The 55980-nt window shown below is 61.2% G+C and carries 52 protein-coding genes, 1 tRNA gene and 1 pseudogene (2 of these 54 running past the window's edge); 21 read left to right on the top strand and 33 right to left on the bottom strand.

Translation table 11 applies throughout. The features are described from left to right. On the top strand, positions 1 to 1080 hold the 3' portion of the coding sequence (locus tag ACNJX8_RS06410; RefSeq protein ID WP_439359947.1) for a UvrD-helicase domain-containing protein. It extends 972 nt beyond the left edge of the window; only the last 1080 of its 2052 coding nucleotides appear in the window; its start codon lies off the left edge, out of view; its stop codon occupies positions 1078 to 1080. An 8-nt stretch (positions 1081 to 1088) separates the two neighbouring features. Here ACNJX8_RS06410 and ACNJX8_RS06405 read toward each other — a convergent pair whose 3' ends face one another. The 5 genes from ACNJX8_RS06405 to ACNJX8_RS06385 form a co-directional block, all read right to left on the bottom strand. Continuing rightward, entirely contained in the window at positions 1089 to 4082 is a 2994-nt protein-coding gene (locus ACNJX8_RS06405; RefSeq protein ID WP_439359946.1) for a DEAD/DEAH box helicase, read from the bottom strand. A gap of 1 nt (position 4083) precedes the next feature. Then, the gene (locus ACNJX8_RS06400) at positions 4084 to 5475 is read right to left on the bottom strand and encodes an EH signature domain-containing protein (protein ID WP_439359945.1); all 1392 of its coding nucleotides are present in this window, start codon (positions 5473 to 5475) and stop codon (positions 4084 to 4086) included. After that, positions 5472 to 6371 carry an OmpA/MotB family protein gene (locus tag ACNJX8_RS06395; RefSeq protein ID WP_439359944.1) on the bottom strand — a complete coding sequence of 300 codons (900 nt, stop codon included), beginning with the start codon at positions 6369 to 6371 and terminating at the stop codon, positions 5472 to 5474. Before ACNJX8_RS06395 ends, ACNJX8_RS06400 begins: the two co-directional genes overlap by 4 nt. A 6-nt stretch (positions 6372 to 6377) precedes the next feature. Continuing rightward, complete coding sequence (gene zorA, locus ACNJX8_RS06390) at positions 6378 to 8414, bottom strand: anti-phage ZorAB system protein ZorA (protein ID WP_439410312.1); 2037 nt, start codon at positions 8412 to 8414, stop codon at positions 6378 to 6380. 240 nt (positions 8415 to 8654) lie between these two features. Beyond that, complete coding sequence (locus tag ACNJX8_RS06385) at positions 8655 to 9575, bottom strand: WYL domain-containing protein (protein WP_439361820.1); 921 nt, start codon at positions 9573 to 9575, stop codon at positions 8655 to 8657. Between the two features lie 137 nt (positions 9576 to 9712). Here ACNJX8_RS06385 and ACNJX8_RS06380 point away from each other — a divergent pair, with 137 nt between their 5' ends. The 3 genes from ACNJX8_RS06380 to ACNJX8_RS06370 all read left to right on the top strand — a co-directional run bounded on the left by ACNJX8_RS06380 (position 9713) and on the right by ACNJX8_RS06370 (position 14818). Then, the gene (locus ACNJX8_RS06380) at positions 9713 to 9856 is read left to right on the top strand and encodes a hypothetical protein (protein ID WP_439359941.1); all 144 of its coding nucleotides are present in this window, start codon (positions 9713 to 9715) and stop codon (positions 9854 to 9856) included. A 137-nt stretch (positions 9857 to 9993) separates the two neighbouring features. Then, positions 9994 to 11259 carry a metallophosphoesterase family protein gene (locus ACNJX8_RS06375; protein ID WP_439359940.1) on the top strand — a complete coding sequence of 422 codons (1266 nt, stop codon included), beginning with the start codon at positions 9994 to 9996 and terminating at the stop codon, positions 11257 to 11259. Positions 11260 to 11263: 4 nt separating this feature from the next. Continuing rightward, a complete protein-coding gene (locus ACNJX8_RS06370; protein ID WP_439359939.1) occupies positions 11264 to 14818 on the top strand; it encodes an AAA family ATPase in 3555 nt (1184 codons plus the stop codon). A 208-nt stretch (positions 14819 to 15026) separates the two neighbouring features. On the opposite strand, the gene ACNJX8_RS06365 is transcribed toward ACNJX8_RS06370, so the two are convergent. From ACNJX8_RS06365 to ACNJX8_RS06355, 3 genes are all read right to left on the bottom strand, one after another. Continuing rightward, complete coding sequence (locus tag ACNJX8_RS06365) at positions 15027 to 15434, bottom strand: hypothetical protein (protein ID WP_439359938.1); 408 nt, start codon at positions 15432 to 15434, stop codon at positions 15027 to 15029. A 299-nt stretch (positions 15435 to 15733) separates the two neighbouring features. Next, positions 15734 to 16471: a DUF5131 family protein gene (locus ACNJX8_RS06360; RefSeq protein ID WP_439359937.1), complete on the bottom strand. Its 738-nt coding sequence runs from the start codon at positions 16469 to 16471 to the stop codon at positions 15734 to 15736. 402 nt (positions 16472 to 16873) lie between these two features. Beyond that, the gene (locus tag ACNJX8_RS06355; RefSeq protein WP_439410311.1) at positions 16874 to 18850 is read right to left on the bottom strand and encodes an ATP-dependent helicase; all 1977 of its coding nucleotides are present in this window, start codon (positions 18848 to 18850) and stop codon (positions 16874 to 16876) included. A 355-nt stretch (positions 18851 to 19205) separates the two neighbouring features. Here ACNJX8_RS06355 and ACNJX8_RS06350 point away from each other — a divergent pair, with 355 nt between their 5' ends. The 4 genes from ACNJX8_RS06350 (at position 19206) to ACNJX8_RS06335 (ending at position 22125) form a co-directional block, all read left to right on the top strand. Continuing rightward, complete coding sequence (locus ACNJX8_RS06350; RefSeq protein WP_439361819.1) at positions 19206 to 19781, top strand: tyrosine-type recombinase/integrase; 576 nt, start codon at positions 19206 to 19208, stop codon at positions 19779 to 19781. 53 nt (positions 19782 to 19834) lie between these two features. After that, positions 19835 to 20881 (top strand): hypothetical protein, encoded by a 1047-nt coding sequence (locus ACNJX8_RS06345; RefSeq protein WP_439359934.1) that lies wholly within the window; start codon positions 19835 to 19837, stop codon positions 20879 to 20881. Between the two features lie 209 nt (positions 20882 to 21090). Continuing rightward, entirely contained in the window at positions 21091 to 21666 is a 576-nt protein-coding gene (locus ACNJX8_RS06340) for a hypothetical protein (RefSeq protein ID WP_439359933.1), read from the top strand. Positions 21667 to 21789: 123 nt separating this feature from the next. Continuing rightward, positions 21790 to 22125 (top strand): DUF3768 domain-containing protein, encoded by a 336-nt coding sequence (locus ACNJX8_RS06335; RefSeq protein WP_439359932.1) that lies wholly within the window; start codon positions 21790 to 21792, stop codon positions 22123 to 22125. On the opposite strand, the gene ACNJX8_RS06330 is transcribed toward ACNJX8_RS06335, so the two are convergent. Continuing rightward, positions 22122 to 22376 (bottom strand): helix-turn-helix domain-containing protein, encoded by a 255-nt coding sequence (locus tag ACNJX8_RS06330; protein ID WP_439361818.1) that lies wholly within the window; start codon positions 22374 to 22376, stop codon positions 22122 to 22124. The genes ACNJX8_RS06335 and ACNJX8_RS06330 overlap by 4 nt on opposite strands. Positions 22377 to 22455: 79 nt before the next feature. Here ACNJX8_RS06330 and ACNJX8_RS06325 point away from each other — a divergent pair, with 79 nt between their 5' ends. Together ACNJX8_RS06325 and ACNJX8_RS06320 are read left to right on the top strand one after the other, a co-directional pair. Then, on the top strand, positions 22456 to 23088 hold the full coding sequence (locus ACNJX8_RS06325; protein ID WP_439359931.1) for a DUF4339 domain-containing protein: 633 nt from the start codon (positions 22456 to 22458) through the stop codon (positions 23086 to 23088). Between the two features lie 59 nt (positions 23089 to 23147). Next, the gene (locus ACNJX8_RS06320) at positions 23148 to 23957 is read left to right on the top strand and encodes a hypothetical protein (protein WP_439359930.1); all 810 of its coding nucleotides are present in this window, start codon (positions 23148 to 23150) and stop codon (positions 23955 to 23957) included. Positions 23958 to 25272: 1315 nt separating this feature from the next. Here ACNJX8_RS06320 and ACNJX8_RS06315 read toward each other — a convergent pair. From ACNJX8_RS06315 to ACNJX8_RS06290, 6 genes are all read right to left on the bottom strand, one after another. Continuing rightward, positions 25273 to 26223 carry a hypothetical protein gene (locus ACNJX8_RS06315; RefSeq protein WP_439359929.1) on the bottom strand — a complete coding sequence of 317 codons (951 nt, stop codon included), beginning with the start codon at positions 26221 to 26223 and terminating at the stop codon, positions 25273 to 25275. Between the two features lie 353 nt (positions 26224 to 26576). Continuing rightward, positions 26577 to 27287 (bottom strand): hypothetical protein, encoded by a 711-nt coding sequence (locus tag ACNJX8_RS06310; RefSeq protein ID WP_439359928.1) that lies wholly within the window; start codon positions 27285 to 27287, stop codon positions 26577 to 26579. Positions 27288 to 27429: 142 nt separating this feature from the next. Next, on the bottom strand, positions 27430 to 27642 hold the full coding sequence (locus ACNJX8_RS06305) for a helix-turn-helix domain-containing protein (RefSeq protein WP_439359927.1): 213 nt from the start codon (positions 27640 to 27642) through the stop codon (positions 27430 to 27432). Positions 27643 to 27790: 148 nt separating this feature from the next. Beyond that, positions 27791 to 28594 (bottom strand): hypothetical protein, encoded by an 804-nt coding sequence (locus ACNJX8_RS06300; RefSeq protein ID WP_439359926.1) that lies wholly within the window; start codon positions 28592 to 28594, stop codon positions 27791 to 27793. Between the two features lie 200 nt (positions 28595 to 28794). Further along, a tRNA-Glu gene (locus ACNJX8_RS06295) sits at positions 28795 to 28869 on the bottom strand. Between the two features lie 225 nt (positions 28870 to 29094). Then, the gene (locus ACNJX8_RS06290; protein WP_439361817.1) at positions 29095 to 29439 is read right to left on the bottom strand and encodes a hypothetical protein; all 345 of its coding nucleotides are present in this window, start codon (positions 29437 to 29439) and stop codon (positions 29095 to 29097) included. Here ACNJX8_RS06290 and ACNJX8_RS06285 point away from each other — a divergent pair. The 3 genes from ACNJX8_RS06285 (at position 29438) to ACNJX8_RS06275 (ending at position 32292) form a co-directional block, all read left to right on the top strand. Next, positions 29438 to 30445, top strand: coding sequence for an RluA family pseudouridine synthase (locus tag ACNJX8_RS06285; RefSeq protein WP_439359925.1), 1008 nt, complete (start codon positions 29438 to 29440; stop codon positions 30443 to 30445). The two genes, ACNJX8_RS06290 and ACNJX8_RS06285, sit on opposite strands and share 2 nt — an antisense overlap. A gap of 218 nt (positions 30446 to 30663) precedes the next feature. Next, complete coding sequence (gene rpoH / locus ACNJX8_RS06280) at positions 30664 to 31563, top strand: RNA polymerase sigma factor RpoH (RefSeq protein ID WP_091896948.1); 900 nt, start codon at positions 30664 to 30666, stop codon at positions 31561 to 31563. A gap of 387 nt (positions 31564 to 31950) precedes the next feature. After that, entirely contained in the window at positions 31951 to 32292 is a 342-nt protein-coding gene (locus ACNJX8_RS06275; protein ID WP_249757654.1) for a hypothetical protein, read from the top strand. A 120-nt stretch (positions 32293 to 32412) separates the two neighbouring features. On the opposite strand, the gene ACNJX8_RS06270 is transcribed toward ACNJX8_RS06275, so the two are convergent. From ACNJX8_RS06270 to ACNJX8_RS06245, 6 genes and pseudogenes are all read right to left on the bottom strand, one after another. After that, the gene (locus ACNJX8_RS06270; protein WP_439361816.1) at positions 32413 to 33039 is read right to left on the bottom strand and encodes a peptidoglycan recognition protein family protein; all 627 of its coding nucleotides are present in this window, start codon (positions 33037 to 33039) and stop codon (positions 32413 to 32415) included. Between the two features lie 34 nt (positions 33040 to 33073). After that, entirely contained in the window at positions 33074 to 34282 is a 1209-nt protein-coding gene (locus ACNJX8_RS06265; RefSeq protein ID WP_439361815.1) for a GGDEF domain-containing protein, read from the bottom strand. 617 nt (positions 34283 to 34899) lie between these two features. After that, positions 34900 to 36027, bottom strand: a pseudogene (locus ACNJX8_RS06260) (IS3 family transposase). Positions 36028 to 36260: 233 nt separating this feature from the next. Further along, complete coding sequence (locus ACNJX8_RS06255; RefSeq protein WP_439359924.1) at positions 36261 to 36872, bottom strand: LysE family translocator; 612 nt, start codon at positions 36870 to 36872, stop codon at positions 36261 to 36263. A gap of 51 nt (positions 36873 to 36923) precedes the next feature. After that, positions 36924 to 37298, bottom strand: a complete 375-nt coding sequence (locus ACNJX8_RS06250) for a response regulator (RefSeq protein WP_439359923.1) — start codon at positions 37296 to 37298, stop codon at positions 36924 to 36926. A 545-nt stretch (positions 37299 to 37843) separates the two neighbouring features. Next, the gene (locus tag ACNJX8_RS06245; RefSeq protein WP_439359922.1) at positions 37844 to 38647 is read right to left on the bottom strand and encodes a lytic murein transglycosylase; all 804 of its coding nucleotides are present in this window, start codon (positions 38645 to 38647) and stop codon (positions 37844 to 37846) included. A 156-nt stretch (positions 38648 to 38803) separates the two neighbouring features. Between ACNJX8_RS06245 and ACNJX8_RS06240 the strand changes: the two genes are divergently transcribed. The 3 genes from ACNJX8_RS06240 (at position 38804) to ACNJX8_RS06230 (ending at position 40541) form a co-directional block, all read left to right on the top strand. Then, the gene (locus tag ACNJX8_RS06240) at positions 38804 to 39331 is read left to right on the top strand and encodes a hypothetical protein (protein WP_128947282.1); all 528 of its coding nucleotides are present in this window, start codon (positions 38804 to 38806) and stop codon (positions 39329 to 39331) included. A gap of 131 nt (positions 39332 to 39462) precedes the next feature. Next, on the top strand, positions 39463 to 39813 hold the full coding sequence (locus ACNJX8_RS06235) for a hypothetical protein (RefSeq protein WP_128947283.1): 351 nt from the start codon (positions 39463 to 39465) through the stop codon (positions 39811 to 39813). A gap of 491 nt (positions 39814 to 40304) precedes the next feature. Beyond that, the gene (locus ACNJX8_RS06230; RefSeq protein ID WP_128931503.1) at positions 40305 to 40541 is read left to right on the top strand and encodes a hypothetical protein; all 237 of its coding nucleotides are present in this window, start codon (positions 40305 to 40307) and stop codon (positions 40539 to 40541) included. Between the two features lie 154 nt (positions 40542 to 40695). On the opposite strand, the gene rpoD is transcribed toward ACNJX8_RS06230, so the two are convergent. Together rpoD and dnaG are read right to left on the bottom strand one after the other, a co-directional pair. Further along, positions 40696 to 42837, bottom strand: coding sequence for an RNA polymerase sigma factor RpoD (rpoD, locus tag ACNJX8_RS06225; RefSeq protein WP_439359921.1), 2142 nt, complete (start codon positions 42835 to 42837; stop codon positions 40696 to 40698). Positions 42838 to 43212: 375 nt separating this feature from the next. Next, entirely contained in the window at positions 43213 to 45222 is a 2010-nt protein-coding gene (gene dnaG, locus ACNJX8_RS06220) for a DNA primase (protein WP_439359919.1), read from the bottom strand. Between the two features lie 204 nt (positions 45223 to 45426). On the opposite strand from dnaG, the gene ACNJX8_RS06215 reads away from it, so the two are divergent. After that, positions 45427 to 45990: a chlorite dismutase family protein gene (locus ACNJX8_RS06215; RefSeq protein ID WP_128931500.1), complete on the top strand. Its 564-nt coding sequence runs from the start codon at positions 45427 to 45429 to the stop codon at positions 45988 to 45990. On the opposite strand, the gene ACNJX8_RS06210 is transcribed toward ACNJX8_RS06215, so the two are convergent. Then, entirely contained in the window at positions 45987 to 46385 is a 399-nt protein-coding gene (locus tag ACNJX8_RS06210) for a gamma-glutamylcyclotransferase family protein (protein WP_128941614.1), read from the bottom strand. The genes ACNJX8_RS06215 and ACNJX8_RS06210 overlap by 4 nt on opposite strands. Before the next feature lie 290 nt (positions 46386 to 46675). On the opposite strand from ACNJX8_RS06210, the gene ACNJX8_RS06205 reads away from it, so the two are divergent. After that, entirely contained in the window at positions 46676 to 47479 is an 804-nt protein-coding gene (locus tag ACNJX8_RS06205; RefSeq protein ID WP_439359918.1) for an N-formylglutamate amidohydrolase, read from the top strand. Positions 47480 to 47482: 3 nt separating this feature from the next. Here ACNJX8_RS06205 and ACNJX8_RS06200 read toward each other — a convergent pair whose 3' ends face one another. From ACNJX8_RS06200 to ACNJX8_RS06190, 3 genes are all read right to left on the bottom strand, one after another. Continuing rightward, the gene (locus ACNJX8_RS06200; protein WP_176946147.1) at positions 47483 to 48103 is read right to left on the bottom strand and encodes a LysE family translocator; all 621 of its coding nucleotides are present in this window, start codon (positions 48101 to 48103) and stop codon (positions 47483 to 47485) included. A gap of 203 nt (positions 48104 to 48306) precedes the next feature. Then, complete coding sequence (locus ACNJX8_RS06195; protein WP_439359917.1) at positions 48307 to 48849, bottom strand: hypothetical protein; 543 nt, start codon at positions 48847 to 48849, stop codon at positions 48307 to 48309. A gap of 2 nt (positions 48850 to 48851) precedes the next feature. Beyond that, positions 48852 to 50300 (bottom strand): LVIVD repeat-containing protein, encoded by a 1449-nt coding sequence (locus ACNJX8_RS06190; RefSeq protein WP_439359916.1) that lies wholly within the window; start codon positions 50298 to 50300, stop codon positions 48852 to 48854. A gap of 153 nt (positions 50301 to 50453) precedes the next feature. Here ACNJX8_RS06190 and ACNJX8_RS06185 point away from each other — a divergent pair, with 153 nt between their 5' ends. The 3 genes from ACNJX8_RS06185 to ACNJX8_RS06175 are packed head-to-tail and all read left to right on the top strand — an operon-like array spanning position 50454 to position 51740. After that, positions 50454 to 50768: an ArsR/SmtB family transcription factor gene (locus tag ACNJX8_RS06185; protein ID WP_091898771.1), complete on the top strand. Its 315-nt coding sequence runs from the start codon at positions 50454 to 50456 to the stop codon at positions 50766 to 50768. Further along, positions 50761 to 51228 carry an SRPBCC family protein gene (locus ACNJX8_RS06180; protein ID WP_439359915.1) on the top strand — a complete coding sequence of 156 codons (468 nt, stop codon included), beginning with the start codon at positions 50761 to 50763 and terminating at the stop codon, positions 51226 to 51228. Before ACNJX8_RS06185 ends, ACNJX8_RS06180 begins: the two co-directional genes overlap by 8 nt. Further along, a complete protein-coding gene (locus ACNJX8_RS06175; RefSeq protein WP_439361814.1) occupies positions 51228 to 51740 on the top strand; it encodes an SRPBCC family protein in 513 nt (170 codons plus the stop codon). The genes ACNJX8_RS06180 and ACNJX8_RS06175 overlap by 1 nt, the downstream gene beginning before the upstream one ends. 157 nt (positions 51741 to 51897) lie before the next feature. On the opposite strand, the gene ACNJX8_RS06170 is transcribed toward ACNJX8_RS06175, so the two are convergent. From ACNJX8_RS06170 to ACNJX8_RS06145, 6 genes are all read right to left on the bottom strand, one after another. Further along, entirely contained in the window at positions 51898 to 52671 is a 774-nt protein-coding gene (locus ACNJX8_RS06170; protein WP_439359914.1) for a DUF2189 domain-containing protein, read from the bottom strand. Positions 52672 to 52801: 130 nt separating this feature from the next. Beyond that, complete coding sequence (locus ACNJX8_RS06165) at positions 52802 to 53245, bottom strand: hypothetical protein (RefSeq protein WP_439359913.1); 444 nt, start codon at positions 53243 to 53245, stop codon at positions 52802 to 52804. A 2-nt stretch (positions 53246 to 53247) separates the two neighbouring features. After that, positions 53248 to 53616: a YybH family protein gene (locus tag ACNJX8_RS06160; protein ID WP_128931492.1), complete on the bottom strand. Its 369-nt coding sequence runs from the start codon at positions 53614 to 53616 to the stop codon at positions 53248 to 53250. An 82-nt stretch (positions 53617 to 53698) separates the two neighbouring features. After that, entirely contained in the window at positions 53699 to 54166 is a 468-nt protein-coding gene (locus tag ACNJX8_RS06155; protein ID WP_439359912.1) for a MarR family winged helix-turn-helix transcriptional regulator, read from the bottom strand. A gap of 9 nt (positions 54167 to 54175) precedes the next feature. After that, the gene (locus tag ACNJX8_RS06150; RefSeq protein ID WP_439361813.1) at positions 54176 to 55786 is read right to left on the bottom strand and encodes an acyl-CoA synthetase; all 1611 of its coding nucleotides are present in this window, start codon (positions 55784 to 55786) and stop codon (positions 54176 to 54178) included. A gap of 180 nt (positions 55787 to 55966) precedes the next feature. After that, on the bottom strand, positions 55967 to 55980 hold the end of the coding sequence (locus tag ACNJX8_RS06145; protein WP_128931490.1) for a GatB/YqeY domain-containing protein. The gene runs 442 nt beyond the window's last position; 14 of the gene's 456 nt are visible here — the last part of the coding sequence; the start codon falls outside the window, past its right edge; the stop codon is at positions 55967 to 55969.

Below are 55980 nucleotides of genomic sequence, written 5' to 3'. Positions count from 1 at the left end.
GCGATTGCCGACGATCGGACTATTGACGATTTCATCGAACATGCCCGGAGTGACTTGGATCCAGCCATCACGAATAGCTTCCTGAGGACCGAATGGGATGCCGTCATCGACTATTGGGGCATTAAAACGTTCGACGAATACAAGGTGATCGCTCGTAGCGGCCGCGGTATGGCTTTGAACGCTGCCCTTCGTCGCAAGTTGTGGGACGTTTTCGAACGTGTGCAGCGGCAACTGGCGGCAAGCGAATTGCATACGTTCGGCGAGATCTGCGATCGGTTGCGACAAAGGATCGAGAAGGACGAAACTCGACCGTTCGCGCATGTCGTAGTGGACGAAGCTCAAGACCTCGGTCCGCGCGAGCTGAGATTGATCGCGGCCCTTGCACCGGCCGGCTCTCGCCCGCTGACCTTTGCCGGCGATGTCGGTCAACGAATTTTCCGTTGGCCCTTCTCCTGGCTCGGCGCCGGGATCGATGTTCGTGGACGGTCTCACCGGCTTAAGGTCAACTATCGAACGACTGCAGAAATACGCCTATTCTCGGACCACCTCCTGCCGGCTCGTCTGACCGAGCCGGATGGAGAGCCGGAAGAGCGCGCCGCGGTCTCCTTGTTGCACGGCCCCAAGCCGGATTTGAAAGGAGCGAACGACCTCGCCGGAGAAGTGAATATCCTGGCCGAATGGTTGATCGGTCTTCGGGAACGCGGGTTCGCCCCCGGTGAGATCGCCATCTTTGCGCGCACGCGGCGGGCGCTTCAAGAGAGAGCCAGCGCCGCCTTGGAACGAGCCGGCATCGGCGGTACTTGGCTCGCTCCCGACAAGATCAATGAAGAAGGCAAGATCATCCTTGGCACGCTTCATTCGGCCAAGGGCCTCGAGTTTCGAGCTGTTGCAATCGTCGCTTGCGACGGTTCACACGCTCCTCTTCAGGCTGCCCTGGATCTGGCGAGCGAGCCAGACGAGAAGCGCTTGACCCGAGAACGAGAGCTGAGCCTTTTATACGTAGGCTGCACCAGAGCCCGGGATCAACTGCTGATAACCTGGTCCGGTACCCGATCGAAATTTCTCGATCCCATAAAATAAGAACGCGATCAATTCCTGACGGTCTCGCCGAACAAGCTCTCAACATCGCTGTCGCTTGTCGGCGGCGTCAGCATGTCGCGCGACAATCTGCGCTTGGCCTCAAGCAATTTGTCCAGAACCTCGTCGAACGACTCGTTGGGCAAATCCGGGTGGGTAGCCATCGGGATGTGGATGTTGACCGGTTTCGTTTGCCCGATCCGATAAGCGCGATCGTTGCACTGATCTTCGACAGCCGGATTCCACCACCTGCTGAGGTGTATGACGTGGTTTGCCGCAACGATGTTCAAACCCACGCCAGCCGCTTTTGGAGAAAGAATCAGTACTCCGAACCCGTTTCCCGACTTCTCAAAGCTTTCGACTATTGCCAAGCGACGCTCACCGGGCGTGGAGCCATTGATGATCGGGGGCCTTCTGTTCAGACCGAAGGAAATGGCCAGTCCCCGCGCAAGGACTTCCTGCATAGCCAGGTTTTCTATGAAAAGAAGGGCCTTCTCTTTTCGGCTGGCGATCTGCTCCAGCAGCCTGACCGTCGTCGACAGGCGAGCGGATCCGCGCACGAACATGTCGAACCGGGCCTTGTTCGTCACATCGATCGAAGCGGGATCGTCCGGGTGCAGCGAAATGCCTCGCATTCCGTGCAACACCTTGAGCATGAAACCCGGGGATCGATCTCGGCTGCCGCGGGCTTCCTGGATCAACTCTCGATATGCCTGAGCTTGTGCCGCAGGCATCGTGGTCGGATACTTTTTTTCCTGCTTCGCTGGAAGCCCTTCCAAGATATCGGCTTTCATCCGACGCTTCATGACCGGGGGCGCCGTTTGCTGGGGGGAATCAAGCGACCGCTTCAACTCGCTCAGCCTCTCCCGATTCTCCTTCTGAAATGCTTTTGAGAAGCTTTTCAAGTCACCCAGGAATCCCGGGATTAGTCGGTCGAACAAGCACCAGAGATCTTCCATTCGATTTTCGATCGGGGTACCGGTCAGGCCGATGACGAAATCGGCATTCAGCGCTTTTGCCGCCTTCGTGTTGAGGGTATCCGGCGACTTGATCTTCTGCATCTCGTCGAAAAGCACGACCGGATAGGCGATCCGCGCGAACGATCTTTCGTGATCGGTCAGGGTCTCATAGGTAGTCAGTATCCAGTCGGCTTCGCGCAACCGAACGACGTCGAGCGTGTCCTGATCCCTCCCCTCTGCGGAGCGCGGCAGCTTGAGCTGCTTGAGCGCGCTGCCATAGGCGTCGATCCGACGTCCCAGGCCGAGGTCGGAAAGTCGGTCGAGGCTCTCCTTCTCCCAATTTCTGAGCAGAGCCGTCGGCGCAACGATGAGGCAGGGCCCATGCGTCGGGACCTGAGTACGCAAAGCCGCCGCGTTGGCCTTGAGCCAGGCGAGAAACGCGAGCGCCTGGTATGTCTTGCCCAACCCCATATCATCGGCAAGGAGAACCCCCGGCCAGCCAGCTTTCCAAGCCTGGACCAGCCACTGAAAACCCTCGGACTGATGAGGTTTGAGAGGTGTCGACCCCATCCGCACCGCCGGCGGCGCATCGATGTCGATCAACGCCGTCCGTTGCCTCCGTTCGAGTTCATACTCGACGCCGTCGAAGTTGGTCTTCTTGATCAGGAGGACCAGTCGCTGTTTGGGGTCCCCGCCGCAGTCTTCCGCGGGAGTCCTCGTCGACGTCGAGTCGTCCTCCTGCGGCGCCGCCGCCGATCGGCGACGCTCGTCTGCGAGAACTTCTGGGGCAAAGTCGATTGGAATGGGACAACCGCGAATGACGACGTGCGCATCGCCGCGAATTTCGGCCGATTGAATATCCCTCTCGACCTGCTCCAATTCCTCCACGCTCAGCGGCGCGAGTTCCTCGACCGGCCCGTCTACGATCCATCCTGCTTCGGGCAGCCATGCATTAGGGCGCCGCGTCAACCAGGGAAGTTGAGGGCGCTCCCAAAGCCCGAGCCCTTCCACGCGGTCCGAATAGTGCTTGGTCTCGACGAACAATTGTCCAGGCACGACCTTTTCGTCGACGCTTTCCAACGCGTGAGCGATGGCGGCGCGGGGGTTGCGAACAAATTCGCGGCGCTCCTGTTCAGATCCCTTTCGCTTTTTCTTCAGGACGTTCAGCGCAAGCTTCAGCGCCGGATCGACGAGGACGAAGCGATTTCGGCCAACCTGATAGGCATCCTTCGCCGAATCCATTCCATCGATGGCTTGCTCGACGAACGAGCGCTGATCTTCTGCGGATAGCAAAGCCTCATTCCACCCCCCTGACTCGTGGGATTGATCCGAGGCGGGACCAATGTCGGCGGCGTCATTCGGCTCGTCGTCTTGTAGAGCGAAAGCCCGATTCCGGCTCATCAGCACAGGAGCGAAATCCACTCCATTTGAGGTCTCGCGGACATCGAGAGCGAAGGCACCCGCCTGATAAAGCGTAAATGTCTCAAGGAAGCCGTCGCGCTGTACTTCCTCTCCCGTGATCCTCCTTAGCGCGTCTTGCACCGGCAGCCAGGTAGACACCCTCTGCTCGAGATCGCGTCCGACGGTCTCATTGTAGCCGTCCACCGCTCCGATCAGGGAAAACAAGGTCGAAGTGAGACGGCCAACCTGCTCCCCCCACTGCAACAGCAAGCCCGCCCTCTTCGGCCGGACCTCGCTCCCCCACTTGTCGGTCCAACGCAGTTTCAGCAAGCCGCGGGCGTCTTCGATTCTTCCATCCAAAGCTATCGATAGTCCGAGCGCGGCGGGCGGCGGAAATCCGAGTGCGACAGAAATCCGGTCCGTGAACGACGCCGCGTCCGCAGGAGATATCCAGACTTCCCGGTCCGTCGATTTGGCCGCACCGTTGTCGACCAGAGCCTCCAATTCCAGAAGGGCTTCCCGGTCCAAGCCGGCCGCGGGCCAACTCGAGCGTGGAATATCGTTCACCCGACCGAAGCTACGCTTTTCGAACGCCCGAACCCGGACGCGGTCCGTCTCGAATATCGTTTTGAAGATCGCCGTCATCTCAACGCACCGTATATTCGGTTTCTTGGATGCGGACGCCCGTCAGCTCTTGCAATCTGCGAGCCACACGATTTTGCCAGACATAGTTCTCCGAACCACCATGGCCGAAGATGTCGTGTTGTCTCAGATTCTGCTCGGTGCGATCAGCCGGCAAAGGGCGCCTGACGTCGTCAGAGCTATATGACGAAAGATTCAAGCTCGGCGTCTTGGTGGCGCTGCTGTTGGGCCAGATATTGCAATATCCATTGTAGCTCCAATCCGCGACGATGCATTGTCCGAAGTCCAGCAGGAGCACGGCATGTCCCTGTTGGATGCTCTTCCGACCGCTCCTATCGAACACCCCGAAAAGTGCTTCGCGTCCGAATGCCCTTCGCGCTTCCAACGCGCCGTCATCGCCGAAGACCACCCACGCGTTCCTGATGAGGCCGTGGTTGTGAAATGCCAGCCAGAATTTGCGCCTGTACTTCCAGGCACCGTCGGGCGCGATCCTGTCGACGACGTCGAAGAACTGTCGCAACGACTGCTCGGTCAACCACCGCTTCAAAATATCCGAGACATCATCCAAGCCGATCCAGGCAGCCCTATTGATGCGAGGATCGCCGAAGCGCGCGGTGAGGAAACCGGAAATCAGGTCACGGTCGGCCTGAGCCGGAATCATGCTGCCGAATGGTAGTGTCAGTGCGCGTGCCATTTCCTTTCCCCAGACCGGGAAGAGGAGTTTCTCATCCGGTCCGAGGCACCACCGCCGGATGGTATCGAGCCGCTCCGATGCCGCCGTAATGGGAGTACCGCGCAATACGGTTAGCCCGGCACCGTGCATGAATCCCGCGACGCCGCTCCCGGCAAACGAATTCGAGAGCCCCACCGCTTGCAGAAACGTCTGCACGCTCATCTGCCTACCGAGCGCGACGCGCGCCATCTGGACGATCGGCGCGGGTCCGTTGAATACGTCATATCGGGCATTGAGACCCGTCCAGGGTTCTCCCGCGACAGGCGCGAAGCTGCTGAGAACGTACGATATACGGTCTAGCCGCGGCCGATCTGGCGCGAACTCGGACAGGTAGACGGAGGCGAGTTGGCGATACGGCCGCTTGCGTCGCATCTCCGCGACTCGAGCAAGGACGCTGTCCAGCGCCTCGCTGTGCTCGGCTATAGCCGGCTCCGTGCTCCAAATACACCACATGATCTTGTTCCAGTCTCCGACCGTCGGCTCTCTGCCTCGGGAGAGTTGGTGCATGAACCTCTCCGCCACGGTGTTCAGATCGGCGGCCGGCTTCGCAGATTCACCTGTCGGCATCGACGACAGCTCCGCAAGAAGCCGCGACACTGCAGTCGGCTCGGTCAGCAGTGGGAGAGACCTTTTCCTCGTCGTCAAAGCGGCACGAAGGGTCATTCGGACCGCCCTTTCAGCTCCTGAATGGCGATCCTCATCTTCTGAAGAAGAGCTCGCACCTCTTCCAACCCGGAGCTCGGATCGGTATCCATGACGAACCGCAGGTCTATTCTACGATTCTTCCCCCAGGCGGCCGCTGTACCGGAAGGATCAATCGGTCGGGTCGACGAATAACCCGAAATCGATAGAATCTCTTCGTCACGCCGATTGATTAACTTTCGAAGTTCTGGGGCGATCGCGGTGAGCTCGCGATAGGTGCTAGCGGCACGCTGAGCCGACAATGACCAATTTTGATCGTCATTCCCCGTCTCATCCGTGTGCCCCTCGATGAAGACAGTTTCGACGGAGGCTTGATCCGAGGACCGGCACGCTGACCTCGCGCGCGAGCGCAGGCAAATCGAATAACCTGGCAGAACTCGAGCCAATACCCTGGCGATCTTTCCGACGTTTTTCTTGGCGTCTCCTAGAAGGGCGAAATTATTGACTGGGAATTGGACCGCAGCCTCCGTCAGTCGGAGGACATCGCCTGACGGCGATATCTCGACAGTAAGGCCTTCTCTGCTTAATTGATCCCGGACTTCGGTAAGAAGACGCAAGCGCAGCGCACTCGCCTCGCGGATTTCATCAAGCCGCTTCCGGATCCGTGACTCCGTTTCGTCGAGCTCTCGTCCTACCGATTCCGCTACCTCGATCTTCGTCGACTGCACCTTGGTCTTCGCCACTTGGACATCAGTCTGCTGCCGAAACAGGAGGGCGAAACTCATGAGCATGATGATGAAGATGAATAACATCCCGACCATCATATCCGTCATCGAGATGAAGTAGTTTTCGTCATCCCCGTGAGCGTCGGATGGCCTTTCGGACACGAATTCGCCTGTTGCCTCGTGGTAGGTCATATCGCCTTACTCGGCAGCTTCACGGGGCGTCATTGCCTGCACAAAACCGTCGAGCGTCTCGTTGAGAGTCTCGACGCTTTCGGACAAATTCCCCACCGCAGCGTTGATCTTGCCCAAAATTGCCCCGGTGTGATCGTCGATCTGCTTGACGAAGCCGCGCATTGCTTCCTGGTGTCTCGATACTTCCTCGTGGAAGCGGTCCGCGGCATTCCCCAGGTCTTCATCGACCGATTTGAATCGCGCTTCGTACTGGTCCCAAACCCGCGCGATCTGATCGAGATGCTCCGAAAGCTTCTCCGCGAGCTTGTCGGCAGAATTTTGCGAGGTTGAGAGCGCCTGCACGGATTCCGCCATGGACGCGCTCATCCGCTCGGTCGAATCGGCGACTCGAGCCGAACTCGTCAAGAGCGGCTGGCTTGCCGATCGAACTTCGCTCGCCACCCGTGTGAAGGCATCGGCCGTGTCTCTCGAACGGTCGCTGATGGTCTCGATTTGTGTGGTCTGCCCGGAAAGCGCCGAAGAGACAGAACGCAGGGTTTCGGAAAGAGCGGCGATGTCGCTCCGCAGCACTCTAACGACTTCATCTATTCCCGCGTGTACGGCCGCGGCTGCGTCCTGTCCCGCCGTAACGGATCGCTGAGTACTTTCTTCCAACTTGTCGGCAAGCCGTTGCTGCAAGCCCGTGAGCGTATTTCCGAAGCCCTGCGATTGCGTTTCAAGGCTTCCAATCACCTGAGCCAGGCCGGTCTGAACCGACTTTGCGACATCGGCCGCGGAGCCGCTGAGGTTCTGACTCGCCTGCGCGAGCACGCTGCCGATCGCTTCCGCTGCCTGGGTCAGCTTGTTTGAGAAGTCGTCTCCCGAACCCGAAAGGTTGTTTTGAGTTCTGTCCAGCGAGTCACGGAGGCTCTTGAGCGCACCGACGATCTCTTGCATCTCCCGGCTGGCACCTTGGTCAAGTCGGTCGACGAAATTCTGGACCAAGGCATCCGCGCCTGTCCGGGAGGTTCGCGCGAGTTCCTCCGTCGTACGTTCGAGACGATCGGAGAGCGGACCGACGGCTTGAGTTATCGCGTTTCCTAGCGCCGGGGCTACGGTTTCTCCCAAGCGAGCAAAGAAGCGCTCGCTGTTTATCTCCTTCAACTGATCCCGTTGCGCGGCGAGTATCTGACGGGATTCCTCTGCGATGCGCTGGGGCGGAGAGTAAAGCATTCGTTGCTCAATCGAGCGGGCGAGGCCCTCGAAGGCGCCTTCGATCCATATCTGATACGTTCGGAACGCCAGGGCCAGACCTAACGATGCACCCAGGCCTGCGATCGAGGTCGAAAACTTGAATGTGGCCGCGGCAAGCAGCTCGTTCAGAGAAGCGGTCATCGCCTCGGCCGAGCCGGCAGCGGTACTACCCGCGGCGAGATTCAACGCCAGAACGAGCCCGATGAACGTCAACAATAGTCCGAGCCCGACGAAGTAGCCCGGAATTGAGCCCATCATCTTGAGCCCGAAAAGCTCACCGCGAGCGTCGGCCAAGTTGATGTAGGTTTGAGGACGTACGGTATACCGTACGACGTTGTCTTCTCGGATGACCGTCGCCGCGAATTGCCGCCATCCATGCCCCACCACGGCGTTGCGCTCGAAACGACCTGAAATCCTGTCGAATGCCTGAGCGAAGCCCGCAAAATCACGGGGACGTCCGAGAATGCCCCTGGCGCCTCTCAGAGTGGCACGCAGCAGGAGTACGTGAGAGACGAAGAAGGCCACGGCCAAAGCGATGGCGATTTGAGCTATTCCCGAAGACAGCGCGAACGCGAAGCTCCGCTCCGCGACGTGCTCGATGTCGCCATTGCCGACTTCGCGGAATACCTCCAGAACGTGACCCCATTCCGAGAAAGGCGCAACTCGGGCCAACACTGTTAGAGTGGCCGCGAAGATGCCCCAGAAGAGCGCAATGCGGAACCAGCTACGCCAAAGCAACGATGAACCGAAAAAACCCAACCCCGCCCCCATGATAATCGCGGAAACTACATTTCCGTTTTCGATAGACAACTGGACTTCAGTTCAATCCTCGCCGGCCCTGTCAGGGCCGCGGGGACCGCAAGACCAAAACCAAGATGGCTCTGCTGCGTCCTCCGGCGAGAAGATCTGTCTTGCCCCGACGTGCCGGCGCCGCCACAGGCCGATATCATTGCAACCTGGACTTGTCGTCAAGGCTGAAAGGAAAAGAATGAATGTGATCAATCACTTCAAATCATCGTCTGTCCTGCGGGCAAGCCGGGTCGCGGAGCGTCAAGTTCCCCCGCGCTTCGGAGCCCTGTCGATCTCATCAAACTCGATCTCTGATCGTTTCAGCGCGCGCGCTGTCTCCGTTGCGTTTAGCGCCACGATATGTTGGCTGCGCGGATCTGACTGAGTTGCATCGCCGAGTAGTCCGAGGCGCTTCAGGACATAGAACAACATGGCGTAGCGTACCGTGAGAACGACACGCTCGTTGATCATCCCGTAATCCTTCGCCACGACGGCGCGCTGGCTAGGCGTCAGACGGGGATGGGGACCGATTTCTATCTCGAAAGTTTCGTGCCACAAGGCATCCCGCTCGCCACCCAGGCCCGGCGCACCGATGTCGCCCGCATCGAGAATGCGAGGCAGCAAGAAGTCCTTGAACTTATGGTCGAGATGGCAGTAGGCGCGAGCGTGCCAGCGAAAACCGTCATAGCCAAATGCGTGCGGCGTCATTCGCCGCCACATCGGATCGGCACGCTCCCGGTTCATCGACTGGTAGTAGATTTCGATGGAGCGGATTTCGCGAATTGCTCCGATGATTGCTCGCAGCACGATCGGATCGACATCCCGCCGCGGCGTTAGAGCGATGTCCGTCTGGGGTGGATTGGCGATCCAGGAGTCGTCGGAATTGGAAAGTCCCTCGGCGAGCGAACGAAGACGCGAGAGATAACTGTCCGGATCGGGCTTCAAAAAAAGCGGCGCGAATTGCGGACCCGCGACGTAGCGTTTCGCGCTCTTGTCATAGATCGCATTCTGCGGCGCGCGGTCCTGATAGAGCGTCAGATCCTTCGACGCTTGCGGGACGGAGACGCCGAACATCTCAATGATGTCCGAGCGGTTGACCCCACCCTCCCAGTACAGCCGAAACTCGATGAACTCGAGCCGGCGCTCCACACCCCATTTCAACGCCGCAGCGCCTTCTGTCATCAACTCAGCCTCCGGATACACATAAAAATACGATCCAGATAAAAAATATATGGACATATATACAGTACTGGTATAGTTTATATTGCTATAAAGGTCGCTCGTCAATCCAGCGAGCCGGAAATTGAAGAGGAAAGACAATGGCCAAGCGCGGATCGAACCGGGAAGTCACCAGCAAAAAGGCGGCGAGCGCTGCCTCCAAAGTCCTCCGGGACCCCAAGAGCAGCAAAGCGGCGAAGACCGCTGCAGGTTCGGCGCTGACCCAGCGTCCGAACAAGAAGTAGTCGCGTAGGCTCGTAGAAAGATTTTCGTCCAACGCCTCGTGAAAACTACGGGAGCTTTCGCACACCCTATAGGGGCGAGCCGGTGGCGCCGTCACTCACAGAAGGTCGCCGCCGTTCGGATTTGGGAGAACATTGTCTTGCAGTCGTTTCGCTTCATTCACACCGGCGACATCCACCTCGACAGCCCCTTGAAGGGCCTTTCCGGGCAACAAGGCGCGGCGGCCGAACGAATCCGCACCGCGACGCGCGTGGCGCTGGACAATCTCGTCGGCCAGGCGATCGAGGAGCAAGTGGACTTCATGATCATCGCTGGCGATCTCTATGACGGCGATTGGCGTGATTATCAGACTGGCCTTTTCTTCGTGAAGCAGATGGGCCGGCTCGCCCAGGCCGGCATTCAGGTCTTCCTGCTGTATGGCAACCACGACGCAGAAAGCCAGATCACCCGCCGGCTGACTATGCCGGCTAATGTAAGTGTGTTTTCTGCGCGCAAGCCCGAGACGTTCCGCCTCCAGCATCTTGGAGTGGCCCTTCACGGCCAAAGCTTCCGCCAGCGCGACATGACGGACAATTTGGTCACGGCTTATCCTGCGCCGATCGCCGGTTGTTTCAATATCGGCGTCTTGCACACCGGCTTGGGCGGGATGCAGGGGCACGCAAACTATGCGCCGTGCGCCATCGAGGATTTGATCAACAAGGGCTACGAGTATTGGGCACTAGCGCATGTGCATCAAGCCGCCGTTCTCAACGAGCGGCCGCATGTCGTCTTCTGCGGCAATCTGCAAGGCCGGCACATCCGGGAAGCCGGCCCCAAAGGAGCATCGCTTGTTGCGGTCGAGGACGGCCAGGTCGAGGCGATCTCGCCGCTTCACGTGGATTGCGTGCGTTGGATTCATTTGCCGGTGCCGGTGGGCTCTTGTAACGCATCGGCCGACGCCATCGATTGCGTGCGCGCGGCGATCGAGGACGCCGTGGCGCGCGACGCGCAAGGCCGCCTTCTGGCCTGCAGGATTGAGTTGACCGGGCGGACAAATCTGCACGGCGAGTTGCTCGCATCGGCGGATCGCCTCCTTGCGGAGGCGCGGGCCGCCGCTTTGGGCTTGGGCGAAGAGACGGCCTGGATCGAGCGCCTCGTTATCGCAACCGCAAGCCCTGACGCCTCAGCCTCCCGCAAGGATGCTCTGGGCGATTTGCAGCGGATAATCCAGGGCGCCAGGGGCGACGCCGAGCTTCAGGCGCGGCTCGCGTCGGAGCTTGGCGATCTCGTCCGCAAGTTGCCCCACGATATCCGAGCGGAGTCGAGCGACGCGGCATTGAAGGCCGCCATTGATGCCGACATCGCGGGCGTCATCACGCATGCCGGCGCGTATCTCGACGCACGCTTGGCAACGGAGAAGGTGTAATCCGATGCGCATCCGACAGCTCGATCTTCTCAAGTACGGGCATTTCACGAACGCCACCATCGACCTTCCGGCTGGGAAGCCGGACTTCCAGATGCTGCTGGGCGAGAATGAAGCCGGCAAGTCCACGACCATGGGCGGTGTCGAAGATTTGCTTTTCGGCATCCCGGCCAATTCACCGCGCAACTTCCTGCACGAATACAACGCCATGCGGGTGGGAGCGCTCCTGGAGAAGGGAGTTGAGACACTCAAAGTGCGCCGCCGCAAAGGCAACAAGGACACACTGCTGGGCGATGACGACATGCCCGTCCCGTCGGGCGAGGGGGCACTCGCCCCATTTCTCGCGGGCGCGGATCGCCGCTTCTACACGCGGATGTTCAGCCTCGATCACCCACGCCTGCAGCAGGGCGGCAAGGACATCTTGCAAGCCCAAGACGATGTCGGCCAAATGCTATTCTCGGCAAGCGCCGGCATCACGGGCCTGCGTGAGACACTTAAGGCCATGGAGGCTGAAGCCGATGCGCTTTGGGCCTCGCGCCGCGCGGCGCACCGCAAGTATTTCCAGGCAGAAGAACGCTTGAAGGCCGCCGAAGCCGGTTTGCGCGAGAATGTCGTGACCACGAGCAAGTGGCAGTTGCTCAAGAGCGCCTTCGAGACATCGAACGATGCTCACACCGCTATCGAGCAGGAAATCGAGATCAAATCAGCGGAGCTGCGCAGGCTCAACCGCATCCGCCGCGTTTGCCGCGACGTGCGAAAACGCGCGGAGACGCGAAGCGCCATTGAGACGCTCGGGACGGTGATCGCGTTCGATGCCGATGCTGCCAATATTCTGGAGAAGGCGGCGGCCGATGAAGGCGCGGCCACTGCGCGCATCGCCGCGTTGAGCGAGCAGATCGCGGTCCTTGAGGCTGAACGGGCAGCGCTCCACTTTGATGACGGCTTGCTCGGGCGCGCCGAAGACATCACGCAACTTCGTGATCGCCGGATCCAGGCCCGGGCTGGCAAAGCCGATCTTCCCAAGCGCCGCGCCGAATTGGCGGCGGCCGAGGCCGCGCTCCTTCGACTCGCCGCCGAACTCGAATGGAACGGTAACGTCGAGCAGGTGATCGCGCGGATTCCCGCTAAGGCCAAAGTGGCCGCGCTTCGCGGCTTGCTCAATCGGCTGGGCGCGCAATCGGGCGCGGTCGAGAATGCAAAAGCGGCCGTCTCCGAAGCGCAAGAGGAACTCGCCGAGATCGGGGCCGATATCGAGGCGCTCGGCGCGCTGACAGATGTTTCCAAGCTCGCAATGGCCATCAAAGCCGTCCGCGAACTCGGCGACCTGACCGGCCAGATCGCCAATTCCAAGCGCGACGAGCAGGAGGCGCAGGCCGCGATTGAACGCGCGCTGAAATTTTTGCGCCCGGCCGTGGCGGAGTCTGCCGATCTTGAGTCGATGCCCGTTCCGCCGCTGGCTGCCGTTGAGGTCCACCGCGACGCTTGCCGCGGCCTCGAACAACGGCAGCAGACCTGCCGCGAACGCATCCGCCATGCGCAGCAAGAACGCGCCCGGCATCTCAAAGCCCATGAGCGCCTTGTCACCGACGAACAAGTCGTCGCGGCCGATCACCTTGAACGCTTGCGCAGCCGGCGAGATGCGGGCTGGTCGATTATCCGGCGGCACCATCTTGAGGGCGCCGTGGTTCCGGAAGATGAGATCGCGGACTTTTCCCCGTCGGGTGCGCTCGCGGAAGACTTCGAGACCGCGATCCGGGTTGCGGATGCGGCTGCGGATCGGCGCTTCGAGCATGCCGGCGCGGCCGCGCAACTCGCGGTGATTGGGCGGCAGATCAGCGAGCAGGAGGATTTGCTGGAGTCCTTGGGCCTGGAGGAGACGGCGCTGGAGGAAGAGCGCACGACGCTCAATGTTGCCTGGGCCAAACTTTGGGCTGGAGTCTTCGTGGCGCCCGAGACCCCCGACGTGATGATCGAGTGGCTGCGCGCGCGCTCCGAAATCCTGAAGCTCATCGCTGAACGCGGTGCAGCCGAGCGGCATACCGGCGATTGCCAGCAGCGTGCAGCCGAGGCCAAGCGACTCGTCCTTATCGAACTTGATGCACTCGGCACCTCTACGGCTGCGCTGGCCGGCCAGCCACTTCTTCTGGTCGTGGAGGCGGCCGCGACGGTAGAACGCACGCATGAGACGGCCGCCAAAGCCCGGCGCGATCTTGATGCCGCGCATCACAAGGCGGCAGGCGCCTTGACGCGCAAGCGCAAGGATCTGGAAAAAGCAGACGGCGAATGGAAAGCATGGACGGCCGATTGGACGTCAGCTCTCAAGGCGCTGCAATTCCCCCTGACGGCCGCCCCCGAGACCGCGGAAGCCCAAATCAATGCCATCGACGATATGCGCGAGGCGGCGGTCCGCATCAATGACCTGAGACATGAGCGGATCGAAAAGATCGAAAGGGATACGACGACATTCGAGGCCGACGTAGCCGCCTTGGCGCAAGCCATCGCGCCGCACCTGCACGGCACCGATGCCGAGGAAGCTGTCTTGGAGCTCGATCGGCTCGCAGCCGAGGCCGCGCGCGTTCGCGATCTCAAGGCCGCCAAAGAGGCAGACATCGGCGGCGTGCAGAAGAAGATTGAGGAATGCCGCGCATCGAGCGCCGAAGCCCGCGACATTATCGCGCGTTTGCAGCGGACGGCTTCGGTCTCAGCCATCGACGACCTTCGCATTGCGATCCGGCGCTCGGATGAGATGCGTGCGCTGACGGCGGAATTGGATCGCCTCACCAAAGCGCTGACGCAGGATGGAGATGGCCTCTCGGTCGCGGACTTGACCGCCGAGTGCGCAGACATCGATCTCGACGCCACCGCCGCGAAAGAGCAGACGATCAACGACGAAGTGCAGGGATTGCGTAACCGCCTGATGGAGGCGCGCGAAATCCGCAACACCGCACGCCAGGCCTTCGAGGCCATCGGCGGAGACGACAAGGCGGCGAGGGACGCGGCGGATCGCCAAGCGGCGCTTGCCGAAATTTCAGAGATTGCCGAACAATACGTCCGGCTGCGCTCAGCCATCGTGTTGTTGCAATGGGCGATCGACCGCTACCGGCGCGAAAAGCAGGCGCCGTTGCTCAAGCGCGCGGGCGAACTGTTCGCCATGCTCACCTGCGGATCGTTCAAAACCCTCCAGCTCGAATTCGACGACCACGACAACGTGCAGCTCGCCGGCATCCGCGACGACGGCAGCCGGGTGGCGGTCGCCGGAATGAGTTCCGGCACGGCCGACCAACTCTATCTCGCGCTCCGCATCGCGGCGGTCGAGGACTATCTCGACCACGCCGAGCCCATGCCGTTCATCGCGGACGATCTGTTTATCAACTTCGACGACAAGCGCGCCGCGGCGGGCTTCCGCGTGTTGGGCGAGCTGGCCAAGAAGACGCAAGTACTGTTCTTCACGCACCACGAGCATCTGCTGGAGGTTGCACGAAAAGCCTTAGGTGTCCCGATTGCCGGCGCTACGCTGCCGGTGGCCGCGAACCCGGCAGCGCCGCGGTCACAAGCCGCCTAGCAACAGGACTTATAAGATGTCTCTCAAATCCTATCCAGTTTCAGAACTGATAACGTTTCTGCGAAGGCCCTTGTCGGTACGAGCAATCGAAGGAACAATCGAAAGGCAGGCCGAGCCGAAACTTGGCTCGGCCTGCTTTGATACCAACTTCGCCAACTAGAGCCGACGTGAGCAACGAATGTCCAACGTCGCGCACTAGCGACTACACTCATTCACAATAGTGGACCAACTTTTTTACCGCCCGCAACGGCACATCAAGCTCTTGCGCAAGCTCATCCATCGCTCGTAGTAGATCTTCAGCGATTTGCATAAACGAGAAAGGCTCACTGGCGCTATCCATTTGGCGATAATATTTCCGGATTCTCTCCAACATCGCGCGTATTTTCTTCTGCTTTTCTAAATTCACATCCTCTTCGTCCGTGGCCTTAGCTAATTCTTCTAAGTGGACCACAGCGTTCTCTATCGAAACTTGAAGGCCGGCAATGTCTTCGTACAAGCTATAGGCCCTGAAATGCGATTGTTGCAACAACTCCGAAGCATGCTTAACTTCAGCCCACAGCGCATGCCCAGATAGAAATTGGCCGCGCAACTTTTTCTGCTTCTTTTTCGATTTCATTTTGACATTCCAATCTTTGATAGGAGTGAGATTCACAACGGGCTTTGTCGTTGCGAACTACTTTACAAGATTGATTTCGACCTATGCGTCCGACCTAGTATCGACCTTCCCCTTTCCTTATCAGTCGCGGTCATGGCCCCGAATACTGCCCTCATTGCTGCGGCGCCCCGCCGAGACTGATGAGCAGTCTCTCAATCAGTCAGCACGTATCCGCGGGCGACAGCCCGCGGTCACTATCGCTATCGCAAACGGCGAGCGAAGCGCGCCACTGTATCAGTGCTGCACCAGTTCATGCGCCCTCACTGGATCGCAGATCTCACAATCGGGAATTGGCTCCACTCTGCGCCGTCGAGGTCGCGCCCACCCGATTTTGGCCTGAAGCCGCCCCATTGCTTAAAGAAGAACGCGACCGAGCTGTCGACGCATTGGTCCCGTATCTCCCGAACCCAATCAGCGTTCATAGGACGCGCCCGAGGCCCACTCTCCCCTCCGACAATTACCCAATCGATGCCCGTGAGGTCGAGCTTGCCAATTCGGCCGACGAGCGGTTCGATTGAGAGAAACCGCACTCCGGCCGGAGCTTCCTGCAAGTGGCGAATGCGGCTTAGCTTGCCGCCGTCTTCAACAGAAACCCCAAACCAAATATGGGTCGGCCCGCATCCCTCCCCGTATCGCCGCTTCAGAAAATTCCGCATCAAGGATGATCGCTTAGTAAGAACCTGAAACGTGTGCCATTTCGCCTGCTCCATGGTGTCGCAAACGCGCGAAATGTACGCATCAGGAATATCCTTGTGAAACAGGTCGCTCATCGAATTGACGAAGACCATCCTGGGCTTGCGCCAGTGGAGGGGCTGATCGACCCGCTCGGGCCGGAGCATCAAGTCAAAGCCGCCTTCAAACGCATGTCCGAGAGTCCCCCGAAAGCGTTCCGAAAAGCGTTCCGCGTAGCAATTGTCGCAGCCCGCGCTAATCTTCGTGCAACCCGTTACCGGATTCCAAGTGGTGTCCGTCCATTCGATTGTTGTGTTGTTTGCCATGGCATGAACTCGTTCGGTAGAGGTTTCTTCTCTCTTGAGAAGTGAAGCAGGACGCTTCGGTCATCGTTTACAAGTTCGACTTCCGAAGCCACCCGATGACATTTCGCCTGTGCCGCCATGCACGCCTCCGCGAATGCCTGCACCTCAATCGGAAGCGCTGCCGCGATAGCGGGTAGCCTGTCTGCGCTCACCGTGCTGCACGCTCTGCACACCGGAATTCGTCCCAGTTGATAATTGATCAGAAGGTCAGTTGCGACGGCGCGTGGCGGCAGGGTGTTTTCCAATCGCTATCGCCTCTTTCCGTGCGATCACCTAAGGTCGTCGGCGGCAGCGCAGCCAAAGCCGATCCAGCGCCCCGCGGACTCCGGCCGCGGCGCGCCAGTCGCTCCAGCTCTGTTCAGATCACGATGCTCGTCTGGTCTGTGGTCTGCCAGAAGCCGCACGGACGACAAACAGCTTCTCTGCCGTCCGCGGGATGAATTGGCTACGCCGCGTGAACAGATCGACGACGCTGGAGTTCTGCCGCCACGAAAAGACGCGTTGCGGCACCATCAACGATAGGCGGTTCTTTGCCCTCGTCATTGCGACATATAGGAGTCGCCGCTCTTCTTCGACCTCTGCTGGCGTCTTGGCCCTCGACGATGGGATGCAACCATCCACCGCGTTCAAGAGGTAAACGTGGTCCCATTCTTGGCCTTTGGCAGAGTGAATCGTCGAGAGGACCAGACAATCATCATCCGACCGGCCCGGCTTGTTCGGGCCGACTGTGCCTTCTGGCGGCTCGAGAGTGACCTCTACAAGAAACTGCTCACGCGAGCTATAGCTGCTCGCGACAATGCAGAGCTGACCAAGGTCTGCCGCACGAAGCTCGGGATTGTCGTGCTTCATCAGCGGCAGATACCATTTCACCACCTCCGGCAGGCTGGCCTTCCAGGGCCGTTTCTGCAGACGCCTTATCAACCGAACGAATTGCCCCCAATGATCGCCGCACCCGCGAGGTTGGTCGGCGTCTCTGAGCACCAGCCGCCCCATCCGTCCTTCTAGTCGCCCTATCACCTTCATGGCTGCGCTCGGACCGATGCCCGGCAGCAGCTTCAAGGCTCTCATAGCGGCCACTTCATCACGCGGATTTTCCAGCCAACGTAACAGGCTGAGCACGTCCTTGATGTGGGCAGCTTCGAGAAACTTGACGCCACCCCACTTCTCGAACGGTATGTTGCGCTTCGTCAGCTCGATTTCGAGCTTCTGGCTGTGGTGAGACGAGCGCATCAAGACGGCTTGGGCACGAAATGGAATGCCCTCCTCCTTTGCGCGAAGAATCTGGCTGGCGATATAAGTGGCTTGTGCCGTGTCGTTCTCGACAACGGCGAGCCTTGGCTTGCCCAAATTCGACCGGTCGGACCAGAGATTCTTGGCATATGCACGCGTCGAAAGGTTGATGACCGCATTGCACGCTTTGAGGATCTGGTTTGTCGAACGGTAGTTCTGTTCGAGGTTGATAACCCGGACCTTCGGCAGCACCTGAGGGAAATCGAGAATGTTTTCGACCGTGGCCGCCCTGAACGAATAGATCGCTTGGGCATCGTCGCCGACAACGGTGACGCCTCGGCCATCAGGTTTGAGGCCGAAGAGGATCTTGGCCTGAAGACGGTTGGTGTCTTGGTATTCGTCCACCAGCACGTGGCTGAAACGGGTCCGCAGCCGCTTGGCAATGTCGGGCTTGTTCAGCATCTTCACCCAGTAAACCAGCAGGTCGTCGTAATCGAAGACGTTCTGCTTGCGCTTTGCTGCTCGGTACTCAGCGAACAGTTGCCGAAGCTGGCTGGTCCACTTCTTGCTCGTCGGATACTTCGTCGTCAGGACCTCCTTCAGAGGCATGCAGGCATTGATTTTGTATGAGTAGATTTCGAGACATTGGTTCTTGTCTGGAAAATTCACGTCCAAAGTCGAGAAACCGAGCTTGTGTCTAACCATATCGAGCAGGTCGGCGCTGTCGCCTCTGTCCTTGATCGTGAAATTAGGGGACAAGCTCAATTGCTCCGCAAATTCTCGGACGAACCGCGCGCCGACAGCGTGGAATGTGCCTGAGTATGGGATCTCACCGACATTCGTGCCTAGGATACGGCCAGCCGTGGCAATCGCGCGGCGGGTCATTTCGTGCGCCGCCTTTCTCGTGAACGTGAGCAACAAGATATTGTCAGGGCTCACTCCGCTTGCCAGAAAATGAACAACCCGGTTCGACAATGTCTCTGTTTTTCCAGTTCCTGCTCCGGCGATGATCAGTAGCGGCCGACCGGGCCTTGCCGGGTCAGACTTGTATCCATGCACAACAGCAGCGCGCTGCGTTTTGTTCATATGTTTCAGATGGTCGAGAGTCATGATTTTTCCTTCGTGAGATATTCGACTGCCGACCCTTTACAGATTCGTTTTCTCGCGAAGCTTGATAGGCCGGTGAGGAAAACCGGCCCAACGTGCGACACCCTTCGACCACGAGTTCAGTGACCCGCCAAACTATGGATGCGGGTGCGAGATCTGAACAAGTCTGGTTTCGACACACGCAAGGCAACGCAACAAGCAGGCTGCTTGGTAAGCCACCGAGCAAGCAGGCATCAGCGCGTATTGAGGTCCAAGATCTGGCTGTCGCACGCAGAGTCAGGCGCGGATCGATGCAAGTTTTCTGTTGCGCACTCAGTCAAATGTTCTATATTTGTTCTCAGAAGCTGGTTTGAGTGAAATGCCTGGCAAACAAGCCAAGATTCTTTCGACTGACCATATCGACGATCTGTTGTTTTTCGCCGAGCGCTCTCGACATCCACTCCGGAACCGTTTGATTGTTCTGCTCTCAGTCAAGGCTGGCCTTCGCGCGGCCGAGATTGCAAAGTTGAGCTGGGACATGGTCCTGGACCCAAGCGGCGCGGTCGGCGGCACGTTGGCGCTACAAGATCAGATTGCAAAGAAGCGCAGCGGGCGAACGATTCCGATTCATGCGGATCTTCGACAGGCGCTGGTGAAGGCGCGGCAACTTTGCAATGGGCACGGCCCCCTCATTCGATCCGAGCGCGGTGGCGCAATGACACCAATGACCATCGTGGTCTGGTTTAACCGCGCCTACAAACAGCTCGGGTTCGAAGGATGTTCGTCGCACTCCGGACGTCGAACCTTCATTACGCGAGCGGCTCGCTCGGTTCACAAGGCAGGCGGCTCGCTGCGAGATGTGCAGCTGCTAGCTGGTCACCGATCTATCCAGACAACACAGCGCTACATTGATGGCGATAGTGATGCTCAACGGAGGTTGGTATCTCTTATTTAACAACCAACGTATCGGGCCGACGCTCAGCAAAGGTCCCCTCGGGCAAAAAGTTGGTGGCGGCAAAGACCTCCGATCCGCTGGGCCGGGCTGAAAGCTTGATCCGCACTGTTTGTGCAGTCGCCGGTTCGATGTCGTTCCTTGACGAGATCGACGACGAGGTTCGGCACGCAGGTCTCGATCGAGCTGTCGCCCTCGCCGACACTCCGCCGATTTTTGATTGGCTCGTAACGACGTTTAGCTTCCAAGGCATCTCCGACAGCGTCGCACGCGGCTACATCCATAAGCATGGTACCGCGTCCTGGTCGGCGATTGCAGCAAGCGAGAAGAATGCACCGTCGTGCCCCAAGCTGCGCAGCTATTGGCATTTCGAGGGCTGTCGATACGACAAGACAAGCGTCACTTGTTCAGAGCCAGATCACATCGATGCTTGTCCCCTACCCCGTCCTCACCTCCGTAACGGCCGGTTGAACCAGATGGCGTATAGCGTTTTTCTTTTCGTCCGCGACCTCACCGACCGCGACCTCGTCGGATGGATCGACCGCCGACTGGAAGCTGCGACAGCCGCGCCCGGCACCACGATAGAGGCCGCTCGTCAAGAGGCTTTAGTCGGTCCCTTTCGAAACATCTACGGCGTATCCGACAAGATCCTGATGATGACGCTTTCGACGCTGCTAATTGGTGCGCGCAACCAGCGGCCTATCTGGTTCGAAACCGGCAAAGCGATGATAGCCGTGGACACCCTGGTCCATAATTTTCTACATCGCACAGGGATTCTTGGGACCTGCGGCACCCCTCACGCCTATGGCGCGGCTTGCTATGCGCACGGCGGCTGCGCCGAGATCATTAGAACTCTGGCTGATCGAATTGACGCGCGCACATTGAACCGCGCGTTTCCACAGAGGTTTCCGCGGTTCGTGCAAAACGCAATTTGGCGGTTCTGCGCAGGCGACGGTTTGAATCTGTGCAACGGCAACCGAATTGACGACCGGCACGCCTGCGAGATCGACTATTGCTATTTGCACCAAAGGTGCAGCCGAGAGCCGCTAAAACAGCTAAAAACGACAGCAAAATCAACAGTTTATAGCGTTCAAGATGAGTAAAATACTGGTTTTATCAGGCCAGCGCTTGAGCTATACTGAGAACGCAAAGTCTTAAAGCGACTTTGTACTTTTAGAAGACTTGGAGATACTTCCATGACTACTTGCTATCGGACAGACATCGGGCCGCCACCACTCGGCTCAACTCACATCGCTAGACCTGCAGACCACGGGGCCCTTTCGGGCCCCGTCTGCTTTTAAGGAGGGAAAACATGGCCAAACCGCACGACAAGAAGCAGACCGTCGCTGCAGACAACCTTTTCGTGTTCGGCATCGACGAGGAGGGTAAGCCGCGCGGCGCGCGCTTTGCCGAACTCAACGACACAGTCTTGACTGCCGCGAGCGGCATAAAGCTGAAGTGCGTTCATTCAGCGTCAGCAGCATTCAAGGGGATCGCAATGAAACTGCCGGTGGGTAGGCTTTACGCCAGTGGCAAGGCGTTCGTGCCGCCCGTCCGGCGTGACCTCGTCGACAAGCTGAATGCCGTCCTCGCGACCCCAGGTGACGGCAGTCAAATTCAAGAGCCGAGTCCTGGGTCAGCCGATGAACCGACGACGCCCTCCGAGGAGCCTAGGGTACGCGTCGCTGGGCTGCCTAAAACCTGGGACAGCGTCGATGTCGGTTCTGTCGTGCTGGCCATGGACGGCCCAGAAGACGGCTGGTGGGAGTGCGTGGTTTTGAAACGCGAAGATGGCGTCCTAACGCTGCGCCTGCGGGACTACCCGAAACAGGGCACCTACGTTCGACACCTTACCCAAGTGGCCCTCATCAACCCCGGCACAGAGTGAACCTTCTTTAGCTGCCTTTGAAAGCTCGGACCACGGCCCGAGCTCCCACCGCTCTGACACCGCTTGGCAACAATCGACACAGCCGAGCCCAAACATCCAGCAAACCATCCCGGAGAAACAACCATGTCTATGCAAACGGACGCGGAGAAAACGCGTGCGCTCAACGATGAGCTGCGGCAACACCTGCTCGGCGGCGGAGCAATCATCACCGCCGGCATCGCCGAACTAGGACCTGACGCAGTCAAACGCCTGGTCCAAACCATCGCAGTCTTTGACGACTTTTGTCACGCCAACGATCCTCACGAGGAGCACGATTTCGGCGTTTTCGATTTCGACGGCATCTCCGTGATGTTCAAAATCGACTATTTTGACAAGTCGCTGAACTTCCGCTCACCCAACCCGGCAGATCCCACCGTAACTGAGCGGATTATCACGATCATGAGGGCGGACGAGTATTAGGACTTTCGGGGGCGTCCCGCCCTTGACTTCTTGGGCACCGCAGGCGCCGCCTCAAAAAGGGCTCCAGGCTTGATCCTCAGCGCGACCGATATGTGCCAGAGGGTAACGGCCGTGGGATTCCGTCGGCCCGCCTCTAATCCGCTCAAGTAGCTCTGCTCGACGCCAATCTTTGCAGCGAAAGCCTCTTGCGAGAGCTTCGCTGCAATCCGCCTCGCGCGCACGTTTTGCCCAATCAGGCGCCTCACATCCATGACGCCATGCGAGGGATTTTCGTTCATCGAATCTATGCACTAAAGTATATAATTATGCTCTCAGCTGAAGAGGAAGCCAATGACTGAAGAACTCTCTGCCCCACCGCCCCTGCCGGATCTCGGAGCTGCGAATCCGCCTGCATCGAACGAGTGGTACTACGTCGTGAATGGCGGTCGGCGAGGCCCTATGACCGCCGACACCATCAAGGATCTCTTGAACAAAAAGCAGATCGAGGCGGACACCCAGGTCTGGCGAAAGGGAATGCCGGAATGGAAGCCCCTCCGAGAGAGCGACCTTGGTGATTTAGTGGCTGCCGAGCCCCCCGCGATTTCGGCTAAGCACATTGGCAATGGTTACGTCTGGATGCTCGCCCTTCTGCCTCTTGTTATCGGGGTGATGGAGGCTGTGGTGAGCGCCACCAATCAGGAAGCTGCGGTTCGCTCTCTGGCGCTTGGGTTGCCGTATCATCCAACCAGAGGACTGCCGTACCAAGTGCCCCTTGCCGTCAACGCTCTTTTGGGCTGGCTCGATGACCGCAGACTGCAGCAAGCGGGGTATGGCTCTCGGACAACCCGCCTCACAGCCGTGCTGTTCGCGCCGGTCTACCTGTTCCTGAGGGCAAAACGCCTTAAGCAGCGCCCATACTACGCCGTCGCGTGGATCATCAGCATGATTGCGGGATTCCTCATCTACGCGTCTGTTGAAGGATAACGCGGGGCCTCATCGGGTCCAGCATCCGCCTAGTACGTAACTCACACCAGAGATCACAAATGTTGAAATGGATTGCTCTGCTCTTAATGGTCGCGTGTTCGTCGGCACTTGCGCAGACGCCGCCGCCCGACCCCATAGCGGTTATCCGTGCTCAAATCATGCAGCACTGGTTTCCCGCTCCACAAGTCAACCTCAACTATGCTATCAGTTTCGACTTGGATCGAGACGGTAGGATTATCGGTCAACCGGTGGTCGCCGCAACAAGCTACGATCAAGGCGGCTCCGCTGAGAGCCTGAAATATGCCATCCTGGGCGCGCAGCCGTTCTTTTTGCTTCGCCCGGACGATTACGAGAGCTGGAAGCACGTTACGACCAATTTCACTCGGACGGATAAAAAATCAACGGACATCTACGCCTTTACAAAAAGGGATATTTTGGGAGTCGCGACCGGTATGCCTGAAGCTGCGGCAAAGGCCGCGATGGTGGCAACAGGATGCAGCGTGTCTTCGCCCAACCCAACGGTTCTGGAATGCAGGAACAACAAGGGCAATCAGCTTGTCGCCCGATTGACAGAGAACATGTCGCCCAACGTGGTCACAGCTGTATCTTACATCTTCCAATCTGGCGCGCCGGCCCAAGAACTCGTCGGCATAATCTCCGCCCAATTTCACACCCGGCCATTTAACCGAATTTGGCACCTCAGCAACTTCTCGACCATGGAGCTTGATCAGTACTCCAGCGAACCGCGATCCTCGAACTCTCCAATTCCATCATGGGTGCTCACTATCAACGAGCCTCGATTTTTGGACCAAGATCGGGATGCCCTCCTAGAGAAGCAAAGGGGTGCGGTGCCGCCTCCAAAGTTCTAACGCAGAGCTTTACGCAGCGACGAGGGATTCTAGGCTACCTCGTCGCTGCGACCGCTGGGGGTTATGATGGGCCAAAGAGAAGAACCTTCGGGCGCAGACCAAATCTACGTCCTCGGTTTGGATGAGGATGGAAATCCTCGTGGTGCGCGGTTCACAGTCCTGAGAGACAGCATCGTCTCCGCGGCTATGGACATGAACTGCCGCATCCTGATCCGACAGCCTCCGGAGGTAAGCGCGCTCGCCAGAAAACTGCCGCTGGGCTCCGTGCTCGGCACCGGGAAGACGGTCAGGTTGTTGATCCCTAGAATTGAACACAGTCTTTATCGAAGGATTTTAGAAGCTGCGCGGACGGCAAGAATTCATGAAGAAGCCACATTCGCTGCTGCGATTTCGACGGCTAGGCATTGAGTTTTTTTCGACCGGCAATTCGCCAAAAGCCGTGATTTGGGAGCGTGCCACCTGATACGACGACTACTAATGTTGAGACAGGTATTAGTAGAAGGGCCTTGCCATTGGTCTGAGCCATGATGGCACCCGTGCTTGCAAGTGAACTTCGCATTGACCCCCGCACAGGCACGAGGCCGGTCGGCGTGTTGGCTGAGGCCGCACTCCCCGGCTCCGACCACGAACAAGGAGGCCGGTCGGGTGCCTCTCTTTGGGGTATACTGGCTACGAGGATACCTGCCGCTCCAAAAAGCGTAACACCTTGGAGCCGGCTGGCCGAGTGCGCACGTTAGGCCGTTGGCATCAACCGGAAACGTAGACCCACTGGTGGCGATTGGATTAAGCCGCCATCAATTCGTCCGGCCGCTAACATCTCGAAGGCAGAAAAGACGGGCCGTGGTATACGGCCCGTCTCCTACGACTTACACACGATCATGCAATTGGGTGTGTCGTTGCAGCGCTTGAAATCTTTGTGGCAATTTCCCTCATGCGCTTTCCTATGGTGTATTAAGTAGTGACATAGGCGGGGGCTTTTAGTTCTGCCTCCCATGCAACGAGTAGCTTCATTGCGACCAATTGATCCAGCAGTGTCAGTACCTGATCATCAACGGTAGATTTCCGCGCAGGTCAGATGCCCCGGCATGGACCGAAGCATCATTGGCATTTTACAAGTTTCAAAATCGCTCGATTGCGGACCGCATTTTTTTGCAGATGATCGCCTCGAGCGACCGGAAGATACTAGAATTATCGCCCTGAGGAATCGGAAGTGTTTTAGGACGCGACTGGGTAACGCAGCGATATTGTCGGGCGGGTAGCGTTATTGATGGTCGGCACAGAGACCTCAGGCTTAGCCTGCCTGCCCGAGCCGTCGTTAGGCGGCTTTCAGAAAATGCAGCTTCCTTCGTCGGTGCTCGGCCACGCCGACGAAGCGACGTGGTCGCCTCATTGGCGTCAACCTGTCGTCCACCCTCAAGGCAACGCGCTTTGCGGTTCTCAGTACTTGTACACCAGCCCCGCCAGCAACGGCGAGCCGGTCTAGGTGAAGGTGCTTCATAGCGTGAAAGAGAACGATCCGATCTCCATGCCGGAGACGGAGCCTGCCTTGCTTGAATCGCTGCGCGACCGCGCCGTCCGGGCTCGCAAGAGGCCGACCTCGCTTGTTTTGCCTCTCCAGCACCGACACCCGATACGCTTTGCATGGCGACTTCAAGACGTAGGCCACATTTCTGGGCAGCCACGCCTGCTTGACTTTGCGGATATGTGCGGCCGTTAAACCATCGGCAATGGCTGTATAGTGGCCCGATTGCACGAGCTTCCGGAGGTGCTTTTTCAGCTCTTTTCGCGTGACGCCCCAGACCAACGCATGCAGGTGCCAGAACAGGCACCGATTTCCGTCGTACCGAACCCCCTGCTGCAGATTGACGTAAAAGGCGGGCTCCACCATACCGAAATACGAGAAATCTCGCAGACCGCGCCTAAGCCGGTTCTTGATACCTTCCAGGTCAGCTTGAGTTAGCCGGTCCTCCGGCGACCGAGCGCAGGACACGTCCATGAGGGATACGAAGTAAATATCCCTGTTGTGAGTGGTCCCATCCCCGCCGTCACAAAGGAGTTTCGATAGTTCGTCGCTGATGGCGCGTCCCCAGATACGACGTGAGAAGGAGTTTACGGCCAACAGATCATGCCGAAATCTACCCTTCGGCAATTCCCGATCACCACGCGACAGGGTGTGTCGTTTGCGAGATTCTTGAAATGCAAGGCGCAGAGCTGACTGCTCCAGTGACTGCCAATGCTCAATCCTCGTGTTGTCATAAAACGTCATGCTCAGATTCCAACTCAGTACTGGGGATGCTTTACAAGTTGTCGCGTCACGCAGATTTAGTCGTAGACGGTCGAAAGGGCCCACCTAGCGGCTGTAGAACGTCTGTTGGTTGATTGGTGTGTTCAAGCAAGCAGCTAGCAGCACATACAGGAAATTGGCGCATGCAGGGCCGGCCATGGGTTCAACATCGAAGGGGGCAAAGCCGTTCGCTGGCGCTCTCTGAGGTGCACGCACCTCCCGACGCCTGAGCCCGAGCGGCACCGTGGGCATTCCGCCGATCAGACAAAAGCCCCGCCGGAAAGTCGGCGAGGCTTAGCCTAGGCTTTGTTCGCTTTAAGCGAACGTTGGTCTGATTAATCGGTCCAATCCCGTTCGTCCTCCTCTCGCCGCAAGCCTGGCCCCTTTACTTTTGAGTTGCCCTTTTGTTTGGCTACCAGCCTGATAATCTTTTTCAGCTCGATAGTCGGCGTCTCATCTTGCGATGCGCGAACGTATCCGATCATTTTGATGCGGGTTTGATCGGCAAACCGATCGAGCCTTTTGGTCAGCTTGGGTGAAAGACCGACGCTAATGAGCCTACCAAATTTAGCGTCAAGCTTGCCCTTCTTCTCCGCGTCCTCTGGCTCGTCTCGATCTTCTTGTTCACCTTCATCATCTTCATTTTGACCGTCCTGGCCTTGACGATGTTTGGCAGCCATCCGAGCAAGCCTTTCGATGCCTCCATGTTTCTGGATCGCTGTCGCAATGCCCTCAACCTCCACGTTCAGGCACTCAAGCAGGTGCCTCAGCGCACTGAAACGCTTTGAAACCTCCTTTTTTGCTGCCAGCGATTTCGGGACAAAGACGAAGTTTAGTGCCGCACGCAACACGTCCTCCTCACTCATCTCCTTGCAGAAGCGGCCCTTGATGTCTTCGTGGGCCTCCACCAAGACGGCGACTGCCGTGGATTGTTGCAAGCTTTGGTACAAGGCCGCCCTTGTGCGTTCCTCGTACTTTTCATTCTCCTTTTTTATGGCGTTGAGGGTGGTTAGTACTTCGTCATAGCTGAGTTTTTTGTCGCTCATGTTCATGTATCCTCATGGAAAGGTGGGCCGACCGAGATGGTGTCGATCGACTGTTTCGACGCCGCGCCTGCACGCGAAATGTCCTTGGTCCGAACACATGCCGCTTAGTGGCGTCGCTTTATCAGGACGAGGGTGTCATGAGTCATGACCCACGATCGGCAGAGCCGTCACCACAACCACGACCATCACGTTGCTCAACAGCTCCGATGAAGGTGTCGAGAGATTTTGCCGGGATCAACGTTCGACGACCAACCTTGCGGGTTTGCAAGTCGCCTGCTTTGATTAGCTGATAGAGCGTCGTCCGACCGATGCTGAGGAGGTCACAAGCTTCCACAATGCTGTAAGCCAATTTCATGATGCCTTCGTCCGTCCGGAAGCGTTCCGGCGACCGTGTTGGCGATCACCAACGAGGCTCTCTTGCTCTTGATCAGGCGGCTGCACAATTTCCAATAGCGCTCAAATGCGCTCTTGAGCGCTCAGATTCCAGGTCCGCTTCAGTGCGCTCAATGGTCTTGCTTCGGCGCCATCGCGCGTCGGATGGTTGCCGCACTAGCTTTGGCCCGCCCGTTTTTTACAAGCCAGCCGTTTATCATATCGTCGCGCTTCGTCGCTGGGATGCCTGGGGGGATATTTCCTCCCCAGATCGCAGCTCCAGCTTCCTGGACAGCGTCTATTTTAGTTGGCCTTCGCCGCCCTTTTTTCTTGGTCGGAGACATGCCCGGGGCTGCACTAACCGTAATAGAGGTGTGGTGCTCGCGCTGAGAGCTAAGGTCGACGGTCGCCGAGAGGCAATCGCCGAATTTCCCGCTCAACCAGCTTTCGAACTCTTCTCGGACAAGGAATACCGGACGCAACGCACCCCGGATGAACGTTCCGTTCGGTCCAATCGAATCGTATTCACCAGGTATGATGAAATTGCTGGTCAGTAGCGTAGGGACATCGTCGTCCCAGTCGACCCACCCCTCTGAAGCAAGCTGCAGCACATCACCGGTCTCTGGATCACGAACGCAAGCGACCAGTTCTCCGGTTTCCAATGCCCAGCGGAGTGTAACGTTGGATGTCCTACGGCGGGTTTCTGATAGCAGCTCCCAATCGCTTCGCAGGTCGCCCGCAGGGCGTCGTCTTTCGACGAGCAATTCTCGGTCCGCGCCGTCGGCATCTAAGGCCTTCTCGAGGCGATCACCGTCCATAAGCGTCGCGACGAGGCGCCAGAATGCGTCATACAAACTAATCGAGCCCTTTGGGATCGCATCCTCAGCGCAAGGGATGTTTTGCTCACCACTACGACAATCGATCCTGCGAACCATCGTCTCTCTCAAAGAGGGCAGCGACGTCCTCATAGATTGGAGGGCGCTTGCTTAGGAAGACGGTGACTTTAGCAATGTCGATTGACCAGTCGAGACTGCTCCGTTGGAAACGGATTTGCGCGACCCGGATACGAGTTGAAGAAAACTTGAAGAAGGCGCCGCAGCGCGCGCCAACTTACAGCGTAAGTAATTGATTATATTGGCGCTCCCTAGGGGAATCGAACCCCTGTTTCAGCCTTGAGAGGGCCGCGTCCTAACCGCTAGACGAAGGGAGCGTGAGGGGTACGACATAGCCGCGAATTTTGCCGGCGGCAAGGTGAGATTGGGGGTTCGACGGTCCTCTCTTGGCCGTCGTCCTGGCGAAAGCCAGGACCCATTACCCCAAATGGTCGTGTTTGAATGAAATCGTGGCCACGATCTCATTCAGGCAACTGGATTCGGTGGTTATGGGTCCTGGCTTTCGCCAGGACGACGATGGGGGCTGGCATGCGGGCCAGCCCTCACGGTTCATTGGCAAATTTCAGCTTTCCGGCCGGCTTCAAGGTGTGGGCATCGAAGGTGCGGATCTCGATCACGCCGCCCACGTCCAGCGTGACCACGACGCGGTCGCCGGCCACGCCAGTTGCGACGATCTTGGCGCCCTTCGGCAGGGTGGCGGTGACGTCGCTGGCCACCTCAACCGCCCTTCCCTCCGACCTGAAAAGGCGGTAGCCCACCGCGATCAGGACGGCGCAGATTGCCAGCGCCGTGGTCAACCCCGCGATCAGCATCATCCGCCGCACCCGCGCGAACAGCGCGGCCTGCTCGGGGGTCGGTTCGGGAATAGCGGTATCAGACGTCGTCATGGACAATTTTGGCTCTGCGCAAAGGTTGGAGGTCGTGGTCGCCGGCGACGAGGGCTCAGCCCGGCTCGACCGCGTGCTGGCGGCGCACCTCACCGACCTGTCGCGATCGAGGCTGAAAGCCCTGATTTTGGCGGGCGCAGTGAGTTTGAAGGCTTCCGCGGTCCGCGACCCCGCTTATCACGTCGCATCCGGCGATACGATCACAATCGACGTGCCCGAGGCGGCGCCGGCGGAACCGAAGGGCGAGGATATCGCCCTCGACATCGTGTTCGAGGACGACGACATCATCGTCATCAACAAGCCGAAGGGCCTGGTCGTGCACCCCGCGGCCGGCCACGAGACCGGCACGCTGGTGAATGCGTTGATCGCCCATTGCGGCGCTTCGCTCTCCGGCATCGGCGGGGTACGCCGGCCCGGCATCGTGCACCGGCTCGACAAGGATACCACAGGGCTGATGGTGGTGGCCAAGAACGACCTCGCCCATGCCTCGCTGTCAGCGCAATTCGCCGACCACGGCCGCACCGGCGAGATGCGGCGCGGCTACATGGCCTTTGCCTGGGGCGTACCGAACCGACATCGCGGCACGGTGGACGCGCCGATCGACCGCCATCCGCATGCGCGCGAGAAGATGGCGGTGCGCCAGGGCGGCCGCGAGGCGGTGACGCATTGGGAAATCCTGGAGAGTTTTGATGGGCGCGACGGCAAGGGCGTCGCCGCCCTGCTCGCCTGCGACCTCGAGACCGGGCGCACCCACCAGATCCGCGTCCACCTCGCCCATATCGGCCATCCCCTGCTGGGCGACGCCGTCTACGGCCCGCATTTCAAGACCAAGGCGAACCAGCTCGGGCCTCAGTCGCAGGCCGCTTTGGCGGCGTTGGGGCGGCAGGCCTTACATGCATACCTGCTGGTATTGCAGCACCCAAGGACGGGAGAACTTCTGCACTGGGAGGCGCCCCTGTCGGAGGATTTGCTTCTCCTCGAAAGCTGCCTAAAAGCGGCGCTATGACGCAGCCATTTTAAGAAAAGCGTTAGATTACAAAAAGTTATAGCTGCCACACGGGGACGTGACGTCAGCAATCCTTCCCTTTTTGCCCCCCGATGGGGTATATTGCGCCTGCGTTGGAAATGACCAACGCGGAACATCGCAGCCCGGCCGGCTTTGACACAGCGGTCGTCTGCCTGGCCCGCCGCTATCGGGGGCCTGAACCTTTTGGAGGGCGCACTATGGCCCGTACCGCTACTTTGCCGGTCCTCAATGGAGAATCCGGCCTTTCCCGTTACCTCGCCGAGATTCGCAAGTTTCCGATGCTGGAACCCCAGCAGGAATACATGCTCGCCAAGCGTTGGCGCGAGCATGACGATCGCGACGCGGCGCACCAACTCGTCACCAGCCACCTCCGCCTCGTGGCCAAGATCGCCATGGGCTATCGCGGCTACGGCCTGCCGATCTCCGAGGTCGTCTCGGAAGGCAATGTCGGCCTGATGCAGGCCGTGAAGCGATTCGAACCCGAGAAGGGGTTCCGTCTCGCCACCTATGCGATGTGGTGGATCAAGGCGTCGATTCAAGAGTACATTCTGCGTTCCTGGTCGCTCGTGAAGATGGGCACCACCGCGAACCAGAAGAAGCTGTTCTTCAACCTGCGCAAGGCGAAGAGCAAGATCAACGCGCTGGACGAAGGCGATCTCCGCCCCGACCAGGTCGCGACCATTGCCAAGCGGCTGGGCGTGACCGACCAGGACGTGATCGACATGAACCGCCGCCTCGGCGGCGACGCCTCGCTCAACGCGCCGATCCGCGACGACGGCGAAGCCGGCGAATGGCAGGACTGGCTGGTCGACAATACGCCGAACCAGGAAGCCCTGATGGCGGAGCACGAGGAGTATGATCACCGCCGTGACGCGCTGAACGGCGCCATGGGCGTGCTCAACCCGCGCGAACGCCGCATCTTCGAGGCCCGCCGCCTCGCCGATGAGCCGATGACGCTGGAAGACCTTGCCGCCGAGTTCGGCGTGTCGCGCGAGCGCGTCCGCCAGATCGAGGTCCGCGCCTTCGAGAAGGTGCAGTCCGCGGTCAAGGGCACGATCGCAAGGCAGGAACAAGCCGCGCTGGAAGCCGCGCATTAAGCGGCGTTAGGCGCCAGAGAGATTGGCGGATCGAAGAGAGACAAAAGCCGGCGACAACGCCGGCTTTTTTGTTTGGGGTGGAGATTGAGCGTCACTACATTCGTTGTCATGCCCCGCGACCCGGCTACGCCAAGGCTTCGCCGGGGTGAAGGTCCAGGGGCGCCGAAGCTTCAGCGAAGGCGGCAGGCGGGGCATCCAGTACGCCGCAGCGAGCGTAGCGACAGCGAGATATCCAACCCACGCCTCTGGAATACTGGATCGCCCGGTTGAACCGGGCGATGACAGCGGTGGTTGTGGCTGCGATGTAGAACTGACTCGTCTTGAACCCGCGTTGCCGGTCAGCAGACCCAAAACTGTCGGACCGACAGCATCGATTGGACGGACACCGTGTCGATCATCCTGCAATCCACCGTCGGCGGCTTCGAAGCCCAGTTCATGCGCAAGCTGCCGCTGGTCGAGCAGGCGATGCGCGAGCACGGGCTCGAGCCGTCGGAGTTCGTGATCTCGAAGGATTATGCGGGCACAGCGACGATCCCGCTCATGGGCCCGTTCTTCTATAGCTACAGCGTGTTCTTCGGCGAGGAGCAATTCACCGTCACCGAGCCGAACGACATGGTGTTTCTGGATTATTTCTTCAAGCGCGTGCTGGCCGTGGACGAACCGCCGGAACTGCCGCGGCGGCCGGGCTTGATCCGGCGGTTTTTCGGCTGGATGTCGCAGGCGGTTTAGCTGGCTCCCGTCATTCCGGGGCGCGTCTCTTGGCGCGAGCCCGGAATCCATGAGGCCGCAGAGTTGGTGGATGAATGGATTCCGGGCTCGCGCTGCGCGCGCCCGGAATGACAGGCAACCCTACTCCCCCCAAACCCGCGCCAGCGTGGCGAGCCAGCAGCCTTCGCAATAGCGGGCATCCTTGTAGTCGATCCAGTTGTGCGCATAGACGTGGCTAGTCGGGATGCCGTAGCGCGCGCGCAGCACCTTGACGAGGATCTTCCAGGCCGCGACCTGCGCCTCGGTCGGGCCGGCCGCGACGTCGGGATAATTGCCGGCGAACTCGACGCCGATCGAATTGTCGCGCACGACCTGGCGATAGGTCGGCCTGTTATCGATGTATTTGTTGTCGTTGCGGTTGGCGCCGTCGCCATGGGTCGGCACCAAATTCTCCGCCACCGCCCAATAGACCGTGCCGTCGGTCTCGACCCACACCGTGACGCCGCGACGGGTCGGGTTCTTCGCCTGCGCCAGCGCGCCGCCGCGCGCCGACCCCGCTGGCCCTTCGGTCTGATGCACGATGATGTTGCGCCAGGGGGGTGCGCTGCCGACGTCGCCCCATGGCGCCAGCCACACGATCTTCAGGCCGGGAATGTCGGGCGTACCGGAGGCGCGCGCGAGTTTGGCCAGTTCGGCGTCCTCAGCGGTGGCGGGGGCTGTCAGAAACAGAGCGGCGAGAACGGCCGCGAACAGGCGAGACATCATGATGCGGATCCAATGCGGACCCTGATGTAGCACGCCTCTACGCGAAGTTGCGCACAGGCTCGCCGGGACCGAGCGGCTCGGGCGAGAGCGGCGGCGCCGGATCGTAGACGGCAAAATCGTTCTTGCCGTTCTTCTTGGCGGCATAGAGGGCGTGGTCGGCATGCGCGATCAGGCGGTCCGGGAATTGACCGATGCCGCGGTCCCACTGCGCGACGCCAATCGAGATCGCGATCGGGATGTCGCCGCCGGTGCAGGCCGCGGCGTCCTGACGGCAGACCTCGAGCACGCGGCGGGCGATCGCGGCGGCCTCACGCAGCGATGACGACGGCAGCACGATGCAGAACTCGTCGCCGCCGGTGCGGGCGAGCATGTCGCCGGGCCGCAACCGCGTTTGCGCCATCAAGGTGAAGTGCCGCAGGCAGGCGTCGCCAGCGGCATGGCCATGGGTGTCGTTGATGGTCTTGAAGCCGTCGAGATCGATCACCAGCAGCGAGAACGGCGCGCCGCCGCGCTCCGAGCGGGCGCATTCCTCGGTCAGGCGCTGCAGCAGATGCCGCCGGTTGGCGACGCCGGTGAGATCGTCGAGCAGCGCGAGGTCGGCAACCTCATTGCGCAAGCTGTCCATCGCCATCAGCAGGAAGCCGAAATTCAGCGTCATCGACAGGAATAGCAGCCCCAGCACGATCACGGCATGGGGCTGACCACCGGCGCGCGCCGACAGATCATGGCCGAGCAGATTGCCCACCGTGCGCACGAGCAGGATCGCGATGATGGTGAGGATGACGATGCCGGATAGCCGCGCGCCCGGACTGACGCGCCCCTCCGGCGACAGCAACAGACGCAGCGCCAGCACCAGCGGCAGGGCCTGGCCGAGCGTGTAGCTGAGCATGCGCAGCTGCATGTGCTCGAAGCCGACCATGAAGACCACGACGCCGGCGAGGCTCAAGCCTCCCGTTGCAGTCATGAGGCGCCACGAGACCGGCCGATCATAGAAGCGCTGAATGCCCATGGCGGCAAGGCAGCTTGCGGCAATGACGCCACCAGCGCCGAGCAGAAGCGGCAGGGGAGAGGCAACGAACAGACGGATCAGGGCCGTCATCGCTCCGGCCGCGCCGACGAAGGACGAGGCCATCCAGAACCGCGCAGCCGCGAATTTCGGATAGGAGCGCGTCACGTAGGCCCAGATCACGCCGAGCGCCAGGAAATTGACGACGAAGACCATCCACAATGTCGGTACGTTCAGCATGGCGCGTGCGGCACACGCAGCGTCGCGCCCCCCGTCCCTGGCAGCCGTCCGTCCATCACCCATCCCCGTTTTCTTGCGGGGGACAATGCGGCGGTTGCGCTTAACGGAGTCTCACTGCGATCCCCGAAAACGCGCCTTTGGTTTTGGATTCATGAACGGCGCGCGGCTGTTGTCGGATCGTTAAGCCTGTCGCCGGCGATGCCGCGCTGGCGCGGCGATGCGGATTCGCGCACCAAAATCACCTGAAAATGCATCTGAGCTGTGGATAACACGATGACACGGATGTGACGGCGCGGGGCAGAGACCTGCGAATCTGCTGAGCTTGCCGTCGAGGATGTTGCGAGGCTGGCCCTCCGCCGAGCATCCCTCGTGTCGCGTTCCACCATTAACCCCTAAGAGGATACTATGGCTAAGAAAGCGAAGAAGGCGGCGAAGAAGAAGGCGAAGAAGGCCAAGAAGGCGAAGAAGAAGTAACGCGGCTTCTTTTTCTTTGCCCGGGTGGAGCCTCGCTCCGCCCGGGCGTCGGGAAGTCGAGCGTGTTTGAAGGTGGCGGGCGCAAGGCTCGCTTTTTTTTATTGGCTGAGTTTACTGATCTTCCCCCGAAAAAGTGGACGGGTTTAAGCGGCTTTTAGCTCCATCTCGATCGGGGCGATATATCCGATCGCGGAATGGAGCCGGGTGCGGTTGTAGAAGCCCTCGATGAAGGCGAAGATATCGCGCTGGGCCTCGGCGCGGGTCTGGTAGTCGCGATGGTGAACGAGCTCGGTCTTCAGGGTATGGAAGAAGCTCTCCATCGGGGCATTGTCGTAGCAATCGGCCTTGCGGCTCATCGATGCAACGATGCCGGCGCCCGTGAGAGCGTCGCGATAGGCGTGTGAGGCATACTGCACGCCGCGATCGGAGTGGTGGATCAATCCGGCCTGCGGCCGTTGCTGCTGGATGGCCATCGTCAACGCCGCGGATGCGAGTTCGACTTGCATGTGATCCCGCGTGGCCCAGCCGACGATCTTTCGACTGAAGAGATCCATGACGGCCGCCAGATACAGCCAGCCGGTTCGGGGCTTCCGCTGTGAAGTCGCGCGCGATCAGGTTCGGGGCGATCGGCAGGTCGTGACGGCTGTCGGTGGTGCGCACCCGGCGCGGCGGCGCCGTGATGGCGCGGATACCGTGCCGGCGCATCATCCGCTCGATCCGGCCGCGGCTGGCGCCACGGCCCTGCGTCCGCAGCACGGCATGGACGCGGGGACTGCCGTAGCGTCCGCTGCTGTCGTGATGGGCCTGCCGGATCGCAGCCAGCAGCGTGGCATTGGATTTGGTCCGCTGACTCGCCGGGCGATCGCGCCAGGCGTAATAGCCGGCCGGCGAGACCTCGAGCACGGCGCACATCAATCGTACCGGATAGGCGTCGCGATGGTCCTCGATGAAGCGGAAGCTCATGTCCGGGTTCCGGCAAAGATCGCGATCGACTTTTTTAAAATGTCGCGCTCCATGCGCAGCCGTTCGTTCTCCTGGCGCAACCGGGCGATCTCCGAAGCCTGGTCCGCCGACATCGGCGTCGCCTGCGTGGTGGGGCGCCACGCCGCCGATGCCGGCTGCTGCCCGGCCTTATCCACCCAGCGCCGCAGCACCGAGTCGCGCAGCCCGAGTTCCTTGCCTACCGACGTGATCGAGCGACCGCTCGACACCACCAGCTCAACGGCCTGGCGCTTGTACTCTTCGGTAAATGACCGACGTTGACGTTCCATTCGACACCTCCGGGCTCAATGAGCCTACTACAGGTGTCCACTCATTCGGAGGAGGTTCATACTCCCTCTCCCCGTTCTTACGGGGAGAGGGTTGGGGTGAGGGGCCTCTATCCCCGCATGAGATTGTCGATGGACCTGTACCCCCTCACCCGCATCCCATCTGCGATGGGATGCGACCTCTCCCCGCAAGCGGGGAGAGGTGAAGGAAGCAAGCGGGAAAACTGAAGGAAAGCCTACCTCTCCGCAAACGCAAGCTTGGCGCCGAGTGCGGCAAAGCCGGCGGCAAAGCTGCGGCGCAGCCAGGCCATGACGCGGGGACGGGAGACGACGCGCTCGCGCACCGAGGCGGCGCAGAGGCCATAGACGACGAACACGGCAAAGGTCATCGCCATGAAAGCGCCGCTCAATTCCAGCATCCGCGCCAGCACATGGGCCTCATCCAGCGCGATGAACTGCGGCAGGAAGGCGAGGAAGAAGATCGACAGTTTGGGATTGAGGATGTTGATCAGGAAGCCGGTGACGATGACGCGGCCACTCGACCGCTCCGCGATCTTGCCTTCGACCGCGAGCGCGCCTCGCTGGCGCAGCGCCTGCCAGGACATGTAGAGCAGATAGGCGACGCCGCACCATTTCAGCGCGGCGAAGGCGAGCGCGCTGGTGTGGAGCACCGCGGCAAGGCCGAGCATCGCCGCGATCATGTGCGGCACGATGCCCAGCGTGCAGCCGAAGGCCGCCGCGACGCTGGCGCGTGAGCCGCGGGTGAGCGCCGCGGCGAGCGTATAGAGCACGCCGGTGCCGGGCGAAGCGACGACGATGAGCGAGGTGAGCAGGAAGGACCAGGTCATTGGGCCGACCTTACCAGCTCGCGGCGAGAAAGCGAGCCTGCGGAATAGTCGTCAGGACATCTGCGCGATCTCGGCCTCGCGCAGCACGTCGAGCGGTGCCCAGGGTTTTGCCCAGAATTTTGCGCCGGCAGGCAAGGGCTGCTTCAAGGGACGGCCGGAGGTGACGACAACGTCGAGCTTGGGATTGCGCTCCTTGGCGACATGCGCGAGCTCGACCCCGCTCATGCTTCCGGCGAGCTGGACGTCGGTCAGCAACAGGCAAAGCGCGCCCGCGTCCTTGTCGAGGACGCGTTCGGCGTCCTCGGCGCTCTCGCACTGGATGACCTGGTAGCCGCTCTCTTCGAGAAGAAGACTCAGCATCTCCCGCTGCATGACGTCGTCTTCAACGATCAGCGCTGTTGCACGAAATGGTTGTGCCTGTCCCATCAGCGGCTCCAATATTTGCTCACGTAACACATGTTAAAGGTCCAACTCGGCCATTGTTCAGTTCCATCCTGAAAAAATGTAAATCATGGTTCCCGCTCTAAGGGCTTGGCGGGGAACCTCATGACCACGCCGAAGGGCCGCGCTGCGCATCATCAGCGGCATCGAAAAAGAACGAGCCGCGCATCCTGAGCGGCAACGACGCCGCTTCATGGATCTGCTACCGTCCGGCATCCTCCGCCGTCGTCCTGGCGAAAGCCAGGACCCATAACCACCGAATTCAATTTGACGAAGACTGGCAGTTGCTCAGCCAATGCAAGTGAATGCCAGTCGTCGCCAAACTCTTCCCTGGGGTAATGGGTCCTGGCTTTCGCCAGGACGACGATGGGGGAGAGATCGCGCGCGACTCTCCACCGTCATTGCGAGGAGCTCTTGCGACGAAGCAATCCGGGCTGCCTCTGCGGCAAGATTCTGCATTGCTTCCGCTTCGCCAAAGGCTTCGGCGGACAAGTCGCTTCGCTCGCAATGACGACCGCGGCTATCGCCCCTCACTGCCCCATCAAACGATCCGCGAAATATCCGATGGTCTTCCTGTAGACCACCGCCCTGTTCCACTCGCGCATCGCTTCGAAATTGGCGGTGCCTTCGCCGTAGGGCTGGCCCATCTTGAAGCCGCTGGTGTGGAGCAGGTTCGCGGTCGAGGCGAGCACGTCGGCGACGCTGTGGCGGAGGTCGACATGGCCGTCGCCGTCGAAATCGACGCCGTATTTGATGTAGGACGACGGCAGGAACTGGGTCTGGCCGATCTCGCCGGCATAGGCGCCGATGAGGTCGCGCAGCGGCAGGTCGCCGCGCTGCACGATCTTGAGCGCGGCGAGCAGCTCGCCCTGAAACAGATCGGTGCGGCGGCAGTCATGCGCGAGCGTCGCCAGCGTCTTGATCACCGGCAGCTTGCCGGTGTCGCCCTTGCCGAAATCGCTCTCCAGTCCCCAGATTGCCACCAGGATATAGCGCGGCACGCCGAACTGCTGCTCGATGCGTGACAGCAGCGCGGCATGGCGCTGGAGCAGCGCCCGCCCGCCGTTGATGCGGCCGGGGCCGACGCGGGTCGAGACGTACTGCTCAAAACTCTTATTGAAGGTGTGGCGCTGGCGGCGGTCGAAGGCGAGCACGGCGCCATCGGGGGTCACACCGCTGAACGCCGCATTGGTCACGCTTGCCGAGACGCCGGCTCCTTGCGCTTCTGACGCCATGGTTGCGACAAAGCTATTGAAGTCGCCGCCGCAGCGCGCGGCCTGCGCCGACCCGGCCAGACAAACGGCGAACGCGGCGGCGAGAAGCAGTCTCAGCATGTGGAGCAATCCCCCTAAAATCCTGGCGTGAAGCGGCGCGGATCATGCCCGGGAAAGCGGGAACCGTCAAAGCGGCGCGCTTGATCCGCATCAACGTGTCTCGCGCCCTGCTTTCTAGATTGCAGCGAACAGGAGAGCCGCCCAGGAGACCAGCCAATGACCGGAATTACCTTGACCGCCGAGCAGATCCGCAATGCCCCCGCACCAGTGCGGCAATGGATCGAGCAGGAGGTCATCGCCGCGCTCGGCCTCGCGCCGCGGACGCCGGCCGCCGCCCCGCCGCAGGCCGCCCATCTCGTCGCCTGTAGCGTGGAGGACATGGCCAGCGTGCTCGAGCACATCCGCGGCGTATTTCCCGCGGTGAACGTGCTGTTCGAGCTCGGCCGTCCCGGCATCAGCTTTGGCCAGCCCGCGGTGATGATGGTCCGCCTGATGGACATCCTGCACCACACGCGACTTCAGGACGTTGGCCAGGTCATGACCTGCCTGGAGATGATCAACCAGGCGCTGACCGAGGTGAAGAAGGACCCGTCGGTGCGGTTTTGCGGTTTCGACAATGAGGGCCACTGCCTGATTGCGCCGCAGACGCAGGTGAGCATCGCAACGCTGTGGCAGACCATGATGGAGCGGCAGCAGGCGGCGCAGGAGCCCGAGGCCGACAGCCGGGTTGCGCCTGCGGCGTGAGATAAAGGGCGGCGCAAACCCCGGTCGTTTCGGGGCGCGTCGCGAGGACGAATGAGAAACGAGCCGCTATGATGCCAATGGTCGGACGACGCGTTCGACTTCTGCATCAAGTGCCCGTGAGGCAATCACCCATGTCCCACCGCCAGCGGCCTTTTCATCCACCTCGCGGCGCCCTCCTCCGCATCCCCCTCTTCCGCCTGCTCGCCATCAACCTCGCGATCGGCGCCTGCGCTGCGGCGCTGCTCGTCGGCGGACTGCTCTGGCTCAATCCCGGACATCTGCGCGAGCTGATCTTCGCCGACCGTTCGCCCGGCATCGCGCTTGCGCTGCTGCTCGCGTCCTTCCTCATCACCTTCGGCTCCGCCGCGATGGGCAGCGCGATCATGGCGCAGGGTCGCAAGGAAGAGCGCAGCGGGCATGACGGCGGACACGGATCGCGGCTCGCCGCGCAGGAACTTGCGCCGCGCAGGCGCACACCCTGAGATATGCGGGGGTGATGGAACTCGCTTTTGCACATCGGATCACATCACCTGCACGCAGGCGGGAAGGCGTGCAGGTTGGCGCGCTTTGCTACAAAGCGCGCCAGCCGCGCTGCATTGCGATGGCCTGAGAGATGAACAAATTGATTTAATGATCCAAGCAATTGTTGCGACGCGCTTCAAAACCGCATGCCGCGACCAACGCATATCTGATGCGCCCGCTGCGACATCAACGCCGCCACGATTTGACTTGCCATCGCAGGGCATGTTCTATAGTCTTCTATTTTAAGTTGTCGCCCCGCCAGCCCCGGGCGACACTGAAGACCAAATAAACGGCGGGCTTTGCGGCCCGCCGTTTATTGAGGCTGAGAGGCGCGGCAGGCGCTTGGCAATCGCGGCTCCATTGTTGGTCAATCTAACGCTCCGGCGCGACGCTGATGTCGATAACAGCCGAAGTCATTTGACTGCGGCCTCCTGATCGACGACAAGCCGCCATGGCCAAAAAACCCGGAACCAATCCCAAAGGCGAGTTCGCCTTTTTCAACGTCGTCTATGAAGACGGCTCACAACGCTCCAACCGCCGCGTGCCCGCTGAGCTGCTCGGCGGTCTCGACGGCGACGAGCCCGCGCGCGGCTTCATCATGGAGCAAGACCGCGAGATCGCCGAGAAGTCTGGGCGGCCTGCGCTCGAGATCAAGCGGATCGAGCGGGTCGGGGCGAAGAAGAAGTAGGCCTTCAGCTTCTCCACGTCATTGCGAGCGCAGCGAAGCAATCTAGAAATGCCTCTGCGGAAAGACTCTGGATTGCTTCGCTGCGCTCGCAATGACGACAAAACAAAAACGGCGGGCCAACGCCCGCCGTTTTGCTTTGGATCGCTGCCTACGATCAATTATCCAAAAAGCTCCGCAGCTTCCGCGACCGCGACGGATGCTTCAGCTTGCGCAGCGCCTTCGCTTCGATCTGGCGGATACGCTCGCGCGTCACCGAGAACTGCTGGCCGACTTCTTCCAGCGTGTGGTCGGTGTTCATGCCGATGCCGAAGCGCATGCGCAGGACGCGCTCTTCGCGCGGGGTGAGCGAGGCCAGCACGCGCGTGGTGGTCTCGCGCAGGTTGGACTGGATCGCGGCGTCGATCGGGAGGATCGCGTTCTTGTCCTCGATGAAATCGCCGAGATGTGAATCCTCTTCGTCACCGACCGGCGTCTCCAGCGACAGCGGCTCCTTGGCGATCTTGAGGACCTTACGGACCTTCTCCAAGGGCATGCCGAGCTTCTCGGCGAGCTCTTCCGGGGTCGGCTCGCGGCCGATCTCGTTGAGCATCTGGCGGGACGTGCGCACGATCTTGTTGATCGTCTCGATCATGTGCACGGGGATGCGGATGGTGCGCGCCTGGTCGGCGATCGAGCGGGTGATCGCCTGCCGGATCCACCACGTCGCGTAGGTCGAGAACTTGTAGCCGCGGCGGTACTCGAACTTGTCGACCGCCTTCATCAGGCCGATGTTGCCTTCCTGGATCAGGTCGAGGAACTGCAGGCCGCGGTTGGTGTATTTCTTCGCGATCGAGATCACGAGACGGAGGTTGGCTTCCACCATCTCCTTCTTGGCCTGGCGTGCTTCGCGCTCGCCCTTCTGCACGGAGTGCACGATCTTGCGGAATTCGACGATCTCGAGGCCGGTCAGCGCGGCAAGCTGATGCACCTCGTGGCGGAGGTCCTTGATGCGGTCCTTCTCGTGGTGGACGAAATTCTTCCAGCCCTTGGCCGACAGCTTTGAGACACGATTGAGCCAGCGCGGGTCCAATTCAGAACCGGTGTAGTTGCGCAAAAAGTCTTCGCGCGCGACGCCGTGGCTGTCGGCAAGACGCATCAGGCGGCCCTCGTGCGAGACGAGGCGCTTGTTGATGTCGTAGAGCTGCTCGACGAGGCTGTCGATGCGGGCCTGGTTGAGGCGCAACGACTTCACCTCGACGATGATCTCGTCCTTCAGCTTCTTGTACTTGCGCTCCTGGTGCGGCGAGAGCGACTCGTTCTGGAGCTGGTTCTGGATGTCCTGCTCCTGAAGCTTGCGCAGCTTCTTGTAGCTGTCGGCGATCTTGTCGAAGATCTCGACCACCTTCGGCTTGAGCTCGGCCTCGATCGCCGCGAGCGACATCTGGTTCTCGAACTCGTCGTCGTCCATGTCGGCTTCGGCCGCGGCCTCGCCCGGATCCTTCTCCTCGCCGGCCTCAGCGCCGGCGGCGGCCGGTGCGGCACGGAACGGGGTCGGCGACGGGGGCGCAGCGGGCGGGGCGACATGCGCGGGGGCAGCTGTGGACGCGGTGGCGTCGCCACCCTCGGCTGAGGCTTCGCCGCTCTCGCCGTTGGGCCCGGCGATCATCGCGGTGTTCATGCCGCCCTTGGCGTCGGGGCCGGCATAGGTCGCTTCGAGATCGATGATGTCGCGGAGGAAGATCTTGCCTTCGTTGAGTTCGTCACGCCAGATGATGATGGCCTGGAAGGTCAGCGGGCTTTCGCAGAGCCCTGCGATCATCGCCTCGCGGCCGGCCTCGATGCGCTTGGCAATGGCGATTTCGCCTTCGCGGGAGAGCAGCTCGACCGTGCCCATCTCGCGCAGATACATGCGCACGGGATCGTCGGTGCGCTCGCCCGGCTCGCTCTTCTTGACCTCGGTGACGGCCTTCTGGGTGACCTCGACGAGCTCGTTATCGGTCTCGTCGTCGGCCTCGTCCTTCTCGTCCTCGCCTTCGGTGTCCTCGGCTTCGGTGACGTTGATGCCCATGTCCGAGAGCATCGACATGATGTCCTCGATCTGTTCGGGCGAGGTCTGGTCGGACGGCAAGACTTCGTTGAGCTGATCGAAGGTCACGAAGCCGCGCTTCTTGGCCTGCTTGATCATCTTCTTCACGGCGGCGTCGGACAGGTCGAGCAAGGGCGAGGGCGCGTCCTGGGAGTCCTTCTCCGGCGCATCCGCTGCCTTGTCGTCTTTTTCCTTGTCCTTCGCCTGCAGCGTCTTTGCCTTGGTGGCCATCCATTGCTCCTAAACGCGCTTCAATGCAGACGGCGCGCCCCGCCTGCCTGAATTCACATGAACCTGTTGCTCGACGCTCTCGCTTCGGCAGCTCTCGACACGGAAAGGGCGGCGCACATGTCTCTCGCCACCCCCAACTTTCTCTCGCCGGATTTGCCTAACGCTTCGTGAGCCTCTTTGCCGCAGCGGATGCAGGTGTAGTGCCAACAGTGTTCGCGCGGATTCATTCCTGACGCGTCTGTTCTGCCTGCGGCCGCCTCTGGGCCAAAGTGCTACAAGACCGTTAAGCCTCGATTAACCCTGTTTTTGCCGCCAAACCCAGGATTTGGCGAGTCTTTTAGCGGTTTCGGCCGCGGCCGTCCGCATGATTCTTCATCACATGCTCTTCTGGAGCCGGCCCGACAGCTCACCAAAACCCTCGATCAGGGCCTCGGTACCGTCGACTTCGCCTATCCGAGCCTTGACGTCACGCAGCCATGCCAAATTGACCTCGCTGGGGTCCTCCCCCAAGGCCAGCTCGGCGTCTTTCAGCTCTCTAAGTAGTGAATGCCATTGCCGATGCAAGGCAACCAGCTGATGCCAGGTGGCAAGAACGTCGTCCCGCGCCGCGCCGTCGCGGGCGCCCCACACCGCCGCGGTCGTGATACCGTTCTCAACCCTTTGAAGTGTTTGAGAAAATCCGCCCTTTTCGAGATCGGCGCGCATCTTCTCGGCCTGCTCGCCGGGGTCCGCTGAGTGGTGATGGTCGTTGGCAAAGGCGGCGATGATGCCGGCCCTGAGCTTATGAGCTTCGGGATGGGCCAGCTCCAGGGCCGCCACCTCCTCGAGGTGCTCATGCAGCAGCCAGGGGTGGTTGATCAGGCATTGCAGGATCAGGGCCTCCCGGCGGGAGATGGCGCTGCGCTGGCCGCGCATGATCGGGCTCGCCGCCAGCTGCGGGCTCGCCGCCTGGTAGGGGCCGGAGGGCAGCGGCACGGGACCGGGCGGGCCGCGGCGGCCTCCACCAAATCCCTGGCCACCGAATCGATTCGCCCCTCCCCCGCCCCTGGGCTGAAAGGACCGACCGGAATTGCCGCGGAAATTGCCCCGGCCACCAAAGCCGCCGCGCCCGCCCTCGGGCGCAAAGGCGCGCTGCAGCCGGTCGGCGAAGTCGTCGCGGTAATAGCGCCGCACCACCTCGTCGCGGATGCCGTTGGACAGCTCCTTGATGCGCGCCTCCAGTGCGGCGCGGCGCTCGGGCGTGGCGAAATTGCCGCCTTCGAGCTCGCGCGACCAGATCATGTCGGCGAGCGGACGTGCCGCCGCGATCACCTCCTCGATCGCGCCGCGCCCGCCCGAGCGCACGAGATCGTCGGGGTCCTGCCCCTCCGGCAGCAGCGCAAAGCGCAGGCTCTTGCCGGGTGCGAGGAAGGGCAGCGCGAGGTCGGCGGCGCGATACGCCGCCTTCTGTCCGGCGCGGTCACCGTCGAAGCACAGGATCGGCTCGTCCGCCATTTTCCAGAGCAGCGCGAGCTGGCTTTCGGTGAGCGCGGTGCCGAGCGGCGCGACGGCGCCTGCGAAGCCCGCGGTGACCATGGCGATGACGTCGACATAGCCTTCGACCACGATCAGCGGCGCGCCGTTGTGGGATGCGGCGCGCGCGGTCTTGTGGTTGTAGAGATTGTCGCCCTTGTGGAAGAGCGGCGTCTCCGGCGAGTTCAGATATTTGGCCGGAACGTCCTTCTCCAGCGCGCGCCCGCCGAAGGCGATGACGCGGCCGCGCAAATCGGTGATCGGAAACATCACGCGGTCGCGGAAGCGATCGTACGGCACGGGAATGTCCTCGCCGCCCACGAGCAGGCCGGTCTCGACCATGTCGTCGACGGAGACGCCGAGCTTGCCGAGATGCTCCTTCAGCGCGAAGCGGTCGGGCGAGGCATAGCCGAGGCGGAACTGCAATTGCGTCGCCGGCGAGATGGCGCGGTCGGCGAGATAGCCGCGCGCTTTCGCCCCCACGCGCGAGGCCAGCGTCTCCGCAAAGAATTTTGCCGCAAGATCCATCACGTCATGCAGCGATTTGCGCCGCTGCTCGTGCCGGGCCGCATCTGGCGTCACCGCCGGCAGCGGCAGACCCGCCATGCCCGCGAGCCGCTCGACGGCCTCCGCGAACGGCACGCCGTCGGTCTCCATCACGAAGGTGATGATGTCGCCGTGCTTGCCGGAGGAGAAGTCGTGGTAAAATCCCTTCTGGTCGTTGACGTAGAAGGACGGCGTCTTCTCCTGCTGGAACGGCGACAGCCCCTTCCACTCCCGCCCCGCCTTCTTCAGCTTGACGCGCTTGCCCACGACTTCGGAGACCGAAAGCCGGGCACGAAGCTCGTCGAGGAATTGAGGCGTGAAGCGCATGGCGTGTGTGTAGCGCGAAACCGTGTGAGTCGGGCGAAAGGTTAGGGATATAGGTGCGGCTGGGCTAAAGGCTAGGTTTGTCGGGCTTATCCGGGTTATTCGACCTATGCACAGGCCATTCCGTCGTTGCTGGGATCGCGTCCGGAGATGACGGAGGCCGCGGAAAAGCTTGAACCGCGCCCGGTTCCACGCTTCCATACCCCCATGTTCAGGACCTTTCGAGGTGGCCAGAGCGGGGGCTGGCGTGTGACCTCGATTTCGCCTGTGACGGGCGAGCCCCTGCCCTTCGTGCCGGCGCTGTCGGTCACCGACAGCGAAGCCGTCTCATTGCCGCTGGTGCCCTCGCGCAATGCCTGGCGGCTGGTCGGCGTCACGAGCAGCTTGCGTTACACCGAGCGGCCCGAGAAGGAGCAGCTCGTAGCTGTGCAGGCCGGCCTCGGCCGGTTAGAGGCGACCAGCGCAGCGCTGATCCCGATCCGCAAGTCGCAGGCCTGGTGGGAGCTGACGCAGGAAGAGCGCCGCAAAATCTTCGAGGACAGATCGCACCACATCGCGAGCAGCCTGCGCTACCTGCCCGCGATCGCGCGGCAGCTCTATCACTGCCGCGACCTCGGCGAGCCCTTCGACTTCCTCACCTGGTTCGAGTTCGCTCCGGTTCATGCCGCGCTGTTCGAAGAGCTCGTGGCGATGCTGCGACGGACCGAGGAATGGAGTTACGTCGAGCGTGAAGTCGATTTGCGCATGGTGAAGGAGGTGCTGTCGGCTTAGTGATCGAGGAAGCGGCCGGACTCGATGCGCGGCAGATCAGTGACGGGCCAGTTGTAGATGTAGGTCCAGGCCTTCTCGGTGGTGCCGTCTGGCAGCGTCACGTCGATCAGCCTGCGCAGATATTCGGTCGGCTCCGGAAAGCCCTCGCCGCACGCCTCATACATGTCGAGCTCGCGCAGGAGTTCGTCGCCGGCCCGCAAGTGAAAGAGCTCGCCATGGACGATGTCGGACGGCGCGTCCGACAGCAGCAGCCCCGGATAATGCTTCACCAGGACGAGCCTGCCGCGGCAGGTCGCTTCCCCCAGGAAATCCGCATGCGCCGAGAGCAGTCGCGCCATCGGATGATCGAAGCCGCGCATCAGGGTGCCGTAGACGAAGAGACGATCGGTGGTCATGGGGAATCTATAGCTGGCAACGATGCGGAACGACAGCGCCGCATATTCGCTGTCGTCCTGGCGAAGGCCAGGACCCATAGCCACCGAACGCAGCAATGGGCAATCTGATCGTCCCAGCTTCGGGCCGCACGGGCAGCCGGGGTAATGGGTCCTGGCCTTCGCCAGGACGACGATGTGTAGGCAATGACGCTCTCAACGGCATCCTCGGTGAAGCATGGTGATTTGAAGCGAACCAACCTATACCGATTTCCATCCGACTTTCGGGGCGACTTTTTCCATAGGCAATCAGGATGGCTTTAGACACCGCCGACGCGACCGATCAGCTCCTCGGCGAGGGCGACATTGCGCCAGTGCATGAGGTGAATACGGGCGGCCAATCGCCCTTCCTGCTCACCGCGGATCACTACGGACGGGTGCTGCCGCGCGCGCTCGGCGATCTCGGCGTCGCGGAAAGCGATCTTGTCAGGCACATTGCCTGGGACATCGGCATTGCCGGCGTCGCCGAGCGGCTCGCAAAAATGCTCGACGCGCATCTGATCGCGCAGCGCTACTCGCGGCTCGTGATCGATTGCAACCGCCCGCCCGCCGTGGCGAGCTCGATTCCCGTGATCTCCGAAGCCACCGCGATTCCGCGCAACGAGGGCATTTCGGAATGGGAGCGCGAGGCGCGGCGGCGCGAGATTTTTGTGCCCTATCATCATCGCATCGACGCCACGATTGCCCGCCGCCTGCGCGGCAAGCAACCGACGGTGTTGGTGTCGCTGCACAGTTTTACGCCGGTCTATGCCGGCGGCGCGCGGCCCTGGCACATCGGCGCCCTGTATAACCGCGACACCGTGCTGCCGCAGCTGCTCTTGAAACATCTCCGCGCTGAAAGCGATCTCGTCGTCGGCGACAACGAGCCTTATGCGGTGAGTGACCACACCGACTACACCATTCCCGTGCACGGCGAGGCGCGCGGCCTCGTCAACACCGGCATCGAGATCCGCCAGGATCTGATCGCCGATCAGTCCGGCCAGCGGCAATGGGCCGAGCGGCTGGCGCGGATCTTTGCCGAGATCGAGGTCGAGCTGAAGGCGGAGCTGTTGGTGTAGGCTTCACTTGGCCCTGGTCAGCGCCAGCCAGATGCCACCGCCGATCATGAAGCCGCCGGAGATGCGCGACATCATGCGCGTGCGGCGCGCCGAGAAGAATTTGCGGGCGCGTCCGGCGGCGATGGCGTAGAGCGCGTCCGTCATGACCGCCGTGACCATGAAGGTTGCGCCCAGCAGCGCGACTTGCGGAACGTGCGGCTGGTTCATGTCCATGAACTGCGGGATGAAGGCGCCGAAGAACACCAGGACTTTCGGGTTCGACAGCAGCACCAGGAATCCTTGCAGGAAGAAGCCGCCGCGCGGCGGCGGAGGCGGCGCGTCGACGCCGACGCCCTCGACCGGCGCCCAGATCAGCCTGATGCCGAGCCAGACCAGATAAGCGGCGCCGGCAAAGCGCACCCAGTCGAACCAGTAGCCCATGGTCGCCATCAGCGAGGTCAGGCCGACCGCGACGACGCCGATCACGATGGCGAGACCCGCCTGCGCGCCGGCAACATTGGTCAGTGCTGCACGCGTGCCGTGGCGCAGGCCGTTGGCGATGACGAGGGTGACGATCGGCCCCGGCAGCAGCGCCAGCGCAATGCAGGCGGCGACGAAGGCGAGATAGGCTTGCATGGACATCATGGGGGAGGACTCGCTGCGGTTTGTGCGCATTAATGCATGGGAAGGGCAGGAACGGAAGGCTCCTCAATCACAGCCCATGCCCCGCAGAGGCGGGGCATCCAGCAAGCCGCGGCCTCTCCGTATCCCCACCAGCGTCTCTGGAATACTGGATCCCCGCCTTCGCGGGGAATGACAGCGGAGAATGTGGAAGCGGCGCACCAACATCACCTTCCATCGAGCGCAGCGACCATCCATTGCTTCATCTCCTCCGTTTCCAGAAACGCTAGCGTCGCGCGCTGCAAGTCGTTCGCATCGCCCGCGCCTTGCGCGACCGCGACGAGCAGATCGCAGCGGCGCGAGACGGCGATACCGATCGCGGCGCGACGAGCGCCATCGTACATGTCGAGATCGTAGCGCCTTGCGCGACCGCGCATCTCGCCAAACCCCACCTCCTCACCCGGTGCGGCCGCCGCAAACCGCGGGCTGATCAGATCGACGTCCGCAACACGATCCACCTCATCATCGTCGGCGACACCGCGGTCGCAATTGCAGAAGCCCCGCTTGGCGCGCACGTAGACCTCGGTGCCCGCGCAGGCGCCGTCGCAGCGGAATGCACGGCCCACCGGCCAGCCATCGCGTGGAAACGGCCAGGCGATCTCGCGCCAATGCGCCAAGTCCTGCATCGGCGGCGGCGCGAATTGGTAGGCCGCGACACCGGACACACCACACGCGATCATCACGGCCGCGATCGCCGCCGCGCGCCGCATCGTCAATTCTTCGGCAGGCCGGCGACGGTGCGCGCCGGTCCTGTCAGCTCGAGGATATGCAAGCCGGTATTGGCGCGATCGACGATGTAGATGTAGCCACGGTGGTCGGTTTCGACATTGTTGGTCTGGATCGCGACCTTGCAGCGCTCGCCGCCCTCGACGGGGATGCAACGCTTGTCGGTGGCAGCCGTGATCGACGGAATGAAATAGCCGACTTCCTTGGGGTGATAGGGATCGCGGATGTCGAGCGCGCGCACGCCGGCATTGAAGAAGGCGATGAAGGCCATCTTCTTGTAGTAGACCGGCGCCATGCTCTCGTTGGAGGAATGCGAGCCGAAGCGGCCGCCGCGCTGGCAGAACTGCCCGCTCGCCTCCGGCACAGTGTAGCTCGAGATCATCATCGGCCGCGCCTCGGTGGTGACGTCGGCGAACCAGACCATCTGCCGCGCCTCGCCGCATTCGTTCAAGATCGCCTCGTCCACGATCATCACGATGTCGCGGGTCTTGCCGTCCTTGTCCTCGGCGAACTCGGCGATGGGCATGTCGAGCATCGGGAACGTGGTGTGCGCGCCGTTGAAGGCCGACATCGGCATACGCGAAATCTCGGGATAGCGCAGATTGTCCGCCGTCGGCTCCTTCGGCCCGTTCAAGAGCTTTTCGCGATCGACGATCTGCAGGATGCCGCCCTTGTTGGTGCCATAGCCGAAATAGACGCGATTGCCATCGGGCCCGGTCGAGATCGGACCGTGCAATTCGGTCGGCACCGCGCCGGTCGAACCGGGCTCCTGTCCGGGCAGGCCGAAGTCGCGGATCTTCTGCGGATGCGCGGGATCGGAGAGATCATAGACCTGCGTCATCCGCCGCGTGCGCCAGTCCGGTGCGCCCGAGACCAGGAAGGCAATGCCGGTATCGCACTCCCACCAGCTCTTATGCGTGTCCTTCAAGCCGCCGATGCGGCTGATGAGCACGGGGCTGGCGGGATCGGTGACGTTCCAGATCTCATGCGCCTCGCTGCCGAAGGTGCGCAGCATGTAGACAGCGTTTGGATCGCCCTTCGGCAACGCCTTGCCGTCGCAGACCCGCACCATCTGCGCGCCGCCGGATTCGTACTTGCCTTCCTGCCCCGGCAGATGCCGCAGATATTTTGGATGCGCGGGATCGGTGACGTCGACAATGGACGTTCCATTCGGTTCGGCCTTGCCGGTCATCGGGTTGACGGGCGCGGGCACGTCGTCAGTGCCGCCGTGATGGCCGATATAGGCGATCCAGCGATCGCCCTGATGATGGATGGTCGGCTGATAGGCGCTGCGCGCCTGGAGATCGTTGGTGCCGACCAGCTTCATGTTGGAAGATTCCGGCGGCGCGCCGATCACTTGCTGCTTCTGGGCGTGAACGGCCGTGCTGCCGGCAAAAAAGACGAGGCAGGCAGCAGTCAAGACGCAACGGAACATGAAGTCCTCCCGGAACCAATCTGCGTTGGCTGAGGTGCGAGGCTAACACGGCGGATTGCGCGCGACCAAAACACGATTTCTCAAGCCGCACTTGACATGCAACTTCTCAAGCCGCGCTTGACATGCAACCATTTGGTTGCCTATTATCACGGCATGGATGAGGTCTTCAAAGCGCTCGCCGATGCGTCACGACGCTCGCTCTTGGACAGGCTTCACGCCCGGAACGGCCAGACGCTGAACGAGCTCTGCGAGGGACTTGCGATGACGCGTCAGGCCGTGACCAAGCACCTTGCCATTCTGGAGGAGGCCAACCTCGTCACCACCATCAGGCATGGCCGCGAGAAGCTGCACTATCTCAACCCCGTGCCGATCCATCAGATCGGCGAACGCTGGATCAGGAAGTTCGAGCGCGGCAAGCTCGCCGCGCTCAGCGAGTTGAAACGTCAGTTGGAGAAGCGCGATGAGTAAGCCGGAGTTCGTCTACGTCACCTATATCGAGACCACGCCGGAGAAGCTTTGGGAGGCGCTGACCAACAGCGCGTTCACGCGGCAGTACTGGTTCGACACCGAAGTCAGGTCCGATTGGAAGGTCGGCTCGCCCCTCGCCCTCGTGATGGGCGGCAAGGTCACGGACACCGGCGAGATCCTCGAGGCTGACCGGCCGCGGCGGCTCTCCTATACGTTCAAGCACGAGCTGATGGAGGAGATGCGGAACGAGGCGGCGACGAAAGTCGTTTTCACCATCGTGCCTCACGGCAATCTCGTGAAGCTGACGGTGACGCATGAAGGCTTCGCCGCCGGCAGCAAGCTGCTCGACGGCATCTCCAAGGGTTGGCCCGCGATCCTGTCAGGGCTCAAGAGCCTGCTGGAGACCGGCAAGGCGCCCACCATTCCGCCCGCCGCACTCGGCATCGAAGGATTTCAATGATGAGTCTCGATCAATTCACGCCGCTCACCGTCTACACCATCTACATCGCCTCCACGCCCGAGAAGGTATGGGAGGCGCTGACCTCGGCGAAGTTCAGCCGGCAGTATTTCTTCGGCAATGCCGTCGAGGTCGAGCCACGGCTCGGCGGTGCCTTCATCGTGCGCACGCCCGACGGCGCCGTGCACATCAGCGGCGAGGTTCTCGCCTACGATCCGCCGCAAAAACTCGCGGTCACGTTCAACGTCAACTGGCCCGATCTGATCGAGAAGCTCGGCCCGACCCTCGTCACCTACGAGATCGAACAGGTCGGCGATGCGGTCCGGCTCACCATGAGCGAAGGCCACGATCGCCCGCTCAGCGATGATATTCTTGCAGGCGGGCGCTCCGGCTGGCCGGCGATCCTGTCCAGCCTCAAGAGCCTGCTCGAGACCGGCAAGCCGCTGGTCGTCAAGCTCGGCCCGCCGCAACGGATGCTCGATGCGCTGAAGGCGATGGGGATCAAGACGCCGTAGCTGCGGCAATCTCCGCTGTCGTCCTGGACAAGTGCCGCGAAGTGGCGCGCAGATCCAGGACCCATTGCCACCAAAGCCGATTTGACGAAGGCTGGTCATGACCAGTTCGCGCCAAACTGCTCCCCGGGGTAATGGGTCCTGGCTTTCGCCAGGACGACTATGGAATCGGCACCACAAGCCGCCGATAGAGATGCCAGGTCGCGTGCCCCAGCACCGGTAGCGTCACGATCAAGCCGAGAAAATAAGGCAGCGCGGAGACGATCAGCAGCATCACGATCACCGCGGCCCATGAGATCATCGGCAGCGGGCTCATCACCACCGCGCGCACGCTCGTCACCATGGCCGTGACGAAATCGACGTCGCGGTCGAGCAGCAGCGGAAACGACACCACGGTCAGCGAGAACAGGATCAGCGACAGCACGGCACCGACCGCGTTGCCGATGGCGAGGAACAGTAAGCCCTCGTTGGTCGTCAACACCACCGTCATGAATTCCTGAAGGCTCGAGAACGAGGCATGCAGGCCGAGCAGCAGCGCGATCAGGAGCCGCACCTGGTACATCCAGACCACGAACACGAACAGCGTCACGAACGCCATCCAGCCGATTTCGCTGCGCGAGCGCACCGCAGACCAGATCGCGCCGAAGGAGACCGGCTCGCCGCGCTCGCGGCGGCGGCTGACCTCATAGAGACCGATCGCGACGAACGGTCCGATCAGCGCGAAGCCCGCCGCCAGGGGATAGACCAGATAGACCATGCCGAAGGCGGTGAGGCACAGCATGATGACGATGCCGCCGGCGGCATAGAGCGCGCCGAAGCAGACGCCGTAGAGCGGCAGCGCCTGGAAATCGCGCAGGCCCTCGACCAGCGCCTCGGCGATGTCGGTCGCCACGACCGGACGCACCACCGGATCAACCTTGCCCGAGATGGACATCAGCTTCCTCCCTCACGCGATCTTCGCCGCGTGTTGTTGGGCTGATGTTAGCTCGCTCTCGCGATCCTTGCATTGGAAGAGTTGACGGTCGGCTGATACCGCCATCCGCCACCGGAAAACGTAGCGCTTGTCAGGCGCGCGATGTGAGCAGCAGCGCCACACCGAGATTTGCCACGAACAGAGCCGCATCGACGACGAAGATCCTGAGCATCGGGCCTTTCAGCACGGGCCAGTAGGCCACCCCGACGCGGCCGCCGCGCATCAGCACCGGAACGTTGTAGGCGAACTGGCTGAAATGGCAGGCGGCGAAGAACAGGAACAGCGCGAGCTGGGCTTCGACCGGCTGGAAGAAGGACGGACGCGCGGCCAGAAGATAGAACGACAACAGTCCGATCGGTAGATTCATCCCGCCCAGGAACGCGACGCTGGCCGCCAGGGTCGGCGCGATCGGGTTGCTACGCTCTTCCCGCGGCAGCAGGATCTTCAGCGTGTTGCGCTGGGCGATGCTGAACTGGATGAAGGCGCCGACGAACCAGAGCGTGTTGAGGAGCAGAACGATATCCGAAATGCGCATGACTATTTTCCGTAAAAGGCTTCGCTGCGCACCACACGGCCCGCATCGTCGAAGTCCATGAACTCGCTGGCGCGTGTGTCGCCAAGCTGCCACCACACGGTCAGTCGCGCGATCGCCTCATCCCAGCTCCAGCCCAGGATCTTCAGGTCGGCGCTCTCGATGTGGCCATAGGCCTTCCGCCAATAGGCGCGGATGTTCTCGGCGCCCGTGACGAGTGGAGAGCCCGTCAGTGTGAGAGCAAGAGGACTGCGCATCTGCGCATTGTCGGCAAAATGCGCGACGACCGCATCGATATCGACCCTGCACCAGCTCGCGCACCATGCCGCGACAAAGCGTTCGATGGTCGCGCGATTCATTGCCTGTGCCCCCATGATCGGCGTCCTCCCTGGCTCGTTGGCCGGGAAAATGGCAAAGCCAGAACCTCATGTCAACTATATTGACTTGAGATTACGATTAGTTGTTGTCGGCGATCGCCTCCATGACGCCCATCCATGCCGCCGTACCCGGCGCGCCGACGCGGTCGAACGCTTCGCGCAGCACCTTGCGTTCGTGGTCCGATGCCCTTTGCTCGATGCGTTGTCCCGCCGTCGTGAGGCGCAGCAGTTTCGAGCGATGCTGCTCGGGCGAGCGCTTCGACGTCACGAGCTTGCGCTCCAGCAGCAGGTTGAGCGGCCGGTTGAGGGCTTGCTTGGAAATGCCGAGGATCTCGATCAGCGACCCGATCGCGATATCGGGCCGGCGCGCCACCACGTAGAGGATGCGGTGGTGCGGACGCGACAGGCCCTGCTTCGCAAGATATGCGTCGGCCTCCAGCGTCATGCCGCGCCAGCCGTAGTACATCAGCTCCAGCGCCGCATCCAGCTCGTGCAGCTTCGGCAGCGAGGCGCGGCGAAGCCCCGCGGCTTGAGGCGTCTTTGCCATTGTCGGAAGCTAACCTTTTGCCCGCAGCTCACGCCGCAACACCTTGCCGGTGGCGGTCATCGGCAGCGTCTCTGCGAACGCGACGAAGCGGGGATATTCGTGGGCGGCGAGCTGCACCTTCACGAACTCCTGGATTTCGCGCGCGAGCGCGTCGCTGGCGGTAAAGCCGGGGCGCAGCACGATCCAGGCCTTGATCGATTCGGTGCGGATCGGATCGGGAATGCCGACCACAGCGGCCATCGCCACCGACGGATGCTTCATCAGCGTGTGCTCGATCTCGGACGGGCCGACGCGATAGCCGGCGGTGGTGATGACGTCGTCCTCGCGGCTGACATACCAGAAATAGCCGTCCTCATCCTGCACGCCGAGATCGCCGGTGAGCAGGAATTCGCCGGCATATTTCTTCGCCGTCGCCTCCGGGTTGCGCCAATATTCGAGCATGGTGACGGGACATGGCTGGCGCACGCCGATGATGCCGCGCTGTCCGCGCTTCTGCTCTTCGCCCTTGTCGTTGACGATGCGGACGTCGAAGCCCGGCGTCGCCTTGCCCATCGCGCCGGGTCGGATCGGGAACAGGTTGGAGTTGCTGCCGATCACGAGATTGCACTCGGTCTGGCCGAAGACTTCGTGCGCATCGATGCCGAAGGTGTCGCGCACCCAGCCGAGCAATTCGCCACCCAGAGACTCGCCGCCGGTAAAAATGCTGCGCAGCTTCACACCCGGATGTTTCACACCGGCCTGCCGCATCAGCTTCAATGCGGTCGGCGGCAGGAAGACGTTGCGCACGCCGAGGTCCGCCATCATCTGCATCGCTGCCTGCGGCTCAAATTTGCGCGCACGATGACCGACCAGGGGAATGCCGTGATACCAGAACGCCAGCAGGCCGTTGACGAGGCCGCCGATCCAGGCCCAGTCCGCCGGCGTCCACATGAGATCGCCGGGGCGCGGCAGGAAGTTGTGGCACATCTCGACGTTCGGCAGATGGCCGAGCACGACGCGGTGCGCATGCAGGGCGCCCTTGGGGTTTCCGGTCGTGCCCGAGGTATAGATGATCAGCGCGGGATCATCGGCGGAGGTATCGACCCGCGTGAAGTCGGGCGAGGCTGCCTTGACCGCGTCCCAGAATGATTTCGCGCCCTCAGGTGCGCGCTCGCCGACGACATAGACATTCTTCAGCTCCGGCAGGCGATTGCGGATCTTTGCAAGCTTGTCCCAGCCGCCCTCGTCCGTGACGATCGCCTTGGCCTCGGAATTCGACAGGCGGAATTCCAGCGCGTCCTCGCCGAACAGCGCGAACAGCGGGATCGAGATCAGGCCTGCACGGAAAGCCGCCATGTGCACGATCGGCAGCTCGAGCGACTGCGACAGGAACACCGCGACGCGGTCGCCGCGCGCAAGTCCATCCGCCGTCAGCACATTGGCGAAGCGGCGCGACATCTCGGCGACCTCGTCAAAGGACGTGCGCGTGGTGGCGCCGTTGTCATCGAGATAGATCAGCGCGAGCCGGCCCGTGCCATCGGCATGACGATCGCAGCACGCCTCCGCCATGTTGAAGCGCGCGGGGATGTCCCAGCGGAAATTGCGATAGAGCTCGTCGTAGGTTGCGGCTTCGGTGAGCATGGGGTCGTTTCCGCGGTCGGCGTCATGGCCGGGCTTGTCCCGGCCAGCCACGTTCTTGTTCGTTGCCACCAGTTTAAGGCCATGGATGCCCGGGACAAGCCCGGGCATGACGCGCGAAGCGCCGGCAGCCGAAGGCCGCCTATGCCACCCTCTCCACAAAGGGAAGAGGGGAAGAACGAGCTAGCCCGACAGCG

Source organism: Bradyrhizobium sp. SPXBL-04 (assembly GCF_051853035.1).
In the GTDB taxonomy this organism is placed as follows: domain Bacteria; phylum Pseudomonadota; class Alphaproteobacteria; order Rhizobiales; family Xanthobacteraceae; genus Bradyrhizobium; species Bradyrhizobium zhanjiangense.
Note: the sequence above shows the minus strand (reverse complement) of the source record. Positions and strands in the feature narration are given on the sequence as shown.

Excerpts from the sequence above, each read along its gene's own strand:
- dnaG (WP_439359919.1), bottom strand. The coding sequence starts at position 45,222 with ATGCGCTTCACGCCTCAATTCCTCGACGAGCTTCGTGCCCGGCTTTCG.
- ACNJX8_RS06185 (WP_091898771.1), top strand. The coding sequence starts at position 50,454 with ATGGATGAGGTCTTCAAAGCGCTCGCCGATGCGTCACGACGCTCGCTC.
- ACNJX8_RS06205 (WP_439359918.1), top strand. The coding sequence starts at position 46,676 with ATGGCTTTAGACACCGCCGACGCGACCGATCAGCTCCTCGGCGAGGGC.
- ACNJX8_RS06180 (WP_439359915.1), top strand. The coding sequence starts at position 50,761 with ATGAGTAAGCCGGAGTTCGTCTACGTCACCTATATCGAGACCACGCCG.
- ACNJX8_RS06240 (WP_128947282.1), top strand. The coding sequence starts at position 38,804 with ATGACCGGAATTACCTTGACCGCCGAGCAGATCCGCAATGCCCCCGCA.
- ACNJX8_RS06305 (WP_439359927.1), bottom strand. The coding sequence starts at position 27,642 with ATGAAATTGGCTTACAGCATTGTGGAAGCTTGTGACCTCCTCAGCATC.
- ACNJX8_RS06175 (WP_439361814.1), top strand. The coding sequence starts at position 51,228 with ATGAGTCTCGATCAATTCACGCCGCTCACCGTCTACACCATCTACATC.
- ACNJX8_RS06170 (WP_439359914.1), bottom strand. The coding sequence starts at position 52,671 with ATGTCCATCTCGGGCAAGGTTGATCCGGTGGTGCGTCCGGTCGTGGCG.
- ACNJX8_RS06315 (WP_439359929.1), bottom strand. The coding sequence starts at position 26,223 with ATGACGTTTTATGACAACACGAGGATTGAGCATTGGCAGTCACTGGAG.
- ACNJX8_RS06245 (WP_439359922.1), bottom strand. The coding sequence starts at position 38,647 with ATGCTGAGACTGCTTCTCGCCGCCGCGTTCGCCGTTTGTCTGGCCGGG.
- ACNJX8_RS06310 (WP_439359928.1), bottom strand. The coding sequence starts at position 27,287 with ATGAGCGACAAAAAACTCAGCTATGACGAAGTACTAACCACCCTCAAC.
- ACNJX8_RS06255 (WP_439359924.1), bottom strand. The coding sequence starts at position 36,872 with ATGACCTGGTCCTTCCTGCTCACCTCGCTCATCGTCGTCGCTTCGCCC.
- ACNJX8_RS06380 (WP_439359941.1), top strand. The coding sequence starts at position 9,713 with ATGGCCAAGCGCGGATCGAACCGGGAAGTCACCAGCAAAAAGGCGGCG.
- ACNJX8_RS06335 (WP_439359932.1), top strand. The coding sequence starts at position 21,790 with ATGTCTATGCAAACGGACGCGGAGAAAACGCGTGCGCTCAACGATGAG.
- ACNJX8_RS06265 (WP_439361815.1), bottom strand. The coding sequence starts at position 34,282 with ATGCTGAACGTACCGACATTGTGGATGGTCTTCGTCGTCAATTTCCTG.
- ACNJX8_RS06200 (WP_176946147.1), bottom strand. The coding sequence starts at position 48,103 with ATGATGTCCATGCAAGCCTATCTCGCCTTCGTCGCCGCCTGCATTGCG.
- rpoH (WP_091896948.1), top strand. The coding sequence starts at position 30,664 with ATGGCCCGTACCGCTACTTTGCCGGTCCTCAATGGAGAATCCGGCCTT.
- ACNJX8_RS06330 (WP_439361818.1), bottom strand. The coding sequence starts at position 22,376 with ATGGATGTGAGGCGCCTGATTGGGCAAAACGTGCGCGCGAGGCGGATT.
- ACNJX8_RS06400 (WP_439359945.1), bottom strand. The coding sequence starts at position 5,475 with ATGACCCTTCGTGCCGCTTTGACGACGAGGAAAAGGTCTCTCCCACTG.
- ACNJX8_RS06235 (WP_128947283.1), top strand. The coding sequence starts at position 39,463 with ATGTCCCACCGCCAGCGGCCTTTTCATCCACCTCGCGGCGCCCTCCTC.
- ACNJX8_RS06370 (WP_439359939.1), top strand. The coding sequence starts at position 11,264 with ATGCGCATCCGACAGCTCGATCTTCTCAAGTACGGGCATTTCACGAAC.
- ACNJX8_RS06155 (WP_439359912.1), bottom strand. The coding sequence starts at position 54,166 with ATGGCAAAGACGCCTCAAGCCGCGGGGCTTCGCCGCGCCTCGCTGCCG.
- ACNJX8_RS06385 (WP_439361820.1), bottom strand. The coding sequence starts at position 9,575 with ATGACAGAAGGCGCTGCGGCGTTGAAATGGGGTGTGGAGCGCCGGCTC.
- ACNJX8_RS06230 (WP_128931503.1), top strand. The coding sequence starts at position 40,305 with ATGGCCAAAAAACCCGGAACCAATCCCAAAGGCGAGTTCGCCTTTTTC.
- ACNJX8_RS06320 (WP_439359930.1), top strand. The coding sequence starts at position 23,148 with ATGTTGAAATGGATTGCTCTGCTCTTAATGGTCGCGTGTTCGTCGGCA.
- ACNJX8_RS06215 (WP_128931500.1), top strand. The coding sequence starts at position 45,427 with ATGTTCAGGACCTTTCGAGGTGGCCAGAGCGGGGGCTGGCGTGTGACC.
- ACNJX8_RS06355 (WP_439410311.1), bottom strand. The coding sequence starts at position 18,850 with ATGACTCTCGACCATCTGAAACATATGAACAAAACGCAGCGCGCTGCT.
- ACNJX8_RS06340 (WP_439359933.1), top strand. The coding sequence starts at position 21,091 with ATGGCCAAACCGCACGACAAGAAGCAGACCGTCGCTGCAGACAACCTT.
- ACNJX8_RS06290 (WP_439361817.1), bottom strand. The coding sequence starts at position 29,439 with ATGACGACGTCTGATACCGCTATTCCCGAACCGACCCCCGAGCAGGCC.
- ACNJX8_RS06285 (WP_439359925.1), top strand. The coding sequence starts at position 29,438 with ATGGACAATTTTGGCTCTGCGCAAAGGTTGGAGGTCGTGGTCGCCGGC.
- ACNJX8_RS06150 (WP_439361813.1), bottom strand. The coding sequence starts at position 55,786 with ATGCTCACCGAAGCCGCAACCTACGACGAGCTCTATCGCAATTTCCGC.
- ACNJX8_RS06350 (WP_439361819.1), top strand. The coding sequence starts at position 19,206 with ATGCCTGGCAAACAAGCCAAGATTCTTTCGACTGACCATATCGACGAT.
- ACNJX8_RS06365 (WP_439359938.1), bottom strand. The coding sequence starts at position 15,434 with ATGAAATCGAAAAAGAAGCAGAAAAAGTTGCGCGGCCAATTTCTATCT.
- ACNJX8_RS06250 (WP_439359923.1), bottom strand. The coding sequence starts at position 37,298 with ATGGGACAGGCACAACCATTTCGTGCAACAGCGCTGATCGTTGAAGAC.
- ACNJX8_RS06300 (WP_439359926.1), bottom strand. The coding sequence starts at position 28,594 with ATGGTTCGCAGGATCGATTGTCGTAGTGGTGAGCAAAACATCCCTTGC.
- ACNJX8_RS06360 (WP_439359937.1), bottom strand. The coding sequence starts at position 16,471 with ATGGCAAACAACACAACAATCGAATGGACGGACACCACTTGGAATCCG.
- ACNJX8_RS06405 (WP_439359946.1), bottom strand. The coding sequence starts at position 4,082 with ATGACGGCGATCTTCAAAACGATATTCGAGACGGACCGCGTCCGGGTT.
- ACNJX8_RS06190 (WP_439359916.1), bottom strand. The coding sequence starts at position 50,300 with ATGTTCCGTTGCGTCTTGACTGCTGCCTGCCTCGTCTTTTTTGCCGGC.
- ACNJX8_RS06395 (WP_439359944.1), bottom strand. The coding sequence starts at position 6,371 with ATGACCTACCACGAGGCAACAGGCGAATTCGTGTCCGAAAGGCCATCC.
- ACNJX8_RS06325 (WP_439359931.1), top strand. The coding sequence starts at position 22,456 with ATGACTGAAGAACTCTCTGCCCCACCGCCCCTGCCGGATCTCGGAGCT.
- ACNJX8_RS06160 (WP_128931492.1), bottom strand. The coding sequence starts at position 53,616 with ATGGGGGCACAGGCAATGAATCGCGCGACCATCGAACGCTTTGTCGCG.
- ACNJX8_RS06210 (WP_128941614.1), bottom strand. The coding sequence starts at position 46,385 with ATGACCACCGATCGTCTCTTCGTCTACGGCACCCTGATGCGCGGCTTC.
- ACNJX8_RS06165 (WP_439359913.1), bottom strand. The coding sequence starts at position 53,245 with ATGCGCATTTCGGATATCGTTCTGCTCCTCAACACGCTCTGGTTCGTC.
- ACNJX8_RS06195 (WP_439359917.1), bottom strand. The coding sequence starts at position 48,849 with ATGCGGCGCGCGGCGGCGATCGCGGCCGTGATGATCGCGTGTGGTGTG.
- rpoD (WP_439359921.1), bottom strand. The coding sequence starts at position 42,837 with ATGGCCACCAAGGCAAAGACGCTGCAGGCGAAGGACAAGGAAAAAGAC.